Genomic DNA, 57671 nt, shown 5'->3' on the forward strand with positions numbered 1-57671 from the left:
GATTTAAACCTGCAGCTCGTCCGTGTTGAGGATGTATTCTTCTTCTTTTGAACTATCTACTCCTGTGAAACGGGCGGGAATTGAACCCGCAGCCTCTGACTTGGAAGGTCAGCGCTCTTCCTGTTGAGCTACCGTTTCAATGGTTGGGAGATAAGCAGGATTCGAACCTGCAACTCATTTTAGCAAAATGTATTTTTCCATTTATTACTATTATCTCCGTCTGGATATTACCAGGTGTGAACTTTATAATTTTTCAATAAAACTCCACTGAAGTAATTTCCTTTTATTCCTTCTATCACAGGATGCAGAGTTCTGGCGGCTCCATCCACTGAATCCAGTGGCGGAATATATCCCATCTCAAACTGTTTTTTTCTCAAACTTTCTTTAGCTCCTGTAGAAATCCACCCCACATCTACCGCACTCATATAGATCTGATCATTTTCAAATTCTTTTGCAGAAGTGAGTGTCATCATATTCAGAGCTGCCTTTGTCATATTGGTATGCGGGTGAAAAACCGTTTTATTTTCATAGCTGAAAATTCCTTCTGATGAAGTTACATTGATGATAAATTTTTCTTTAAACGCTGAGTTTTTCATCAATGGCTTCAGTTCTTTGATCAGGAAATAAGGCGCTATATGATTGATGAGGTTTACCTCTACCAGTTCATACATAGAAACCTCTTCCAAAGTAGAATTCCAGCTTGTTTTTTCTCTGTTATCCACAGGTTGTCCAAAACGGGTAAGTGCCACCTGAGTTTCTTCATTGTGTGCATATTCCAATTTCGCTGTTTCGTTGGAAATTTCTGTCTGGTTCGGGATCAGGGTCGGTATATTCTTAAATTCTACTCGTTTTTCCTTTTCACGTTTTATTATCGGCAGATAGTATTCATCAGGATATTTTATTGTCTGAGCTGCATTATTGATCAGAATATCCAGCGTATCAAAATTGAATCTATAAAAGTTGATAAAATCCTGAATCGCCTTCAGATTTCTCAGATCCAAACCATAGATCCAGAGTCTGTCTTTCCAGTTTTCATAATCTGCCTCCTGCTGCATCAGTTCCATCGCCAATGCCGGAAAACGGGTTGTCAAAACCAAATTAGCTCCGTTTCTCAACACCTTCAATGCTGTGGCAAAACCTACCTTCACTCTTCCTCCTGTCAGGATTACATTTCTTCCTGTAAGATCTGTCGTTTCAAAACGTTTCTCATAGTTTTCTGCAGCGCAGACAGGGCATAATCTGGAATAGAAAGAGTGCGCATACTGATAACTCTGGTTACAGCAGTAGCAGTTTTTGGGAATCTGAAGTTTTGTAAGTTGTACTTCTTCTTTTTCATTATCATAATAAACAGAAACTCCCGCCAATGCTTTCTGCATCAAGACAGAATTGGAATTTACAGCCAAATCATGAGACTTCATCTCTGAATAATTTTCATGACGGCTTTGTCTTTTGGCGCTTTTATGAATTTTCGTAATCAGTCCTGAAAATGTTTTGTTATCAGGATTCAGGAACGGATCTTCCTTCAAGGCATCAAGAACCTTGAGACATATTTCCCATTCTTCGGTTGAAAACTTTTGGTCTGATGTATTCATAGCTTCTGTTTTATATCTGCAAAACTAGAAGCATAGTACGCAATCATTTTACGTAGTATAAAAAAGGATAAAAAAATGCAAATTTTGTTGATTTGAGCTAATAGAATAACTGATAAAAAGCTAAAAAGTATCTTTTTAAGTTTAAAAAAATCGGCTTGATCTGTCTTATTTGCGAGCGTTTTTATTTTCCCGCAGGTTTCACAGATAACACAGATGTTTGTGTTTTATTTATTCGTTGATAAATTTTTCCAGAAAGCCGATCAGTTTTGTTCCTCCATGGCTCCAGCGGATGCCATGACCATCTTTTTCCCGGACTTCAAAAACCAGTTCGTGTTTGTAATGAAAGAAAACATTCCACCAGGTTTTATGATCAATGATATCATGGATTTTCGCCATTACTTTCTCTTGTTTCTGTTGATTGTTTCCTTTGATTTCACCCCAGAAATCATCATTCATTCTTCCAATATGCTTTTCCCAGGCTCTTTGTGCAATGGTAATTTCGCTATTGAAAGGTTTCTGGCAGGCCTCAATCAGCATGGTTTTCAAAGGAGGAATCGCGTTCTCATCACGGATGCTTGCAGAGGTCAATCTTTGTCCTAAGATGTTCAACCAGTGTTCAAACGGAATGTTTTCCAGTAATTTTGTTTTAACCTTATCTGAATCGTTGTTCTCAAGGATCAGAATAAATTTTTCAAAGCTTTCCTGCCTGTCAACTTGTATTTCTTCGTTAAAATAAGGTAAATCCAGTTCTAAAGAATGGTTTTTAAATCTATCTATATTTTTTTCCAGATTTAGCAGATGTTCTTCAGCTAAAATAGCTTTGTACTGGTCTTTCCATGTTTGAGAAAACAGAGGAATATAGGGTTCAAACACGTTCATATTTTATACCATTTTAATCAGATTAACAGGAAGATCTTCTTCTCTGATCAAATAGCCGATCAGATTAAACCATTCTTTGCAGTGATCCAAAATCCAGGCATCTGAGGAAACGATGAGTTCCGAACTTTCTGCCAGAAATTTATCGGGATTGTATTGCAGATCACCTTCCCAGTTGAGCTGATGTTGTTCGGCAAATTCAAGGATAATCTGCTTGATTCTTCCACTGTTGGACACCGGCTTGTCAAAGATCCATACAAGTTTCTCAATTTGATTTTTCTGATGAAAAGAAGCGACTAATTCTACGGCTCTTAAGGTTTGATTCACTCTTTTATACGTTCCATGAACTCCGGAAAGATCACGGATACAACCGTCCAATCCTTCAAAAACATAAGCTTTGGAAAGCAGACTTTCCAGCAGGATTAAAACATTAAAACCATCGAGATAAACTGTCTTTTCCTTTAAATCTGAGGCTTTCAAATGTTTCAATTGCCTGTTTTGAATCTGAATATCAGATGCGGATGCTCCCCGTAAAGCCTGTATCTGACGGGTTTTTAGTCTGTATCTGTTTCCTACAAGTTCTGAAGCCGCTTTTTCCGGGTATTCTCTGGTCAGCAAATACTGCATATCTTCAACAGCCAGCTTCAGTTTGCTGATCTGCTTCTCTGAACCAAACAGGGTATCATCGCCAGTGTTTTTTCCACGGTTTCTGTTATTCATACTCAAAAATAGAATTTTTGGGGAATTTTTATGGCAAGAAAAAAGTTTTTATCATGGAATGTTGAGAAACCACCCCTCCAAAGGAAGGGAATGGAGCACACTCGACAGTAATATTTGTTAATACTATTGATATTCTTATATGAAATATCATTTCTTTCATTCTAATTTAGGATCTGTTATGTTTTCTACAACAAAAGAGATATTCTATACAACGTTTTGATATTTATTCGGAATAAGTTTGCAAAGACTTAAAAAATACTTTTATGAATACACTGAAAAAATTATGTTATCTGTCTGCAGCCGTGCTGTTATCAGCATCTTTTGTTTCATGTTCAAGTGATGACAATGAAATCATTATCGAACAGCAGACTCCCTCACAGGTACTGTCTTCTACTCCATGGGAAACTACTGGAGCTAAGGATAAAAATGGAAATAATGTTGCTCTTACTGATGCCAGCGTAGCCGGATATGTGGGATTTGCTTATTTTAAGGGAGATGGAAAGTTTGCCATTTACAACCTTACTGATGTATTGAGATCGATGGGAACCTGGTCTGTGGATGCACAGGGAAAAACCAGAACGATTGCGGCATTGAACCCAGATGGTACCACCATTTTCACCCGTGATGTTGAAATTCTTGTTTTAAACAGAAATGAATTCACCTACAGAATACGTCCTAACTCCAGCGACCCGTCTATTTACTATGACATCATCCATACCAGAACGTCTCACGCAGAGCCGACAAATGGCCAGCTTACATTGGCTTCTACTCCATGGGAAACCACGGGTGCTAAGGATAAAAGCGGAAACAATGTACCTTTAGCTGATGCCAGTGTAGCCGGATATGTAGGCTATTCTTACTTTAAAGCTAACGGAACTTTTAAAATTTTCGGTTTAAACGATGTTTTGAGATCTGAAGGGATGTGGTCTATTTCTCCTGACGGGAAAAAGAGAACGCTTACCACGCCTACTTTTACCCGTGTTGTAGATATTCTTACCCTGAACGAGACTACATTCACTTACAGAATTACTCCAGATGCTGCCAATCCGGCCGTATTTTACGATATCATTCATACAAAGGTCAACCATAAGGAACCTTCGTAGTGATTATTTTTTTGATATGAAGGAAAAACCTGCCCAGTGATGGGCAGGTTTTTATTTTTTTTAATTAAACGAATGAAGAACGTGCTAATTGTAATTCATTAAATATATTCCTCCCACCATTTTTTCCAGGTTACCGTCCCCAGCTGGTCCAAATCTACCTTTTCGCCAATCATAGGAAGGGTAATGGGTATATTGTTTTCTTCTGCATTTTTTGAGGCAAGCTCTAAAGGTTCATACCAGATGTGCTGTGCCAGTTTGAATTTTGAGTTGTGAACAGGAATGAAATTTTTGGCTTTCAGTTCTTTTATTTCCGAGATCAACTGATCCGGCAAGGTATGAATGTAAGGCCACATTTCGTTATATTGTCCGGTCTCCATTACTGCTAAATCAAACGGTCCGTATTTTTCTCCAATTTCTGTAAAATGATTTCCGTAGCCGCTGTCTCCACCCAGAAACAGATTTTTTGTAGGTGTTTTCAACACAAAGGAAGTCCAGAGGGAGATATTACGGTTCAGTAATCTTCCGGAAAAGTGCCGTGCAGGAGTAAGTGTTATTCTGAAACCTTCTGCAATGTCTATGCTTTCCCACCAGTTTTTTTCAATGATTTTATCAAAACTCCAGCCCCAGTATTCAAAGTGCTGGCCGGTTCCTAATCCACAAATAACTTTTCCAACTTTATCTTTTAATTCCTGAACGGTTTTATAATCGAGATGATCCCAATGATCATGTGAAATAAGCAGGAAGTCTATGTCCGGCATATGCTCCGGCTTGTAATAATCGGCTCCCTGGAAAGCTTTTATAGAGCCTGGCATAGGGGAAGCATTTCCACTGAAAACAGGGTCTATCAGAAATTTCTTGCCATCCACCTGTATGAAATAGGAACTGTGCCCAAACCATACCAAAACATTTTCTTCAGGCGGAAGGTTCCTAAGGTCTGTCACCACAAATGGGAGAGCCGTGCGGGGTGATGTATTTTCTACTTTACACAGGGTTTGGAGAAGTACTTTGGTCATACTTTCTCCTTCTAATAAAGACGGTGTTGTCAATATATTCTGAAATTTCCCATTGAGATAGTTGGGAAGTGTACTGAAATATTCTTTTCTTTTTTCATCGGGAAACTGCCCGAGCTGTCTTGCTAAATTTTTCATTCCCTTAATTTTTACATTCTGAGTCTTTCTTCTTCCAGGTCCAGCCTTGTTAAATAATGTCTAATATATTCTTCGTCAATATTCGGATTACGTCTGTTTTCTTCCCGAAGCCAAATTCTTTGCTGTTCGATCGTTTCAAAATAGATTTGTTTAGCTTCTTCAGACATCTCATGAGTAGAGTCTTCTTTATCTTCCTGCTCCCAGCGGTCCATCAGTTTGCTAAAATATTCATTTTCGCTTCTTCTTTCTTTATAATTTTCATCCAGATACCTGAAGGATACCCGGCGCATTTCTCTTCTCAGGAAATATTCAGATTCTTCTTCGGACATTCCTGCTCCGGAATCGGATAAATTGAGCTTTTTGATCAATGCAGGCAGTGTCAATCCCTGAATAATCAAAGTGGTAAGAATCACGATGAAGGTAATAAAAAGAATAAGATCACGGTGCGGAAAAGGCTGCCCATTTTCCATTACGATGGGAATAGACAATGCTGCTGCTAATGAAACTACCCCCCGCATTCCTGTCCAGCCCATCAGTAATGGAGCTTTCATTCCCGGATCTCTATCTGCAACATTAATGAAATTTCGCATGATGAGTGTAACGAAAACCGCACCAAAACCAGACAATAACCGGACAATAACCAGTACTACTGTTATCAATAATCCGTAGCCAACGGCATCGGATAAACTTATCCCTTCTTTTCTCAATCCCACCATAATTTCCGGCAGATCCAGCCCGATCAGCAAGAACACAATTCCGTTGATCAGAAATACAAAGCTTTCCCATACATTGGAGCCTCTTAATCTGGATTGTGAGGTTTTAAAAATCTGATGTCTTCTAACGGAAAGAAACAATCCGCCGCTTACCACGGCCAATACCCCCGAAGAGTGCACTTCTTCAGCGGCAATATACATCACATAGGGAGCAACAAGACTGAGTATTGCATCCATATTGACATCGGTAGGGAATATTTTCCCAATTTCAAGGAAGATAAAAGCAAGTATAATCCCTATTCCCAATCCGCCGAATACCATCCATCCAAAACTTACCGCCGCATCCTGCCATATAAACTGTCCCGTAGCCACGGCAACCATTGCAAACCTAAAAATGATCAGTGAGGAAGCATCATTGAATAAACTTTCTCCTTCCAAAACCGTAGATACATTTTTGGGAACTTTCACAAATTTCAAAATCGCTCCGGCGCTTACAGCATCCGGGGGTGATACAATTCCTCCCAACACAAAGCCTAATGCCAGTGAAAATCCGGGAATGTATGAATTGGCTACAAAAGCTACGGATATTGCCGTAAGGAAAACAACAATAAAGGCAAAACTGGTAATAATGCGCCTCAGTTTCCAAATTTCTTTCCAGGAGACGGCAAAGGCAGCTTCGTATAAAAGCGGAGGCAGGAAGATGATAAAAATAAGTTCGGGATCAATTTTCAACACCGGCAGTCCGGGGATAAAACTGATAAGAAGTCCGGCAATAACCAGAATGATTGGGTATGCTACTTTTAAACGATTAGCCAGCATAATAGCACCAATGATTACCAGGACTAATCCTAAGTAATAAATAAAATTTTCCACCATTGTTTTTTTATTAATTTTTTAAACCAAGTCTCTATTCTTTGATAACAAAAGTTTAAAAGAAAAATAAATATAAGATTTTGAGATGTGAAAATACAATTGATTTGGAAAAAAATTTAAATCCGTTCTATTTCAAATTTTATAAAAATAAATGTGATCCTTAGAAATCATGCAACCAGCCAAAGCATAATAATTCCTAATACGAAACAGCATAGTATCATTATAGCAAGAGTCTCTGCTAGAAATTTCCAATATTTTTTGTGATCGAATGTAAAATCAACAGGGTTGATATAGTAGACATCATAAACCAAAGGATCTATCCGCAAGTCTGGTCTGAAATACACAATTCCCTGAATATACCTTCGCCTTAAAGCTTTTAAATTTCCAATAAACGAACTGTAACCTGCGTCCATTCCATTAAAATCTACTTCTGCTACCGAGCCATTGTCATTTACTTTCAATATATAGGTTTTGTGCCTTGGACTGACACTCACATCATATTCATCAGAAAAGGAATATTTTTTCAGATTACTGTAAAGAATTTTATCTATTGTTCCATTGGCTATTTCGTAATGAATTCCCTGATCATCAACGACTATCTTTCTGACCACTCTTTTTCTGATTTTCTTCTGATATAGAATAAAACGGTATATGCCAAAAGCAAGAGCCGGATAATACAGTATCGAAACTATAGTAAATAATACAACTTTATTACTGAGCACAATGGGCAATCCTACTATCAAAAGAAACGCTGCCACCAATAAAAGGATCCCGGAAATCCTGGTCAGCCAGGTCATGAACCTCCATGTTTTAGAAACTAACGGTAAAAAATCTTTTCTTACATCCTCTCGCATCTGTTCAAGATACAAAAAAAGTCAATAATATAAAAGAGCCACAGTGGCACACCATGACTCTTTTTACTTAATTGAAAATAAGATATGATTGAATTGAAACTATGAGATCGTATATGTTTTTTCTGTTGTGGTATTATAGGTATCAGAGATGATATTGTCTACAAACCTCCACTCTGCTACAGAACTGCCGGAAGTAAATTTTACATGCAGGTATCCTCTTTTATAGAGATTCGCATACTCAAGGTCATCAATCAGCAATGAGAATGCCTGAGCCAGTTCTATTGCTTTTGCAGGGTCTGAAGTTATTCCGAGATACCCTTCCAACCCCGGAGAAGAAACGGAACTGCAAGCTAATTCGGTTCCAATGAATTTCCCCTGTGCATCGGTAAGTTTTCCTAGCCATGCGTTGTGGGTATCTCCAGCCAATACCACTACATTTTTTCCTACAAGAACGGAATACAGCTGTTCTCTTTCCATGAAATATCCATCCCAGGCATCCAAATTATAGGGTAAAGTAGTTGTGATTCTGGCGATTTCCTGCGGAGTCAATGTAGGATCCTGCTGCTTGTATCTTGTTTTGATAATAATCAGTTGTGTGATAGTATTTTGAAGAGCCTGCATCGTGGCTGGCTGTGCGCTTCCGTGTTGTTTTATTTCTGCAAGAATCTGGTTCAAAAGCATCAAAAGTTCGGCAGGAACCATCATTTTAGTCATTAAAATCTGTTGTCCCAGTACTTTCCATTTTGCTGTATCGCCATTGATCTGAGAACCCAGCCATGACATCTGCTCGCTTCCTATCAGTTTTCTGCTGGTGCTTAAGAAATCTGTTTTAAACTGTACCTGATTAAAGTTTCCTGCATTATCCACATAATCGGAATATTCCATCTGTTTATCTCTTGCAATCACTCTTGTATCCATCATATAAAGAGATACGATATTTCCGAAGTTGAAACTTCTGTAAATTCTCATATCCTTCCCAGTTTTAAGGGGAATATATTCACTGTATGCCTGGAAAGCAGCCATCTTTCTGGCTTGAAAATCACCTTCATTGGGCTGATGGTTTTCTGCTCCGGATTTATAGGTATCATTGGCAAATTCATGATCGTCCCAAACACAAATGAACGGCTTTTTTTGATGAAGAAGCTGAAGATTTTTATCTCCCGGTATTGTCTGTATCGTTCTCTGTAATCGCTGAGATTAAGGATTTCCTTTGCCGGCTGATGTGCTCTTCCTAATTGATTGGTATAAGGATTTGTTCCGTATTGCCCGGGTGCATATTCATAGATATAGTCTCCAAGGTGTACAACAACATCTGCTTCAGATTTTGCAATCGCTCCATATACATTAAAAAGGCCTGCAGGGAAGTTGGAGCAGGATACTACCGCCATTTTCACCTCGTTTACCGCATCTGATTTTGAAGGTAAAGTAAGGGTTTCCCCTGTTACACTCACTTCTTTGGTTTTGTTATTATAGAATCTGTAGTAATATTTTGTATTGGAAGAGATATTCTGTACATCTACAGCTACCGTAAAATCATTCACTGCTGTGGCATTTGTCTGACCTCTTCTTACGACTTCTGAAAAGTTGCTGTTCTTGCTTATTTCCCAGGTAATTTCCGCATCAGTTCCTTTAGAATATCTGGTCCAGATAATGATTCCTGTTGCGCTGGGATCAAAACTTGCCACTCCGGATTCAAAACCTCCATTTTTAAGATCATCGGGAGCATTTCCATTTTCTGTAAAATCGTCACTGCAACTTTCAATTAAGGGTGCAATGAAAATTCCTCCGGCTGCCAATAGTGAATTTTTAAGAAATCTTCTTCTGTTGAATTGGTTATTGTTTTCCATCATTACTTTTTCTGCAAAGCAACGGGATATGGGGAAGAAGGGTGTTAACTGTGTTTTAAATATCTTTTATGCTTTTTTAAACAAATGTTTAATGTTATGCATAAGAAATTCAACAATATACCCCATAGCATTTAGCAATGATTATACAGAAAAGGAAACCAAAAATGGTTTCCTTTTTTCGATAAGTTTCCTATAAGAAACGTTGTTTTTTCATCAAATATATTATTTAGGACTCCTAACTTTATGTTACTCTCCCAATTCCAGCTGGTTTCTAACCAAATTAAAGTATTCTCCTTTTTTTGATACTAACTCCTGATGATTACCCTGCTCTACTACTGCCCCTTTTTTCAAAACGATAATATTATCTGCACTCTTCACTGTAGATAGACGATGGGCAATAATAACAACGGTTCTCCCTTTAAAAAACTCTTGTAAGTTATCATGTATAATTTTTTCATTTTCTGCATCTAAGGCAGAAGTGGCTTCATCAAAGAAAATGAAATCCGGGTTTTTATATACGGCTCTTGCAATAAGAATACGTTGTTTCTGTCCGCCGCTTAAGTCATCTCCGGCAGCCCCTATTTTAGTATCAAATCCCAGTGGCCGACTTTGAATCATTTCGTATATATTGGCTAGTTTGCAGGCATGAATCAAGAGTTCTTCGTCTGCCTCTCCCTGCATCGCAATATTTTCTCTTATTGTTCCGCTAAAAATGTAAGAATCCTGAAGAACAACTCCACAATTGCCTCTCCACCAATCATGATTTATATTGAATAATTCTTCTCCTCCTATATTGAGTTCTCCATCTGAACAGGGATAAAACCCTAACAGCAGTTTTGATAAAGTTGTTTTTCCACTTCCGCTTTCGCCAACAATGGCAATAACTTTTCCGTTGGGGATTTTAAAATTAATGTCTTTTAAAACATGGGGCTGATGTCCTCCCGGATATTTGAACCATACATTATTTAAACTGATATCCTGACTTAGCAGGGCGTTATCTCCCTCTTTTAAATTCAGGTTTTCATCATTTTGCTGTAAAATTTCCTGAACTCTTTTATAAACCAGGCTTGAATCCTGAAATGAACGAAAAAATGATACCAGGTTTTCTATTGGAGCGGAGGCTATCCCAATGATATATCCTATACTCAGCATTTCTCCAACGGTCATCTTCCCAAGTGAAACCCAATAAATACAAAAAAAAGTACTTGAAAATATGAATAACTGCTTAATAACGCTGGTGACATTGGTTTGATAAATGTCCAGAATGAGGCTTTTTACTTTAGTCTTGTATATTTTTTTCTGTAATTCTTCCCATTTTGATATTTTTGAAATATGGGCATTACTAATTTTAACCGAAACCATCCCGGTAATCATCTCCACCAGATGATTTTTATTTTCTGAATTTAGTTTAAAAGCATAATAATCTATAATCCTCCTTTTATTATGAAATAAGTAAATCCACAGCGTTGAAAAAAGGGCAATACCGATAAACCCCATTGCGATATACTGATTGTATATTAAAAGCCTTATGACTAAGACAACCAGCAAAAACACCGATAAAACATTAGACAGCAGCTGTCGGGTCAGTAATTGTTCAATCTTCGACTGCTCCTCTATTTTTTGCAATAAATCAGTATATAATCTGTTTTCAAAAAAAGAAATAGGCAGTCTAACGGTTTTTTGCAGCAAATCGTTCAGCATTTTAATGCTGACCTGTGAACTAAAATGTACTCCTACAAAATTTTGAAGAATATTTATCAGTATTTGTCCACCATACAAAAGCATTTGAAATCCAAAAATTCCAATAATGATTTTTCCTTCTTTTGACTTGGTTCCTTCATCGAACATTTTTTGAATCAACTGAGGAAAAATGTAGGAAATAACTGAACTGATGGTGATCAAAAAAAGAAGAAGCCCTATTTTAAAGTTCTGTTTTTCTAAAACAGAGCGAATATAGTTTTTAAAGATTTTTAAATCTTTTTCTTCAAAAGGCGGTGTAAATTCAACAAATTCTTCTGTTGGTATTAATTGTAAACCAATCCCTTCATTATCAGCTGATGAAATCCAGAGCTTAACAAATTCTTCTTTTCTCAGCTTTAATCTCCCATATTTGGGGTCTGAGATGTAATAAAAATCATTTTTGATTTTATATAATACAACAAAATGCTCCTGCTCCCAATGTAATACGCAAGGTAAATGAACATCTTCATTTAAGGTAGATAAAAGGACCTTAAAAGGGGTTGTATGGAAATACAGCTTTTTACCCGCATCATTGATATCTGCCAAAGTAACGCCAGAACGGGTTACTTCGGTAAGATTTCTCAGGTATACCAAGTCACAATTTTTGCCGTAATATTTTAAAATAATCTTCAGGCAAACCGGACCGCAATCCATCTGTTCTATTTGGGAGTAAAAAGGAAATTTGTTGAACACAATAATAAGTTAGATTGTTATGCCTAGTGTTTTTAGTTTCTTAGTAAATTCTTCATCATTTACTAATTCCTGGTTATTGGTAATGGATACTTTATCTAAATAATTTTCTATTACAATTTTTACTAATTTTTGCGGAGAGCTTTTGATATCAGAAAAGTTTTCATTCAGGAAATCCAGAAAATCTTCATCTTCAATTTTTGCTATACAGCGCATTGCTATCAATAAATTTTCATGTTCACCAGAGAATTCATTCTGTTGTATCAGCTCATTGAAAATTTGTTGGAATATCAGTCTTGTCTTCTTCTCATCCTGTAATGATTTAAGAATAGCGATATAAGAGTTGTTGATGATATGTTTTAATATTCCCTGTTTATCTATGAGCGGCAGGGTTTCAGCAATGTTTTTATAACGTTCATTCTCATGTTTGTTAAACATAAAAAAAGCTATTATCCTCAAAACCTCAGCCTTATACAGTTCCTCATTCTTTGTACGGGCAAAAACTCTGATCTTATTGAGTGACTGCTCACCAATAATTATGGAAAAATAAGGAAACGCATTGCTTTGAATTAAAGCACTATCAATGGCACGATTAATATTTTCTTCTGCCAATTCAAAATCATTTTCCACATAGTTTTTATAGGCAAGCAAAGCATAGTCTAAACTTATCATACCATGATAAATAGGATCTATGAAGTAATTCCTCATGCTTTGCATTTTTGTAAAATGATAGTTCCCTAGGGTGATATTCCCTACACGAAAAGCAGAAAGTGATTTTTCAGATAAGTTCATATAGTAAAACAATCCTGCCTGAACATCTTCCGGAATATCTTTTCTAAATTCTTCAATCAGATTTTCAAAAATATGTCTAGGCTTTTTTACCTCATATTCTCTAAATTCTACCGTTTTTATTTTCTCTAAAATTATTGTTTCCATACATCATTTATTAAGCAAGCACAGCTTGTTCATTAATATATCTCTGAAGAAGAATTCTGTCATCAATATTAAATTTGAAGGAAGGACACGCCGGGATATTATCATACCAGTTTTTCGGACATGCACCACCGCATAACGGAAGAAACTTGCAGCTTTTGCACCATGAGTTATTATCCGGGATTTCATTAAACCAGTTTCTCATGACAGTGTTTTTAGTGTCTACATCTTTATCTTTCACGATATTTCCGGCATAAAACTCAGAGTTATCATATTTTGGAGTGTACGGAATCTCCCAGCATGTAGAGATATTTCCAAAAGCATCGAACACTTCTGAAGTCTGGCTTACTACCATACATGGCTTGGTAACTCTTTCAGGAATGATCTGGGTTTTAAACTTTGCTTTTGACTGTAAAAGTTTCATATAAACTTCGATTTCCAGCTCTGCAAATTCTTCTTTTGAAACTCCCTTAATGGTCGCTTTATTATCTCCCCAGTCGTGAATAGGTGCTAGATAGAAACTTACATGTTCTAATATCCCTTCAGCATCTAAATAATCAATAAAATCTATTACATTATAACTGTTTTCTTTATCTACATTACATCTTATATTGAAGGCTGCTTCTTTTTGATATAATTCAGAATTAACAATTTCTTTAATATTTTTAATGATGATATCAAAGCTGTTAGAACCATTTTTCAGATATCTTCTTTTATCATGGAATTCCTGAGTTCCATCAACAGTAATCTGATATTCTGTAACTCTATAATTGTTTACTAGTTTTTCAAAAAGAGAGTATTTAAGGCTTAAAGCATTTGTAATAATTCTTGAAGAATATTTTAAGTTTTTTTCAGCACATAGACTGATCAAACGGGTCGATAAATTAGAAATAGCTGACAAACCTGTTAACGGCTCTCCCCCATACCAAGTGATACTCAAATGCTCCAGATCGCTTGATAAACTCTCCATTTTTGTGATGATTCTATCATAGGTAAGATCGATAACTTCTTTTGACATACTTTTGTTTGTATGCAGCTGTCCACAGTAATGACATCCTAGCTGACAGTTTCCAGAGGGCTGAATGACATAAGAAAGTGTTTTTAAATCCTGATGATCAACAGACATAATGTTATCTGATAATATCTCCTTCAATTCGTCTTCAAACTCAGGAACATAAAATTCATTTTTGATCAGGTTGATGAAAATCTCTTCAGGAATTGCAGTGGTCTCAAGATTACATATTTTTTCATATAACCCTTTTTTCACTTCAATGGATGTTCCGGAACGAGTAGAAAAAAGAATGATGTGATCATTTAAAATCTCCTCGTTTTCTATAGTATGGATATATCTTGATAATTTGTATTTCATAATTTTTTTATTTTAACATTAAATAGAGTAGCACGAATGCTACTCTACTTTTTACTTTAGTTGTAACTCCAACATTCATTACCACTACAAGTCTGAGTACCTCCAAATCCCCAGCAGTCATTTTGGCTTGTGCAGCTTGCTACCAGTTCTAAAGGAAGTTTACCTCCTTTGATTGTCTTTACTGAATTTTCGCTCATTCCCTGTAGCTTATTTTCAGTGATCTTTTTAGACAATTCATACAATTTTTTGTTTTTCATCACAATAAATCTTAGGTTAAAATTTTTCTTGTAAAGTTTTAATTCCACACAAGATTTTGCAGAACATCATTTTCTAGAATCAGAGTCTACTAGTTATAACTCCAGCAGCTGTTACCACTGCAAGTAGCTGTACCTCCAAATCCCCAACATCCGTTTTGGCTTGTACAGTCAGCTACAAGTTCTAAAGGCAGCTTTCCTCCTTTGATTGTCTTTACTGAATTTTCGCTCATTCCTTGTAGCTTGTTTTCAGTAACTTTTTTAGACAATTCAAACAATTTTTTGTTTTTCATGACAATAAATTTTCATGGTTAATAATCCCCCGATCAGTTTCAATTCCACACGGGGTTATACAGAACTTGATTTTTTATGAAAAGCTCCAGAAGTGGGAGTCTGTATGCAAATCTGGTCTGCACTCACTATAGGTACACTGACTACAATGGTTAGCGAGTAAGCCTCCGATAATCAGTGCAAAACCATGTTTTTGCATTTTTTCATATTATCATTTGTGTTTGTTTAAAATCTTTTCAGGCTTTTATTTTTCAATAGAAATAAGCTTTTTTATGTTTATTACGAATCTTATCTCTACTAAAAGCTATCAACCCTATAGATTATAATTTTAAAGGAATTAGTCTTCTTTCATATAATACCAACAGTCGTTCTTCGAACAATTATTAGCGGTGCTTCCATATCCCCAGCATTCATTCTCACGACTGCATTCACCAGTTAATACTTCCAGAGATCGCTTTCCACCTGTAATAGTCTTTATTGAATGTTCACCAGCTCCCAGCAACTTGTTTTCAGTGATCTTTTTGGATAACTCGTGTAGTTTTTTATTTCTCATATCAATAAGTTTTCTGATTATTAGTTTTTTTGAACAGCTTCCATCAGCGAAAAGAGCTTACCCTATTTTATGAATACGACCAGCACTCATTTGCTGAACAGATCAGGGGGCCACACAGGAGACCACAATCAGTACTTTCAAAACACAGATCTTTACTACCGCCCTTTCCCGCATATATAGTGAGGAATTCATATTTTTCTAATTTTTTGATCTTGCCCTGTGTTATTTTTTTTGATAATTCCTCTAGTTTTTTGTTTTTCATATCAATAAGTTTTATGATTATTAGTTTTTTTGAATAACTTCAATTCCCAAAAGGACCTACAGAATTTTACGAATACATCCAGCAGTCGTTCCCTGAGCAAACCAACGGACCGCAAAACGTACGACAATCCGGACTGTCAATGTAATCTATAATGCTCTTCTTTCCCGCATATATAGTGAGGACTTCATATTTCTGTAATTTTTTGATCTTGCCCTGAGTTATCTTTTTGGATAATTCCTCAAGCTTTTTGTTTTTCATGATTATTAGTTTTTATCCTTAGGTGTTATCAGTTTTCTGTAAAAATTGTAGAATTACAATCGGGGATTTTCATTTTGGGTTCTTCCCTTGTCTATATCTCCGGTATTAACCTTTTTTACTTTGTTGTTTCCAAATGTTTTGGATATGCTGAGTGATATGGATCTTAAATTGGATTGTGACAGCGTTTCAATATATCCGTCATTATTATATAATGTATTACGGGAGTTTGAAAGATTCAACAAGTCTTTTATAGAAAGCTTGAATTTGAAATCTTTATAATTCTTCGAAACTTCAATCAGGTTATTAATAAAATATCCGTTCTTCTTATTAACAAGCGTATATGGAGAGGTATAGCCAAAGTTGTAGCTTATGTTCCAGCCTTTATTCCATAGATTGTTTCCACTGATTGTAACGGAAGAGTTATTATACCATGAGCTAGGATGAACATCATAAATATCTGCGTTATTGATATAATACATCCCGGTTGAGAGGTTGAACATCCATTTGTTTTCAAATAATGGTTTGTTGTAATTCACTCCCATATAAAGACGCTTTACCGTACCCTCAAAGTTTTTGGGTTTTGTAATAGAAATATTACCTACTGTCTCTGTATAAGGAAGAATAGGATTTTTTACAATTCCAAAATTACTTACAAACACCCATGTTCTTTTGATGCTGTAACTGGCATTGAACAAATACATCTTTGCCACATTCAAATCCGGATTTCCTGTTTCCCACCAGGTTTCATTATTTTTATAGATAAATGGGTTCAAGTCATCCACATAAGGTCTCCATAATGCGGTTCTGTATCCCAGGGAAACTCTGTTATTCTTATTAATAGTATAGGACAGGTTGATACTCGGTACAATATTGTTGTAACTTCTCGAGAAATTCTCACTGACTGTATTTTGTTTTGCGTTGATGTTTGTATTTTCATAACGCAGTCCTAAGTTTACATCCAACGCTGAAAACAGTTTTTTCTTAACATTAGTATACAATGCGTTGATGTTCTCATGATAAGTGAAATTATTAGAAAACATTGTATTCAAAGTACCGTCTGCGTTGTAATAGGCATAAGGGTTATCCGTAGAAAGCCAATTCAGCTTACCTCCCGCCTCAAGACTAAGTTTTAATTTTTCGAAAGTTTTGGAATAATCTACTCTTACAGTATAATTGTCCTTCTGGTAATCATTATATATTACATTAGAATACGGATTCGTCAAATTGAAAAACTCTGTCGTATTATCTCTGTGATGCGTATAATAATCAAAGTTGACATCCAGCCTTTTGGATTTTTTATCATCACTAAAACTGTAATAAACATTTCCTCCAAAAAGATTCAACTTATCATTCTGTGTATTTACCGTTCTGTTCTCAAAAATTCCCCCTGTATTATCATAGTATGTATTTCTGTTCTCCAGGGAAGCCTCAGGTGTTTTGTGGTAATATTCTAAAATACCTCCTATGCTGCTTTTCTCATTAAGCTCATAATCAAAACCTGTATTTCCTCCAAAGTTGGTTTCTTTGATAAGGGTATTCCCGATAATCTGATTTCGGCTGAATTTTGAACTGTAGTTATCTATGGTGTTTCTTTGCAGATCATTATTATTTTCAAAAAACAACATGGTATTATTTGAAAATCTGTTTTTATGATAATTTAAAGCAATATTGGCCTGCTGGCTATTTTTTCTATTCTGTTTGTCTGTAACAGTAAAACTTCCTTTCAGTCCATCGGTTTCCAGCTTCTTCAGCTTTAGATTGATAATCATTGCATCTTCCAGATCGTATTTTGAAGACGGATTAGTAATCAGTTCTATTTTTACCAGATTAGATGCCGGCATAGCATTAAGATACTGCATCAAATCTTTTCCCTTAAGAATTGATTTTCTATCATTGATATAAACAGATGCATTAGTTCCTAAAAGAGTTATTTTATTATCATCTACTTTTAACAATGGAGTTTGAGAAAGTACTTCGGATATGTGATTTCCTACAACTAAGTCACTGTTTTCAACATTAAAAATAAAACGGTCATCTTTTTGTTCAAAAAAAGGTTTCTTTCCATTTACTTTTATTTCTGCAATTTGTTTTTCTATGACTTTATTAATAGAGTCTTTCTTCTCTTGAGAGAAACCCAACAAAGGAAGCAGAACACCTACACATATCAATATTTTCCTCATTTACTTTGAATATTTCTGATGCAAACATCATAATTCTGGAAAATCTTTACAAGATTAGCAATCCAAGATTGATAAATCCCGGCATATCCGTTTACTAAAATTTACAAATTCACGATTCACAAGACCAATCATAAAATTGATTTACAACAAGTTATCTATTCATCGTGAAAATCCATCGATATTTCATAAATTTGCAGGCTATTTAGAAATATGAAGAAGATTCATTTGATTGTATTCACGGTTTTGCCTGTTTTATTCTTTTCCCAGAGTATAAAAGGATTGATTATTCCGGACTCATTAAAGAATAAAAGCTATAAGTATATTGATGATGCTTACAATAAAGTATTTCAAATTGATAATGATAAAGCAGAGCTTTTAGCCAACTATATTTTATTAAAAGGAAAGAAGGAGAATAATAAAGAAGTCATCTTTGAAGGGTACTATAATATCGCTCGTGTAAAAAATCTAAAAAATGAAAACGGACATCCATTTGCGGATTCACTCATCACAGCATCAAAGAATATTAATAATTACGATTACCCCGCCAAATCTCATATTTTAAAAGGTATTCTATTCAATAATGAAGGGAAATATAAAGAAGCTTTAGATGAATATACGATTGCTATCAACCTTAATAAGACGGAAAACAAAGAACAGTTTTATTATATAAACAAGCTTATTGCAATCCTAAAAACAGCCACAGAAGAGTACCAGGAAGCCTTACCTCTTTTCTTAAAATACTATGATTATGAAAAGAATAAAATAAAAACGACCAACCTGGAGGCAAAAAATTATATTTCTTCTATTTTTTCCTTAGCCAATGTATATATCAGGTGTAAGGATTATAAAAAAAGTATTCAGTTTGCAGATTTGGGTTTAGCAGAATGTAAAAAATACAATAATTACTCTAATTATAGTTATCTGCTCATGATAAAAGGGATAAGTCTCTTTTATCTAAAGGATTTTACGGCATCTTATACCATTCTATCAGAAGTTGAAAAAGGGCTGATCAATAATAAAGACTATACCAACCTGGGGGTTTTGTACTATTATCTTGGGAAAATAAAATATGCAGTCCATCGAGAAGATGAAGCTATAGAATTCTTTAAAAAGGCAGATTCAATTTCTTTTACTTTCAACAGCTTTGAGCCCACAAAAAGAGATGGATATGAAATTCTCATCGACTTTTACAAAAAGAAAGGCGACTTAAAGAATCAATTAAAATACATTGATAATCTGATCCATAGCGACAGTGTGATTGCTGTAAACCGCAAAAATCTTTCAAAGGAGATTCTGAAAAAGTATGATACTCCTATACTTATGAAAGAAAAAGTAAGTGTAATTGAAAAGCTGAACAATCAAAACACCTGGCTAATAACGGCCTTGTTATTCATTACTCTACTTTTCATATTCATCATCAGGAAAAACAGAAAGAAAATAAAAGAATACGAAAAACTGGCAAAAGTATTATCAGAGAGGCCGCTGATTGTTCCTACCGTTCAGGAGGAAATTAAGGTTGAAAGTGAGGTCATTCCCCCTGCAGTTATTGAAAAGAAAGAAAAAGCTCCTAAGAGTGATCTCTCCTCAAATCCAAAATTTAAAATACTTATTGATAAAATAGAACAATTTGAAAAGACGAATAGTTTTCTCAATAAAAATATTACTTTAGATTCTCTTTCAAAAGATTTTGACACCAACAGAGATTATCTTTCTAAGCTCGTTAATGAACTAAAAGGTAAAAACTTTTCACAATATCTGAATGAACTTAGAATCAATTATATCGTTGAAGAATTAAAATCTAACGAGAAAATAAGAAAGCATACCATTGCAGCCATCGCTGACGATATAGGATACAATAACGCAGAATCTTTCACGAATGCGTTCAAAAAAATAACGGGTACTCTCCCTTCTTATTATATAAAAGCACTTCATTAGAAGATAAACCAAAGCTTTATATATCAATACATTACAATTTAATTTTATCGAAATTTATCAATTCAGGTATATATTTATTCTTTATTTACAAGAATAAAACTTCATTTGCATCTCAAATTATTTAGAAATCTTAAAATTACTTAACTCGTGAAAAAAATTAAAAAAACCGAAAAAAAATTATCGTTAAACAAACTTCAAATGTCTAAAATAAAAGGAGGATCAAGCTCTACTGCACGCGGGATCATGCTTATGAATGGAGACAATGATACTGTTGTAGACAAAACACTAAATGACACCATCGATATTACAGTACAAAACTAATAACCGTTTTAACATTTTATCAGTAATTTTGAAAAAAATTACTGATTTTTTATTTTTATGAAGTACATACTCACCCTATCATTTCTTTTATCATTCAATAGTATTTTTTCTCAAAGAATAGGTATTAAACAATTTAATGAATACAGCATTGAGAAGATGGAGCCTTTAATGTCTTATTTAAATTCTGAAATACAAAAAAAATATAAAGAAAAAGACAAGTCAATAAAGTATGACAATCTTTTTAGGGTAAGTATGTCCGGACAAAACTACGATGTTGCCTTAAGCCAGCTAGATTCAGTACGAAATGTTTACAGGAAAAGTAATCCTAAGATTGCTTACGCAATGGGGACACAGTATGAGATCTACATAAACACTTCTAAAAATAAAACGTCTAAAGATTTTCAGGAAAAGTATAAGGAAGAATTCTTAAAAAAATATGAAAGCTTGCCTGCAAAATCACAGATAATACTTCCCCGTTATTTTAATGTGGATCTAGAAAAAACTAAAAAAGACATTGTCGCTTCTCTTAAAAACGATTTTGAAAATAAAGACAGTGTAGATTTAAAAAAGGCTTTATTGCTGTGCAGAAACTATAATTCATATATAGCAGGTCAAACATTTGGGCTGGCAAAAAAATATTTAAAAGAGCTCGACTCCAAGAACTTCGAAGTAAAGGACAGCTTATTGATCAATAACGAAATAAGTATACGAGTTGTTTTAAACAAAAAAATCACCCATCCTGAATCTACCATTTTAGTCAATAGCATTTATCCTGATACAGACGATGTAAATGATCAAAAAGAACAGGCAAACTATGGCTATCATTCTGTCTATATATATCCCAGAGGGAAATATGTAAGCAATTCTCCAATAGAACCTTTTGAGCATGAAGCAGAAGACATTAATAAAGTTATTGATTGGGTAATAAAACAACCCTGGAGCAATGGTAAAGTTGGAATGATTGGAGGCAGCTATCTGGGATTCAGTCAATGGGCAGCGGCTAAAAATATTCATCCAGCCTTAAAAACAATTATACCACAAGCCTCAGTGGGAATTGGTACAATAGACTTTCCCATGAATAATAACATCTTTGCTTCATACTGCCTTCGCTGGATAAATTATGTCACCAATAATAAAATGCTGGATTCAGGCTTTACAAATGAAGATCAATGGAATTCTACCTTTAAAAAATGGTATGAAAAGGGGGATGCATTTAACAGCTTAGATGCTATTTCAGGTAAAAAAAATGAAATCTTTCAACGTTGGTTAAAGCATCCATCATTTGACAGTTATTGGCAAAAAATGATTCCTTATAAGGACGAATATGCTAACATCAATATCCCGATTTTAACGATTACAGGTTACTATGATTCCGATCAGCTTGGCGCTTTATATTATCTAAGAAATCATTACAAATACAACAAAAATGCCGATCATTACATGGTGATTGGACCTTATGATCATTCTGGAGCTCAAGGTTATATTAAAAATAATTTAAGAGGATATACGATTGATTCTGCAGCCAATGTCGATATCGGAAACATTACTATGGAATGGTTTGATTATATTCTGAAAGGCAAATCAAAACCGTCTTTCCTTAAGGATAAAATTAATTATCAGGTGATGGGAACCAATGAGTGGAAAAGTACTGCTCACATTGATGATTTCGACAAAAACAAATTAAAATTCTATATCAGAAACCGTAATACACTTTCTTTAGAAAAAGAAGCCGATAAAAATTTCACATCGCTTAAGGTAGATTTAAAAGACCGTTCTGATGCGAATGAGCTTATTAAACTGAAAGACAATGTATTAGACAACACCATTGATCATTCAAATGCGGTTACATTTTCATCAAGCCCATTTGAAAAGCCTGTTGAGTTTACAGGAAACTTCATAGGCAATTTGAAATTTTCTGTTAATAAGAAAGATGTTGATTTATACATGAAATTGTATGAACAAAACACAGAGGGCAAATATTTTTTACTATCCACCTATTATGGAAGAGCGAGTTATGCTAAAAATGCAGAAAAAAGAGAACTTCTGCGTGAAAACAAAGAAACTGCCATTACCGTTACCAACAATGAATTTGTGAGCAAAAAAATAGAAAAAGGAAGTAAATTGATCTTAGTATTAGGAGTTATAAAAAGCCCATACATGCAGATCAATTATGGAACCGGAAAAGATGTTAGCGAAGAAACCATTAAGGATGCTGCCGATCCTTTGGAGATCAAGTTTTACAACAACAGTTTTATAGAAATCCCTATTTCCCTTAATTAATGCCACGTTTTCCTTTTCAGTTCTTCGACCGCTTTGTTGTCAGATCTCCGCTTTTTTCTTACAAAGAATTTCAAAATAATTTGTCTGAGAAAAGCCCTATTAATGAAAATCTAGAAAAATATTTTAAGAATACTATTTTCAGAGAAGCTATCTACTTAGCTTCTCTTTCTTTGTATGAAGAGATAGAGAAATTTTCAGATCATCATTCTCCAAACGAAAAAATAAAAAACTCTTTACTAAAATACTATAACCGTGCGAGCACCCGCTGTACACCATTTGGTTTATTCTCAGGAATAAGTACAGGAAGCTTTGAAAAAGAAACTCAATTTCCTGTATTTTCAGAGAACACAAAAACAAGAGATACAAAGCTGGATATGCACTTTTTAGTCGCTCTATCTGAACATCTGCTTTCGCTCCCCCATATCATAAATAATCTTTTATTTTTCCCTAATAATAGCATCCATCAACTTGGAAATAAAATTCGTTATGTAGAATATGAAAATAAAGATGGGAAAAGAGATTATATCATTTCTTCCGCTCCACTTTCCGAAGAATTAGAACAGATATTAACCTTTTCGGAAGCAGGTAAAACCATTGACCAGCTTTCCTCTATTCTTGTCAATGAAGACATTTCTTTCGGAGATGCAAAGGAATTCATTGATGAACTTATCGAAAATCAGGTTTTAATAAGTGAACTGAATCCAACGGTTTCAGGGGATGATTTTTTAGAATTGATCATTTCCAGTCTCAACAGAATAGGTGCCCATAAGGAAAAAGAAATTTTAATAGTCATTAAAAATAAGATGAATGAACTTGATCTAAATTTTGGAAATACTTCAAAAATATATTCTGAAATTGAAGATCAAATCAAAAGATTACACTTAAAATATGAAAAAAAGTATCTTTTTCAGACAGACCTTTATTTTGATGATGAAATAAATTTATCTTATCAATGGAAAAAAGAACTGAAGAAAGGAATCTCTTTTTTGAACAAAATTACCGTTCCCTATAAAGAAACAGCGTTAGAAAAATTTAAAAAAGCATTTCAAGAGAGATTTGAAAATGAAGAAGTTGCTCTTTCCTATGCTTTAGATCCTGAAATTGGGATTGGCTATTTACAAAACATTCCGGCCAAAGGTGTTCATCCCTATATTGAAGACTTAATCTTACCCTACCCTAATCGGAAAAAGGAAATTCAGTTTAAACTTAATCCGACACAGGTTATCCTTAATCAGAAATTACAAAAGGCTTTTTGGAATAAAGATGCTGTCATTCATTTATATGATGATGATTTTAATGATTTTGAAGAAGATTGGAATCACTTGCCCGATACCTTATCAGTAATGGCTGAAATCGTTTCTGAAAATCAACAAGAAAAAATATCTATTAAATCCGTCAATGGAAATGCGGGAAAATTATTAGGGAGATTCTGCTCAGAAAAAGCATCCGTAAAAGATGTAGTGAAAAATATCGCTGAAAAGGAACAAGAGCTCAATCCAGACAAAATTTTAGCAGAAATTCTACACTTACCTGAATCCAGAATTGGAAATGTCATCAGAAGACCTTCATTAAGAGAATATGAAATCCCTTATTTGTCTAATTCAGTTTTAGAAAAAGAAAATCAGATTTTGATAGAGGATTTATACCTTTCAATAAAGAATGGCAGGTTATTTTTAAGATCAAAACGGCACAATAAGGAAGTCGTTCCTCACTTAACGAATGCTCATAATTATTCTAATGACTCTTTACCGGTGTATCATTTTTTGAGTGATTATAATAATCAGAATGTAAGGCCATATTTGTCTCTTGACTGGGGCGATTTAGCTAAAATCTATGATTTCTTACCCAGACTTGAATATCAAAATATCATTCTTTCTAAAGCACGATGGAAAATTGATTCGGAACAGATTCATTATTTTGACACAATGATTCAATCTGATGCAAAGGATCTTCTATTTCAAAAGGTTGGAGAATGGAGAAAATTAAAACAAATTCCACAATGGATACGATGGGTAAAGGGAGATAGGACTCTGGCTGTTAATCTAGAAAACTATGATTTAATGCGAATGTTTTTTTCATCGGTAAAAAATGAAAAAGAAATTTTTATTGAAGAATTTCTGTCCAATGACCAATCTGATCATGTACATCAGTTCATTTTCCCTCTTTATAAAGATCTATAAATAAGATGGTAACGAGAAAATTTCACCCAGGAAGCGAGTGGCTTTATTTTAAGCTTTACACCGGAGTCAAAACTTCAGATATTATTTTACAAGAAGTTTTAGAACCATTCGTTGAACAATTACAACATCAGAATCTCATTAGAAAATGGTTTTTTATACGATATAATGATCCTAAATCTCATTTACGGGTAAGGCTACACATTAACAATCAAAATGACTACGGCAGCATTTTAGAAAGGATCAATTCATTATTTAAGGAGTATCTGGAATCAGGGGAAGTCTCTGCTGTCATCATAGAAACTTACTCCAGAGAACTTGAACGCTACGGTGACAATACCATAGAATATGCGGAAGAATTTTTTTTTAAAAGCAGCGAATTGATTTTGAATTTTTTGGAATATAATGACGAAGAAAAAATGATGGTTTCTCTGTTTTATATTGATCATCTTTTAACAGCATTACCCCTTTCTGCTGAAGAGAAAACAGAATGTATAAAGAATTTTGAAAAGGCATTCAAAAAAGAATTCAACGCAGATAAAAACTTAAATAATCAGTTAAAGAAAAAGTATAATGAGTTTTATCCTGGATACGTTGAGTTTATGATCTCCGAAGAATATGAAAGCATAAGAGATCTAATACAAAATAATATTTTAGAAATTAAACCAAAGCTTGAAAAAATTCTAGAATTAAAAAACGATAATTCATTAAAAATTCCGATAGAAGATCTCTTCCAGAGCATTTTCCACATGCATATTAATAGACTATTTGTTTCTAATCAGAGATTATTCGAAATGGTAATCTATGATCATTTATACCGTTTTTATAGAGTAAATAAAGTTCATCCTATAAAAATAAACGATTAAGGAAAAACTTGGTCTATCAATTTATTCATGACAAATGATAATTTGAATCCTTGCACTACAATAAAAAAAAGACACTCACATTTCTGTAAGTGTCTGATTTTATGTGGTCCCACCTGGACTACATGCTTGTATTTCTAATAAATAGATTATCAATTATATACAAAAATAAAATTTATAACAGTGGACACTATAGAGTACACTTTTAATAAATCTATCCCTTTTTGTTTCAACAAATTTACTTATTTTGTAAGAGACAACAAAATCATTCTATTGAAAAAGCTTATTACCATTTTTAGCTTCACTAAGTTATTTCATGAAGCATATCGACAAAACTCACCACTTGACAATTTCTTAATACAGTTACAGGAATTAATCAATATTGATATAACAGAGCTTATAGAAGCTAACAAAGCTAGAGCAAGTGAAAAGGCTAATGCATGGCAGGAAGAAGCCTATCGTAATTTTGAAAGAATAGGTAAAATAGGAATTGAGCATTCTAATGAGTTAAATTTGGACATTGAACCCAATACACTATGGGATTGTAATTTTATGAGGGCTCTTAGAACATTTAATGAAAGAAATTTTTATGTTGCTAGTTGCTTATCCAATAAAAAAACTTTGGAAGATAACGACAATCTAATAAAATCCGAAATCAGATTAATGGTTTTTAAAAATGTTTCGTTGATATTACCTTCTGATAGACCAGTTGAAGAGTCAACCAATCATATTGATTTACCCATTGATAGTAATAAATCAAAATTTAGCCCAAAAATTCAGGAAAAATATTTGGATAGATTTATCAACTCTATTGTAATACACACTCTTGATAATAAATCAAAAGATAATTTGATACAACTTTTAAAGGGAGCTCATATTAAAGAACCTATAGAATTTTCATGTGCTGCTAATTCTGTTATCTATTTTTTCAGACAAATGCATGAAGAAGGAAAAATATTAACCCCAAAATCTATATCAGGGAAATTCATACAACAACATTTTATGTTTAAATGGAGGGGCAAGTTTGATTTTCCAAAAGATGACAGTATTAAAAATTACCTTACACGAAAAGAACCTTCTTCGGTTTCACATAAAATTATTTTAGTCGAGTAAATACTAAAGTTTGTTAATTTTTATAACTCATACATAACACCACAATAACACTGTATTGATGGTGTCATAAAAATGTGTGTATACTTGCACTGTAATTACGATACAGCAATAGCTATTTGCAAGTTTAACAATAAAAACATTATACAATTATGAACTTTAAGAATGAAGAACTTCTTACACTAGATGACTTAGAAAAGATTTTAAAAAAAGGAAGAACTATGATATGGCAATATCGAAAAGAGGGCAAACTTATTCCTTACGGAATGTGTGGAAAAAGTCCACTATTTAGAATGGAAGATGTGGAATTTTTTTTAACAGAATCACTAAAAATCAATTAACCATTAACAAATGCATAGAAGTGCTGTAGTTAACTAAAATAGCAACAAAGCAGTAGCTATTTACAAAACATTAACTAATAAAATAAATAAGACAATGAAATTCGACAACAATCAACTACTAACTCTTGATGATTTAGAAGACATCTTAAAAAAAGGAAGAACTATGCTTTATCAATACAAAAAGATAAACAAGCTCACCTCATCTGACATGTGCCCATTATTCACAAAGGGAGATATATTAAATTTTTTTGTACAAATAGTACTAAAAACCAATCCAAATGAAAAAGAACATTGATAACATTAAATTGAGAGTGTCCGAAAAGAATTCAGTATTAGGTAACTCCATTCAGAGGTATTTCAACTGGACTAACAAAGATGGAATGAAAGTCTTTAGGATTGAAAAACAGACTGTATTATTAATGGAGCCATGACTCCCATCAATTAAAGTACAACATCAAAACCCACTTTTGTGGAGTTCCTTTATTGGTTTCCAGTATGAGAAAATCCATTTTTAATGGTAATTCTTCTCTACTTCCTAATAATTGGAAATCAATATTTTACCCAAATTTAGGTTAACAAAAAAGACATAGTGAAGCACTTTGTACAGCCAATGCTATGTCTTTTTTTCTTAACAAACTCTTAAAAGAATTACAAAACCCTTAAAATGATGTTTTCACATCATTAGAAACACTATGCACAAAATGAAATTACTAATACCACAAAATATTAAACAAAAAGTATGTGAACTTTCCAAGCTGGAACACCCTTTTAAATTCAAAGTTGATATGGCTTTGTACCTCCTAAATCTAATCATTTTTAGCTATTTTGGAAAGGATTTTCAAGATGGGGACTACCTTAGTCTTTCCTCAAGGATTCTGGAAAAGAATGCAGGAAAAGGCTATAACAAGCACCTTGACCTATTTGTAAAAAAGGAAATTATAGACAAACTCTTCTACTCCACCCATGAAACAAAGGGGCATTGCAACCTTTTCAAGCTCAATGAAAAGTGGCATGATTTCGAGACACCTGAAATCCACATAGTTACAAGTACAAAGATAAAAAAAACCCTAAAAGCCAGAGTTTTCTCATCTGCAAAACAAAAATATCATCACTTATGGAAATGGTACAATGATAAAAAATTCACTTTTGATGCCACAGGAGCAAGGCAAGAACTGCAAAACACGGAGTTTTCAAAATCAAGACTTTGGATGGAAAACACTATTTTCAACCTTGAACAGGGCTATAAATGGTTTGTTTGCCACAGCAAGGACAAAAGACTGCATACCAACCTAACCAACATGAATAGGGAGTTGAGAAAATATCTAAAATACGATGGACATAGCCTCCAAAACATTGATATTAACAACTCCCAAATTTTCTTTCTATTAGTATTATTACATAAGATTAAGAATAGAAAACTACAAGATACAGAAACAGAGTCTAGTATTATCTTAGAACTATCCTCTGTAAGCCTCTGTAATAAGGAGTTTCAGAGTTTTCATGATTTGGTAGTATCAGGCACGTTTTACAAAGTTTTAGGTGAACGATTGATGAAAGAAAAAGGATTGAGGGACTACTATATCAAAATGGAATATGATTATAAAAGTAAGAAAGTTAACTATGTCAGGTTTGATAACCCAAAGGACTTAATGAAGCCTATTGCTTTTGAGATTTTATTTTCAAAAAACAACCACTATACCCCCGAGAAAAAATGGTTTAGAGAACAGTTTCCAACCATTTACAAAGTGATAGAAACCATCAAATCCAAAAACCATAATACCCTAGCCCTCCTACTTCAAAACCTCGAAGCAGAAGCTATTTTGGACATTACAGTCACCAAGATAAAGGAGTTTAATAAAAACATTCCTATTTATACTATTCATGACTCTATTCTGACAATTCCAGAACATACCAATGAAGTCAAAAGGATTATGATTGAAAGTATTTTTGATTTTACTGGTTTGAAGCCTTCTGTTTCTATTGAATAAACCTTTTAGAACTAAAGGGTCAATTTCTCAGGAATTTTACCGTTGCTGGATTCCAGCATTAAGTAATCCTCATAAAATTGAGGATTAATCATTCTGAAAGAACACAAAGAGTTATTTTACAAGAAATAGAATTAAACATTCAGTTTGATTTAATACCTTTGTCCTACTTCAACGAAAAAAAGAGAAAACTTTTGCAATTGTAATACGAATCGGCAAAATTCAAATTTGACACAAAATGCAAACAGTTTAGCTCCTTGCCATATAATGGTGAGGGCTTTCCTGTTATGTGTCAAAGCTTTGCCGAGCTTGTATTACTAACACGGATAAGTGCCTCACTTTTTTTGTTGTTTATATCTCAGATTATGAACAATAAAATTCAATTTATATGAAACATTTATTTCTTATAGCTTTAGTAGCTATTTCTTTCGTTAACTGTTCTGGCAACGATGACACCACAACACCACAACAAAACAATCCTGTAACAACTCAATATTTTCACCCTCCTGCATGGATTCAAGGCAGTTGGAAAATTTCTAATACATCAACAACTTATTTCAAGTTTACTAATGATGATTTTATTTTAGTTAGTCCTTACACTAGCTATAAAGCTGTTTTAGAGCAAACAGCCAGTACAGGGCAACCAGCTAAGGTAGTAGAACAGACTTCTGACTATTACTATGAGTTTACAATAACAGCAGGAGCTTCTTCAGGTCAATATAAATTCAAGAAAATCAGTGATACAAAGATTCAATGGGTTGGTAGTACTCCTTTCTTTTTAGATAAAGAATAACCGTTAACAAAACGAACATGAAACGAAAATTTTTATTTACAGCTTGCTTATTGGGTGTACTTTATACTGGAAATGCTCAGAGTAACACCAGCCAAAACGGAGATGTTGACCCTTTTGCTTCCTATGAAGACAAAACCCCATCATGGAAAGGTGAAAAAGTTGATGTAGACAAGTATTATGACATTCAGCCCGATGGCTCATATATCAGGAAAGACATTGACAAAAAGAAACAAAATACCAATACTGATAATACAACGGTTCTTATTATTGTTATCTTATTTGTTGGGATTGGTATAATTGGAGCAATTGTAACCAGTCAGAGAAAACCAAACAATTATGACAGGAACTAGATTTTATGACAAAATCCATAACTGGCTACTTCCAATGCCAGAACAGCAATGTGATGTATTTCCTCCTGTAAACTATCATTATTATACACCATTTCAAAAACTCATTTTGGATTATTTGGCTTGGAATGGGATTGATAAAAAGGGAAATATAACGAGTAACAAGGTTTATCCAACCCGTAACGAAATTCAGGAAAATCGAACACTACTGAGGAAATGTGGCTTTACAACTGGTGATATTGAGAAACTTGTAGTTTATGAGTTTCTGGAAATGAAAAGAAATATACCTGATTTAGATTCAGAAATGTTTATCCCTATTTTTGAAGATAACTACCACAATCTAAAACTTGTCAAATTCGCTACTTTAGAGGCTCAAAAATCGAACGAAAACACAAGGGAATACTACGACAACATTAAAGGATTTTTAATAGAAATTCAAGGCTATTTAGGGGTCGAATATTTAAGAACCAGAATTGAGTGTGATTTTACTGACATCAGAAATTGGAAAAATACTGCCAGAGTAGAGGAATTTGTAACTCCTTTTGCAAAGGTAGGTTTAAATTGTAGCAAATCAGCCAAATTCAATATTAATTATTTTATAAACCCTCATCTTAAAGAACTTATAGGAGAATCACTGGGTGATACTCTGGAAAAAAGATTTGATGAGTTTACTAACGGTGAATTGAAAGATTTTATAATGATGATTCCACTGAACAGGAGATATGACAGGTATTTTGAGGAGTTGTTGAGATTTACCAGAACACACCCAAACTATAAAGCTGTTATTACAAATAAAAATTCTTTATAAATCGAAAGACAAGCTTAGACCCTTTACAGTGTTTTTTTAAATAGAAATTTCCTCGTTTTGAGAGGAAATTTTTATTATATACATTAGTGTAATCACAAAAGGCTAATGATACACATGTCAATAAATTGATTTCCAGCACTTTATTAAATCCAAAAGGCAGATTGAATTTTTTATCTATTTTTCATGTAAATTAGTTTTACTAATTTCTAAATAAAAACAGACATGAAAACAATTGATTACTTTAACGTACTTTGCTCAATAATTACAATTTTAATTATGCTTTATCCCTACAGACAAGGCATCAAACTAAAGTCAAGAGAAATTTATAATAGTCGTAGTTACAAAATAATTAACAATTATATTGCACTACTCTGTTCAACTTCATTAATTGTTTATTGCCTCATGATGGCTATGCTTTGCTGGGCTTTAAAATTCAAGTGTTCGGAATTAGGTTTTTATATTTGCATTGCCGGAACTATCCCTGTAATTGTATTTTCACTTTATTTCTATAAAGCTACACATGAAGTGGTACCACCAGAACAATCAACACTCAATAATGAGTGATAGTATATTTATCTTTTACACTTAGATTTGATACACAATTAATCTTTAAAATACTATTATTGGTAAAGAAAAGAGTAGATTAAAACCTACTCTTTAATTATATAATTTTAAGACTTTCCATATATTCTTTCTCGTTCTCCACCCGAAATTGTCCATTCATTATAACTTAATTCTGATGGTTGAAACTCTATTCCTGTACATCCTGCATCCTCAATTTCATTTTTCAAAGTCTCTGAAACAAGATATTGAATACCACCTTCAACATTTTTTAATGCAAGAAAGTTTACAGCTCCTTCAATTATCTTAATCTTTTTTATTTTCATGTTATTAGGCCAGCCTTTTACTTCTATTGATTTTAATTGCATTAAAAAATCTTCGTAATTATTGACCGTTAATTTTTGTTTTTCATCAAAAAGACCATCCATCAAATAAAAATCACAGTTTACAAAATCTAAAAACTCAAATCCTGCTTTATTAACATATAATACATAATAATCACTTATAAAATTATTGTTATGAATTATTGGAGCTTCAAAATATTGTACATCAGGATTTGCATGTAATTCAATAATAGACTTTAATTTACCACTTACTAAAAGTTTTCTTGTAAATCCTATTCCAGATGTAGAAATCAAGTCTGTCAACTTTGATTTTGCTCGTAAAATTGCATTTGATGTTATAGGTATAAAATCAAGTTTATTTAACTCCTGATGCTCAATAAATTTTGGTTCACTCCAAATATCACAATTATGCTTTGCATCGTTTGTTTGTGGAAAAGACCCAACAATTTTTAAATTTAAACTTTCTTGAATTATATAGTATTTCATTCTAAAATATAAGTTGATTAATTGGTGTATTAGGGTTGTTTTTAATTGCTGTTCTTACTCTCTCAATCACTTTAATAACTTCGTCATATACTTGATTTGGTGGTAAATTTGATGGAATAGCATTTAAATATTGCTGAATCCTAATCGTATATTTAGAGTGACTTCCATTATGTACAGCATTAGTTAAGGGAATACCATTAAGAACTTCATTAAGGTGAAAAGCATTAGATGAAAGAGCTGCTTTTTGAATAGCTGGATTATCATATACTTCCCAAGGGATAATATGATGAGCCTGCCTCAAATCACCTTTTAACATTCCCAATACTTTTCTTAATTGAGCCCTGTTTCCGAAAGTTACGACATTATCAGCTCTTCTCAAAAACTTTAGTGTAGTTTTTGCACCATTTGCTAAATGTACAGTTCTTACTGCAAATTTAGAAGCACTTGCTCCCCAACCAGCTAAAGGAATTGCAGATGCATAACTCAATGCAGCATTTACCTTATCTCCGTTCATCGTATATATTACACCGTTTGTAATATCACAAACTTCACCTATTAGTGGAACAGTCCCTCCAATATCTAAAAGTAACTGAATTGTGTCTCTTGTAGCCTCCCAAAGACATTTTGCCATACTCCAGTCTGGGTAAAGTTTTCTTAATGCCGAATAATTAGCAATGGTTAGTTTAGTTTTTTCATTGATGAAGGCTTGAGGAACAATAATAATGGAAGGGCAACATTGAGTAAGAACAGTTTCCATTTGTGCCTCAGTCATATTATCAATATCTGCATTGGCAGTAAATGAAACAAATGCTTCGTTGGTCTCTTTTACATTTTCCTCGTCATAGGGAGAGTTTTCAATCTCTAGGTTGATAGCTAGATAATCTTGAATCTCTGATACTGAAAGTTGAGAAAGTTTATTGTGAAAATCTAATGTATAACCGTCAAGGAAAAACTTTTTAAACTGGGCTGGAGTTATAGTACTTGGCAGATTAGCCTGTAAACACAGTGTAATAAAATTTTGTGATTCTATACTTCCTCCGTTTAAATCAAAAAAAGCTTTGAAAGTATCATAAAACTCAGTATTTGCTGTATCATAAAGAACAGTTTTTAAATCTACTGGAAGTTTTTTAGCATAAAAAAAGAATCTACTAAGAGTTGGAATTGTTGGAGTATTTGTACCACCTCCTAAGCCTGTAGTGGGTCCAATATCACCTCCTCCTGGTGCACCATCAATTCCCAGACTTGTATCTGCTGTACAAACTAATGCTACCACTGTGATGTGTTGAGCTGAGTAACCTCCTTCACTTTTCCAGTTGCACTCTCCCCATCTAGTTTCATTACCTGAATGATGGTCTCCTGTATAACAAGAGAAGTACATATCTACACTTTTATAAGAACAAGATTCAGCAACTCCCATACTTCTATTAGAAATCACTCCTCCATAAGTTCCTTTTGCAAGTTCAATAGCAGTAGCTCTACCAGCTGTTTTCACTCCTTTTCCTGCAAGCAGGTCAAGTTTTTCCTGTTGTGTAAAATTGTATGTTACTAAAAGCTCTTTATAGCTTCCGTCAGGTAAAGAAGATAACACTAGATTTTCTAAAGGTGCATTTTCAGATGTATTTTCTCGAACCAAATTAAATGTGTAAGTGTGGAAAGTAGGTCCAGATTCAATGTAAGTTACATTGTCTGTGTCAATGGAGACACCGTTTGCATAATCAACGGTCTTACCTGATGCATTAGTTTTGAGTTCTTGTAAATTGTTTTGTACTTTTTGTAATTCAGTTTTAAGAACTAATTTGTGTTTACTTTGTTCTAAACGAATTGTTTTAGATGTTGGTCTGAATTGATTGCTGTTGTTGTGAGTTTCTTGCTCTGTTAAGAGTTCATTCCTACAAGAACATAACAAGACCATGATGGTTACTAGGGAAAGTAACCTCGAAATAAATTTTTTTTTCATTTGAGTGTAAATTAAAATTATTGTGTTTGTACGAAATAGAAGTGTTTCATCTTCTATAGTAGAAGTATATACATTCCTATTAATTAAGTGAGCTGGCTCTAATAAGAGCTGAGATTCTTCTTAAGTTTTTTCCATAGTATGTGTTTATTTAAATTGATGAGTGGCAATATTACCAAAAATTAAGGGTTAACCATATAGGTGTTTTCCCCATATTTTAAATTTCTTTTACAAAGATATATAGGGGTAACGACAAAACGTGTCGTATTAAAACTCATTTAAAGTTATTATTAAAACATATGGTTGGAACTCTGGTTGTATCCAGAATGTGAAAAACACATTTTTAAATTATTCATTATTAAATCTTTTATTTATTGCATTCACATGCTTCTCAAATAGGAAGGTAAACCAATCTTTTATTGACTTCACTTATTAGTCTGTTGGCTTCCTCTTTTATATTCCTCAACTACTCTTTATAGACACCTTCCGGAATCAGAACATAATCCAAATTGTCAGTATTAAATGAGGGTAATTGATTGTAAGCATCATAATAAGATTGTGTCCCTACTTTTCCTGAAAATGATGACAGGTTATAATAAAAATCTTCTAGGTTTTATTGTCTGTAATAGTTCTCCTACTTATTTCTTAGTTCGTGTTCCTGAGCAACTTTACTAAAATCCTATTCCATCATTTTTGCATTCTGTTGCTGAATCTGTGAAATCCTTTGACTGCCATAATTTGGATTTGAAAAGTTACCCAGACTACTTGGAGTAGAGGCTTGGGAAGTGGGAATTTGCCCCAATCCATAAATACTTATACACAGCAAAGGCAAAAACTGTAGTTTTTTCATCATAGAAATAATTTTTTGTGTGAATGAGGGTTTACAAGTTTACAAAATTTCATTGAATTGTGTATTACAATATAAATTTTAGACTAAATTTATATAAGCTTGCATCTATTATAAGCTTGCACAAATGTAAAAGAAGAACACGACAAAAGTTGTCGTGTTACAAATTGTTTTAAAGTTTATTTTCATAAAATTATTGTAGAGTTTATTTTTGACCTTTGACAATACTTAACTCCAAATATAATTCTGCAAATCATTACTATCCAAAACTTTAACCGAAAAGCTTTCAGCATAAAGCCTAAAATAATCCATATACCTTCTTTCAATATCATAAATCTCTGGTAATTCTGCTACCACCTTATAAACATAGCCTTCACCATTACTCTCCATCAAATCTATATTTAAAGAATATCCTATTTCCGACATTTTATGAACAAACTCCATAAAATCACTATCATTTCTTGCTAATACATACTTAGTATCAATAAACACAAATACCTTAGACTTTTTCTCTAATGAATTACTTTTAACTTCTTCAAAAACAGATTCTTCTAACTCTATATTAACATACTTTTGAATTATATCAAGAAAATTGAATGGCTGATATGAATAATAAACTTGTCCCGTTTCTTTCAAAAATTCCTTTCTTAGCTCTGGTCTTGGAGCTATTATATTTTTGTTTTTATCTTGCAACCACCAATCTTCTTTATTATCATCGGTAATAAAAATACAAGGCTTATTTTCTGTTTTTGATTTTTCTAATATATCAGTCCAAATAATATAATCACCATATTTTTGTACTTCAATAGGTTTATCATCATCCTTATATCCTGGAGGAATTTTATCTCTATATCTGCTTTTTCCTAAACTGAAAATTTTCTCATAGTTATAAAATTCATCACCAGTATTTTGAAAGATTGAGTTTATTCTATATAGAATTTTATCTTCCTTTTTAAGACCATTATAATCTTCTTCTTTTTTCTTTAGTTCTTGAATGATAGTATCAAACAAAGATAGATTTTCATTACTTAAAAATGGATTTCTATTTTTGTTCTCAAATTCCTGCTTTATATTCGTAATTTTATCTATCATTTCTTTATACGAATTTTTTTGAGCACTAATTTCATTTAATCTATTCGTGTAAAACTCATTACCAATTTGGTAGGGTAAATAAATTCTATCCTTTAATTTCTCTAAAATTTCAAAAAATTGATTTGTAGTATTTTCTGAATATCTATAAAAATTAATTAAAACATTAGTATCCAAAACAAAATAAGCCTCTTGAAAAACACTACTAAATTCTTCATCTTTTAAAGGCAGGTAATGGCTAAATTTTTCTATCATTTTGTATTAGTATTATATTTTTCCCAAAATTCTTTTACCTTATTTTCAAATAAATTCAATGAGCCTAAGCTATTAACATCATTAATTATATTATTAATATCTTTTTTAGTTTCACTAGTATTCAGGGTCAAACACTCAGCATTACAATTTACTATCAACAGCCATAATAAATAGAATTTATTAAAAGTTCGGATATTTTCAGAAGAAATTAAGTTATCTAATTCTTCACTTAATTCTCTTTTATCAACATCCAGAATTTTATTCAATGTTTCTAAGAATGTATTTTCAAAGAAATCTACTTGACTTACCAGTTTTTCTATACTATCATGCTTCTCCAATAAATTAGTAATATTGCTTTTAGGATTAATTCTAACTTGAATCTTGTCCCCAGATAGAAATATTTCTAAGAAGTTAGATATGCCTTTGTAGGTTTTTGTAGACTCTTGATATTTATGATATAAATAACAGAAACTAGCTATAAGCCCCTCATTATCCATTCTCTTGTTATTCTTCCGTAAATAAAACCACTTTTCATTTTTATGGGAAACTTCTTTAATTCTATCAATAATCTTTCTATCAATATATGAATTCCACATCTCAAAAGTGTTCTCTTTAATTGGGAATGGTTTTGAATTTAATCTTAAAAATAAATCTATCGGTTCAAAATATTTATTGTCTTTTTCCTTAATTTCAATTATCCACAAATCAAAATCATATATTTTGTCTTGCTCATGTTTCGGAAGGTCAGCAAATCTTTTTTTGTCATAATCTTTTAAAATTCCATTTTTAAGATTCAGAGAAAATAAATTCTTTTTTGATTCAACTAAATTTCCTTTTTCGTTTGCATACTTTTTACCCATAAATCCTAAGATTGACAAAAGTCGCTGCTGCCCATCAATTACTTCAGAAACTCCATCATTTCTTTTAAACACAAATATCGGTGGAAGTTTAATACCTAATAATATACTTTCTATAATAGATGAGGATTTTACCTGATTAATTACTTCTTCTCTTTGATAAGGAGGTCTAATTAAAAATCTGTTGCTCTTCATTTGCTGAATAACATCTTCAATTGTTATTGATGTTGCATCTGGTTTATTCAGTCTCAAAGATTCAAATTTCTCAAGTGTATTAGTGTTAATTTTTACTCTACTATTATCTATATTTTTATTTTCTTCTTTGAACTTATTATTATTTTTAAGATAATCAGTAAAGTTTATATTATATAAATCAGTGAAAAAAGTAGCTATTGTACTATATCTAGTAATTATTTCTGATGCAAAAGAATGTCTCTCTGTTTTAAAATCCTCTATATTTATTCTTATAAAATTAACAGCTTTATTAAGATTTTCCTTTTTAGATAAATCTAAAACAAAGTTGATGTTTGGATATTCTCTTTGTGCAATACTGATAGCCCAATATAAGCACTCAAATATAAGTCTGTTGGTTATTACATTATTTTTCTTTAATAAGATTTTAACTTGCTCTAGATAGTTTAGTTTATTAGTGAAATCACTAAAAACCTCTTCACAATCCACTTCATTTTCTTCATAATGAAATTCATAGAACTTATTTAAAACTTTGTCTTTTTTGTTTGAATAATAATTTATAGGTATATAACTAATTACCAAAAGCTTTCTGATTTCTTTTAGTATAACCTCAATACTTGAATTATCATAATAAAAAATATCTTTTATCGTGTCATAAAGCTTTCTATTGTTTTCGATATTCTTTTTGAAATAAGAATTCAACTCATTTTCTAAAAACTTGGCTTTATCAATCTCCGTAGATTTCAGTGGTGTAATACCTGTATTATAACGTTTAAATATTTCCCTTTTAACTACTTCTTGTAAGTCAACATTGCTTTCATCAATAAAACTAAATTCAATCAGCCTTAATTTAGTATCCCAGAAAGCATTTCTAATTTCAGGGTCTAAATCTTGGAATTTCTTATTTTTTAAGTCTTCAAATATATAAAGACCTGTTTGGGTCAACTTTTGTTTACTGTCAACTTTAACAAAGTTATAAATTGTCTCATATCTTTGTCTACCATCAATAACTTCAATGTAGTCATGTGTTTTAAAAAAAATTAAAGGAGGAATTTCTGTTCCTAAAATAATACTTTCAATGAAATAGGTGGCTTTTTCATTGTCCCATACATAATTTCTTTGGTACGACGGTTTATAATTTGTCTTTTCAAGTCTTCTTTGGTTACTGAACATGGTTTCAATTCCCATCACTTTAGGCTCTATCTTAATTTTCTTGAAAAGATTCTGAATATCCATATTTTATAGTTTTTTCAAATGTATTAAAAATTTATATGATGTTCGTGATAGTAATATATGCAAAGAGACATAATTATGACAATTCATTTCTACATCTTAAATCAATTGGCAACTATAATATTTTTTTTATATTGTATTAAACTGATTGTAAGTTGCTATAAAAAAATTATAAGAATTTTGATTTAGTCAGAATGTGAAAACCTCATTTATATACCGTTCCAGTAGTTATATAGATAGCATCCCCCCCTCCACCTTCATTTTTGTTGCACCCCCTCCGAAAAATTTAAAGTTTAATACCTGCCTCTAATATACGGATAGAGCTAAAAAGTTTTCAAGATTTATTTTAATCAACAAAAAAGCCCTTCTTAAAACTAAAGAAAGGCTTTTAACTTTAATGTCACTAAAGGTTATTTTATAGAATCAATCCCAAGCTTTATTCAATTTCTCAACCGAATCATTATCAGCAAACTGTACATAATTTTGAAAAACACCAAAGTCCTCATGTCCAGTAATTTGCATGATTTCAAGGGGTTGTAAACCTTTGTTAAGACATCCAATAATAAAGTACCTTCTGCCATAATGAAAGGTAATCCATTCGTATAAAGGTTTCGTAATTGCAATTATTTCTCCTTTATAATCTTTCTCATAAATAAGAAATTCATTGTTTACCTCAGCTTTTATAAGGATTTTTGTTAGATGCTTATTGCTCGTCTGGTTGGTATATCCTTTACCTACTCTGTAAAGGTTATTAAATTCCTTAATATAGGAAACGGCTTTACTTGACATTGCAATTATATCAGGTCTGTTCTTTTTAGTGTTTTTGAAATGATATTTACCTTCCTTTATGCTTTTATAATCTATATTTAAAACGTCTGAATGTCTTAATCCTGTTAGACAACTAATGCAAAATAATCTACGGGTTATGTCTAAATGAGTATTACTACTAAGGTCAAGATTAAATACTTTTTCAAAATCCTTTTCTATAAAATCTACGAACTGCCCCTTTTCATGCTCTCTTTCTAAGGTTTCATAAATTTTATTGGTATGGTACTTTCTACTATACATGAATTTTAAAAAAGCCTTTATGTTTTTAATTTGTTTAGACCTTGTATTTGTTTTCTGCTTACAGGTCATTTGTAAGTAAGTTTTAAAACCATCAAAAAACCTCTCGTCTAAATCATCAAATAATAAATCTTTTTTGCCAATGATAGACGAGTAAGATTTTAAATGATTTCTAACAGTTGTATAAGCCTTTACGGTTTGAAATTTAAGCACACCCTTTTTTATTTCTAAAAACTTTTCAAATGCTTTATCAACTGTCAAATCAGTTTCAGAGTTTTCAAATTTCCCAGCTAGATAAGTCCTAACCTCATCAAAAAATTTGGTTGCCTTCGATTTATCATTCTCCACAAAGCTCTTTGTGTACAAATCCAGTATTTTAGACTCTATCGTATTTAGTATTTTATTAAAGTTTAATGCATTAGGGGCATTTGCTTTAATTCTCTGGTTGTTTCCATTCCAGTATTTAGGAGTGATTTGTAAGGTGGTGGAAAATTTGGGTCTTTTTCCATTCAGGCTGATTGTAACTAGAACTAATGAATCTTTTATTGATTTCGGCTCTTTTAGGTAAAAGTTAATTTTCATAGTATTTACGTTTAGGGGACACTTTAATTTACATTGGGGACACTAAAGGGGACACTATTTCATGAATATAATTGAACAATCCTGAAAGTAAATATACAAAAAAAATCCTCGTATTACTTATGAATACAAGGATTTTACGTTTAACTGTGTTCAGTTGATTTTAACTGTTTTCCAGTCTCTGTGGTCCCACCTGGGCTCGAACCAGGGACCACCTGATTATGAGTCAGGTGCTCTAACCAACTGAGCTATAGGACCTCAAAACTTGGTTAAATTTTGTGTTTGCAAAAATAGCAAAATTTCTTTTACTACAAAATTTTTTATCGCTTTTCTTGGCAAAGTTCTACCAGCACACCGTTTGTAGATTTCGGGTGTAGGAAGACAACTAATTTGTTATCAGCACCTTCTTTCGGTTCTTCGGAGATAAACTGAAATCCTTCTTTTTTCAATCTTTTCACTTCTTCCAGGATATTTTCAACCCCAAATGCCAGATGATGGATGCCTTCGCCCTTTTTATCGATAAATTTTGAGATCGGACTTTCAGGATTACTGGCTTCCAACAGCTCAATTTTACTTTCTCCGGTTTCATAAAAAGACGTTACCACGCCTTCTCTTTCTACAGTTTCTTTTTTATAGGATTCTTTTCCTAATAACTTGGCAAAAAGTTCATCAGAAACGCCTAAAGACTTTACGGCAATACCAATATGTTCTAGCTTCATAAATACTAATAAATATAATTAAATCGTAAATTTGATACTGCAGTCGAATTTCAAAGTATCAATTCAAACAAAAGTACTAAATTTGCAGAAATTATGGAAAGTAACAGACAAAGAAAAGTAGCACAGATCATTCAGGAAGACTTCGCAGAACTTTTCCGCAAACAGGCTTCAGACAGCAAACAGAGCATATTGGTATCTGTTTCAGACGTAAAAGTAACTGCCGACTTAGGAATCGCTAAAATTTATTTAAGCATTTTCCCTCAGGAGTTCCGTAGCGCTGTGATGAAGGAGATTGAAGAAAACAAACCTCAATACAGAAACTTCATTGGCCAGAAAATGGCAAAACAGGTACGTATTATTCCACAGCTTAACTTTTATCTGGATACAGCTCTTGATGATGTTGAAAAACTGGAAAGAGAATTAAGAGGCGAAGGCGACAATCCTGTTTTATAGATCTTGAAGAATATTGCATTTTACATAGCATCCAGATACCTTTTGGCTAAAAAAGGCAGTACTGCCGTTACGTTCATTACGTGGCTGGCTGTAGGTGCCATGACGGTTGCTGTGGCTGCAATGTTCGTCATTATTTCCGTTTTTTCCGGATTGGAAGAACTGAACAAAGATCTTATTTCCAATCTCCATGCAGATCTGACTTTAAAAAGTTCTGCAGGGAAAACTATTAAAAACCTGGAACAGGTTAATTCGGTTTTAAAAAGCAATAAAGAAGTAAGCAGCTTCTCCCGGGTTATTGAAGAAAAAGTGTATATCAGCTTCAATGGGAAAGGAGATATTGCCTATTTAAGAGGGGTAGATTCTGCTTATGTGAAAGTAAACCCAATCAATAAAGATGTTTTCTACGGAACATATCCCAGCTTCAAATATTCTAATGAAGTCTTGATGGAAAACAGCCTGGACAACAGACTTTCTATTCCTGTAGATTCTTCCAATCATTATGCAACGGTCTTTATGCCCAAACCGGGAACAGGGATCATCAATAAGGAAGAAGACATCTATAATAAAAGAGATATTTCGGTAACAGGTGTTTTCCCTGGAAAAGATCAACTGGATAACTACATCATCTCTCCTATTGAACTTACCGAGGAATTGCTAAGCCTGCCCAAAAAATCGGCTTACCAAATCGTTATTAAATTAAAAAATCCAGAGAATGCAGATGCTATAAAACAAAACCTGCTTTCTTCTCTGGGAAAAAATATTGAGATCAAAACCAAGGAAGAAGAAAATGCCGCTTTCTGGAAAATGATCAACACTGAAAAACTTTTTATCTACCTGATTTTTGCACTGGTTATTTTCATTACGACCTTCAATCTTGCAGGAGCGATCATCATCCTTCAGCTTGATAAAAAAGAACAGGCAAAATCATTAATATCACTTGGCTTCCCTTTAAGCCATCTAAGAATGACCTATTTCTACACCGGAATACTTATTGTGATTTCCGGAGTAATTACCGGATTGATCCTGGGAACAGCACTTTGCTATTTCCAGCTGTATACAGAGTTCTTCAGAGCCAATGAAGTTCTTCCATTCCCGGTAAAAATTGTAGGAAAAAATTATCTTATCGTAGCACTTACAGCTTCCATCTTTGGAATCACTATTTCATGGTTCTTTTCAAAAATAAGTAGAGAATATCTTACTAAAAGCTAATATCATAGGATTATGATATTACATTAAATTAATATATCTCGTTTTCATTTTTTTGTACCTTTACGCCCCAATTTAAAAAAATGAAACGAATTTTATCTTTTTTTCTATTAAGTGTTATATTTATCAACACTTCAGCACAAGCCCCTGCAGGATACTACAATGCTGCTAACGGGCTGACTGGCCCAGCTCTTAAAACTGCATTAAAGAACATTATTACAGCTGGACATCAGGATCATGGATATGGAGGCTTATGGACAGGTTACCTTACTACGGATCGTGATTATTTCTACGAAAATGATGGTACCATTCTAGACATCTATTCTGAAAAACCTAATGGTCCGGATCCATATAATTATACCCCTATTACCAATCAGTGTGGGAATTACTCAGGCGAAGGAAGTTGCTACAACAGAGAACACATCATTCCTCAAAGCTTATTTAATGAAGCATCTCCAATGGTTTCAGACATCAATTTTATCCGTGCAACAGATGGAAAAGTCAATGGAATGAGATCAGATTACCCATTTGGAGTCGTAAACAGTGTTTCATTTCAATCTCAAAATGGTTCTAAACTAGGGACTTCAGCTTCTTTGGGATATTCAGGTACTGTATTTGAACCTATCGATGCATTTAAAGGAGATGTTGCCAGAATGATCCTTTATTTTGTAACAAGATATGAAGAAAAACTTCAAGGCTTCTCTTCAGGTGGAATGCTTGGAAACGTAGCATTTCCAGGGTTACAACCGTGGGCACTAAACCAATATCTGGCATGGAACACCATGGATCCTGTATCTCCGGAAGAAATTGCGAGAAATAATGCATCTTTTACATATCAGGGTAACCGAAATCCTTTTATCGACAATCCTAATTATGCTAATTTGATCTGGACGAACATCCCTCCTGATACAGAAGCTCCTACTGCCGCAACCAATTTAGTTGCCAGCAATCCTACTTCAAATACCATGGGTCTTACGTGGACAGCTGCAACCGACAATATTGGGGTAACAGCTTATGACGTATATGCAAATGGAGTATTAAAATCCACCGTTTCCGGTATATCAACATCTACTACAGTAACAGGATTATCTCCACTTACAACATACAATTTCTATTTAATTGCTAAAGATGCGTTTGGAAATACTTCACCACAAAGTAACATCGCAGCAGGAACTACTCTTGACGGACCTGCCGGAGGAGGAAGCTGTGGAACTGAAGACTTCTCAAATATACCAACTTCTACAAATCCTGCTTATGCTACAAGAGTCTGGACCAATAATAGCATAACATGGACCGCAGTTGACTCAAGAGTTGATGAGACGATCAATGGTAAAGCAATTACATTAAGAATTGGAAACTTAACCAGTTCTGCTCTTACAGGAGGAATCCAGAACTTAACAGTAACAACTGCATTAAAGTATGGAAGCGGAGCCGGTGTTCTAAATGTAGAAATAAACGGAAATCTAGTAGGTACCATTCCTTATAGCGGAACAGCTAATGCAACAACGACAACAACCATTCCTAATATCAATGTAAGCGGAAATGTAGTGATCAAAATTACGAATCCAATTACAAGTCAAAATGCACAAAGAGTTGCCATAGATGATCTGAGCTGGACATGTTTTAATACTTTAGCAACTGCTGAAACTAAAAAAGACAAATCCCAGTTCACAATCTACCCTAACCCGGTAAGAAATAATGAATTATTTGTAAAAGGAGAAAACCTTAACAAAGTTTCAAAAGCGGACATCTACGATCTTTCAGGAAAATTAATTGAAACAATCATTAATCCTTTCAAAAACACAAACAAAATCAACCTTAAAGGATTAACGAAAGGAACTTATATCCTAAAAACAGATAACTTCTCTACTAAATTTATTGTAGATTAATTATTAAAAAATATTTCAAACCAAAGGCCGGATTTATCCGGTCTTTTTTTTATTTTTGATCTATGGATTCCAATAAAAAATTAGGATTGATAGGAAGAAATATTTCCTATTCTTTTTCTAAAAAATTCTTCGAAAATAAGTTCCAAAAGCTCATGCTGAAGAACTTCTCCTACGATATTTTTGATCTGAATGAAATCAATGAAGTGGAAAACCTTTTTTCTTCTCCGGAGCTCTTAGGATTCAATGTTACCATTCCTTATAAAGAAAAAATAATTGATTATCTTGACGAATTAAGTGATGAAGCTGAGAAAATAGGGGCTGTCAACTGTGTTCTTATTCAGAATGGCAAAAAGACTGGCTATAATACGGATGCTTTCGGCTTTGAAAAAACGCTTCTCTTACACAAAAAGCCTTCACAGGACAAAGCACTGATCTTAGGAAATGGAGGCGCAGCAAAAGCTGTAAAATATGCGTTAGACAAGCATAACATTCCTTCTGTGACGGTTTCAAGAAGTACAGAAATCAACTTTGAAAATCTTGATAAAGAAACTGTTGCTGAATACAAAATAATCATTCAATGTACACCTGTAGGTACTTTTCCAAATGTTAAAGACTGTCTGTCTTTCCCTTTTGACGGCCTTTCTTCGGAACACCTGGTGATCGATCTGATCTACAATCCCAATTACACCCAATTCATCATCAATGCCTCTGAAAAAGGAGCAAAAACTGTCAACGGATATTATATGCTTGAACAGCAAGCAGAAAAAGCTTGGGAAATTTGGAATTTTCAAAAAAAATAACATAAATTAGTGCTTTAATTGGCCTTAAAGCTATATTTAAAGGATATTAACGCCACTCACATAAAAGATTTGCTATGACTACAGAAAACAATCTTTCTGAAAACGAAGAAAAGAAAAATCCTAACGAAGTATCTCAGGACACATCAGAAAACACAGTTTCTCATGATGCAATCCCACATGAAGATGAAGCAGAGCACCTGGAAGAACATGAAGAGGTGGAAATTTCCCTTACTGATGCTTTAAAGGAAATGGAAAAAATCATCAACACTCCTAATGCCGGTGAGAATTTTAAGAGATTCAACCAGTTAAAGGAAAAAGCAAGTCATTACATCCATGATGAAGTGGAGGATAAAAAGCATGAATACGCAGAAGCCGGAAATGCTCCTGAAAACTTCAGTTATGAGCACCCTTCTCAGACTAAATATTCCGCATTGGTTAATATTTTCAGAGAAAAGCATGACGACTTCCAGAAAGGACAGGAAGAAGAGCAAAAGAAAAACCTTGAGCACCGTCAAAGCATTATCGAGAGACTTAAAAATTTATATACCAGTTCTGAACCAGGAATTAATCTTTTTAAATCCATTCGTGAGATCAAAGAAGACTGGTCAAGAGCCGGACAGGTTGCAAAGTCTGAATTTAAAATTCTCAACAACAATTATTTCCACCACCTGAATCAATTTTATCAGATGCTGGATCTGAATAAAGAATTTTTGGAGCAGGAATACAGCCATAACCTTGAAAAAAGAGAGCATATCATTGCCCGCGCCAAAGAATTGGAGAATGAACCCGTGATTCAGAAGGCTTTAAATGAGCTTCAATATCTTCATAAACTTTGGAAAGAAGAGGCTGAACCAGTTTCAGAAGAATTCCGTGAGAAAACATGGGAAGAATTCAAAGAAATTTCCAATAAAATTCACGAAAGAAAGTCTGAACTTTCTGCTTCTATTGAAAAAGAGCAGACTGTGAATCTTGAAAAGAAAAATGAGATCATTGCTGAAATAAAGAAACTTTCTGAACCATCAGAGACTCCTAATCACAATTATTGGCAAAATTCCATTAAGAGAGTTGAAGATCTTCGTTCAGAATTCTTAAAAACAGGAAGTGTTCCAAGAAAACTTTCCAACCAAAACTGGAATGATTTTAAAACAACACTAAGAGCTTTCAATACAACGAAAAACAACTATTATAAATCGTTGAAAGGATCTCAGCAGGCTAATCTTGAAGAGAAGTTAAAATTGATCCAGACTGCACAGGATAATATGAATAACGAAGAATGGGATATCTCAGTTCCGTTATTCAAAAAACTACAGGAAGACTGGAAGAAAATCGGGCACGTTCCAAAGAGCATGACCAATAAAATCTGGGATGAATTCCGTGATGCATGTAACGCATTTTTCAACAATTACAGAGAGAAAAGTAATACTTCTACCGACAATTGGAAAGAGAATTATAAAAACAAAAAAATTCTTCTTGATGAATTGAAAATGGTTTCCAATGAAGAAGGCAGCATCGAAAAAATTGAGCAGATCAAAACTTCATGGAATAATATCGGTAAAGTTCCGAGAGATAAAATTTCAATCAACTCTGAATTCAATAAGACTTTAAGAGAGAAATTGAAAATAAACAAAATCAATGAACTTGAACTGAAAGAAGAAGGCTTATCTGAAAACCAGCTTACTGACAAAGCAAGAAAGATCAAAAATCAAATTTCAGATCTTGAAGGTGAAATCGTAAAACTGGAAAACAACCTCTCTTTCTTCAACAAACCATCAAGAGAAAACCCTCTTTTAAGAGATACTTACAATACTATTGATGAGAAGAAAGCTCATCTGGAAACATTAAAACAGAATCTCCACAGCATTATCAGCGGAGATTAACAGATAACAAAATAAATAAAGGCGGAGCAAAGCAATTTGTCTTCGCTTTTTCTTTTTATACAATATGAACAACGACGAACTTTATATCAAAAGATGTATCGAACTGGCACAGAAAGCCCTGGGTAACACCTACCCTAACCCTCTTGTAGGAAGTGTGATTGTACACAACGGGGAAATCATAGGTGAAGGATACCATCATAAAGCAGGAGAAAATCATGCTGAAATAAATGCGATCAATTCGGTTAAAAATAAAGAACTGATCCCGGAATCAACGATCTATGTATCTCTGGAGCCCTGTGCTCATTATGGAAAAACACCACCCTGCGCTTTAAGAATCAAAGAACTAGGATTTAAAAAAGTTGTTATTGGTGCCATGGATTCCCATGATAAAGTCAATGGCAAGGGAAAGAAAATCATTCAGGAAGCAGGAATTGAAGCTATTTCAGGAATTCTTGAAAAGGAATGTATTGAACTTAATAAGAGGTTTTTCACGTATCATGAAAAGAAAAGACCTTATATCATTTTAAAATGGGCAGAATCAGGTGATGGCTTTTTGGATAAAGATTTTAAACCGACTGCTATTTCCAATACACTGGTCAATCAGTTCGTTCATCAATTGAGAGCTGACGAACATGCTATTTTAGTAGGAACCCAGACTGCATTGCATGACAATCCAAGTCTTACAGTAAGAAATGCTGAAGGGACAAATCCTGTCAGAATTCTGATTGACTTTGATTTAAAAGTTCCGGAAACCTTCAACATTTACAATAACGAAGCAAGAACACTGGTTTTAAATTCTGTGAAAGAGAGTACTGAAGGGCATCTTCAATTCATAAAAATCAACAAAGATCATTTTCTTCCGGATCTTATGGAAGCGTTGTATAAAGAACAAATACAGTCTGTCATTATTGAAGGCGGCAGTTTTACATTACAGCAATTTATCAATGCTAACCTTTGGGACGAAGCTATTGTCATTAAAAATAAAAGTCTGATACTGGAAAACGGAACAAAAGCCCCGGAATTTGATCATACAGCGTCCAAAACTGAAGATTTCAGGGATAATACGATTTCTTTCTTTAGACAAAAATAAAACCTTTTTATCACCCTTAAATGAAATAATTTATTTACATTAGTTTTACAAAAAAATTACTATGAAAAATCTAAAGAAAGTTTCAAGACAAGAGTTGAAAAAAGTATCTGGAGGAAATGCTCCTCAATGCTGTTCTTATTACCCTCCTTCATTACAATATTGCTGTGCAACTCCTTCCAGTATGAGTTGCCCACCAGCTTGGGTAGACGGAACATTCCCATGTTAGTATTATAAAATGGAACAAATTAACCAAACAAAAATATGATCATGAAAAATGTAAAAAAAGTATCCAGAGCTAATATGAAAACCATTCAAGGAGGTGTTTTTGTAACATGTACATTGCCTAATGGGCAGCCTACGAGATGCAGAGATTACTGCCCTGCAGATTTTTGCGGTCCTACAAGCTATATGTGTCTGATTCCAATGGATCTGTGTGGAGATCAAATGTAAGAGTGCAATTTCACTTTCAAAATACATAAGCCGTCAAGATTTGACGGCTTAATTTATGATTATAGTGCAGAATACTAAAGCATTTAATATTTTTGCATAAACAAAGCAGGAACTCCAATGACGTTTGAATACAAAACCATAGAAAAACCCATAGAAGATATTCTTTTAAAAGAAAAAGGAAGCAAGTTCATCGGATTTGCTTACCCCGTGAATAATGAAAAAGAGCTAAAAGCAGCTTTAGAGAAGGTCAGGGAAGAACATCCTAAAGCCACCCACCACTGCTATGCTTTCAGAATGGGATTAAATGGTGAAAACTATCGTGCTAATGATGACGGAGAACCTTCCGGAAGTGCAGGTCTGCCTATTTACAATCAGTTATTGGCGAATGAAATTACAAACGTTCTTGTGATTGTAGTCCGCTATTATGGAGGAACTAAACTTGGTGTTTCAGGATTGGTAAAAGCTTATAAAGAATCTGCAAAGATTACATTGGAAGAAGCCAATATTATGACCCGGGAACTGGAAACAGAAGTGGAGATTCAGTTTAATTTCAATCAACAGAATACAATCTTCACCCTGCTTTCAAAATTTGATGCCAAAGTTTTGAATTTTGATGCCAACGAGAACTGTATCCTCACGGCTTCACTGAAACTGGCCCAAAAAGAAAACATCTCGGAAAAATTATCCGAGATGCAATATGTTTCATTTGAATTTAATGATTAATCCCTTCTTCCACCAAGAAGTAAAGACCCCCAGTAAAGAAGCTGTGCCAGAGAGCCAAGAGCTGCTACAACATAAGTTCTTGCGGCCCATTTCAAACTATCCTGTACCCCAACAAATTCTTCTGCAGTTACAGTTCCTGTATCTTTAAGCCATTTCATCGCTCTGTTACTAGCATCGTATTCCACAGGTAACGTTACAAAAGCAAAAAGTGTTGTCATCGCAAACATTGCTACTCCAATTGCCAGAACCGTAGTATTTCCGTTTGGGTTTTCAATACTTCTTGACGCTGCCATTACCGCGATACCCGCTATAAGGACAAACTGCATCAGATTGGAACTTATATTAACGATAGGAACCAGTTTTGAACGTAAGTTCAACATAGAATATCCTACGGAGTGCTGCACGGCGTGTCCGCATTCATGGGCTGCTACTGCAGCTGCTGCGGCATTTCTCTGCATATAAACCCCTTCAGAGAGGTTTACTGTTTTATCTGCCGGATTATAGTGGTCCGTCAACTGCCCGGGAACAGATATTACCTGAACATCATTAATCCCGCTATCTCTCAACATTTTTTCCGCTACTTCTTTCCCCGAAAGGCCATTTCGAAGGTGTACATTGGAATAATATTCAAATTTCGATTTCAATCGGGATGAAACCCACCAGCTCACCAACATTGAAATACCAATAATGATATAATAACCCACCATTTTATTTAGATTTTGTGTTTAATTTTTATCCATAATCAAATAAAAACTGTGCCAAAGTATAAGATTTTATTATTTATATTTGTGACTAAATTACCATCAAAAGTTATGTCTAAGGTTTCAATTATTGAAGTAAAAACAGCTGATCAACTCAAGCAATTCGTAAAATTTCCGATGGATTTGTACAAAAACAACCCGTACTATGTCCCATCTTTTATAAAAGACGAAATGAAAATCTGGGATGCAAAAGAAAACCCTGCCTTACAATATTCAGAATCTAAGCAGTTTCTGGCGACAAAAGACGGTAAAGTAGTGGGTAGAATCGCTGTAATCATAAATCATAAAGAAGAGAAAGAATTAGGAAACAAAAAAGTACGTTTTGGCTGGATAGACTTCATTGATGATGCTGAAGTTTCCAAAGCTTTAATTCAAACCGCTATAGATTATGCCAATGAACACCATATCGACATGATTGAAGGGCCTATGGGCTTCACCAACCTTGATAAAGCAGGTATGCTGACAATGGGATTTGATAAACTGGCAACAATGATTGGAATCTACAATCATGCTTATTATCCCAAACACCTTGAAAACCTTGGATTAACCAAAGAAAAAGAATGGGTAGAATATGAAATGAATTTCCCGAAAATACTTCCAGAAAAGGTGGAGAAATTCAGTGGCCTGATTGCTCAGAAATACAAACTTAAAGTTCTTAAATTCAAGTCAAAAGAAGAAATCCTTCCTTATGTAGAACCTATGTTTAAGCTTTTAGATGAAACTTATAAACATCTTTCTACGTATACTCCCATTTCAGAAGAACAGATCAAAACATACAGAGAAAAATACTTTCCTTTTATCAATAAAAACTATGTAATCTGTGTAGTGGATGAAAATCAACAGTTGGTTTCTTTTGCTATCACAATGCCTTCTTATTCCAAGGCTCTTCAGAAATCAAAAGGGAAATTATTCCCATTGGGATGGTGGCACTTTTTACAAGCCGGGAAAAAGAATGATCGTGCCAATTTCTATCTTATCGGAATTCATCCGGAATACCAGAGACGTGGCGTAACGGCTATTATTTTCAAGGAGATTTTTGTGCGGTTTACCAGCATGGGAATTGATTTCGCTGAGACCAATCCCGAATTGGAAGAAAACAAAAGCGTGCAGGTACTTTGGCAGGATTACAACCCTGTAAATCATAAACGAAGAAGAACATATTCTTTAATGATAGGCAATACAAAATAAGCCTTCCATACCTACTTCATACGAGCTGGTGTCTTAAGAAATCTAACCCTCAATACATCACTCGTTATTCATAGTCACCATTTTCCTCTGATTTTCGTAAATTCACAGTATGAAACCACAACTCATTATTTTCGCTGTTTTGATCGCCGGATTTATTTGTTATAACATCTTTTTCCAGTTAAAAGATGACAGAATGAATACCATCATCAATATTGCTTTTGCCAGTATTCTTTTCGGATACATCTCATTTATGGCCTATACCCTTTTGAAAAAAATGAAAAAATAAACCGAAAGCCTACAATAATCAACCCTTCAAGACCCTTGAATACTTACGAGAAAGGGAAAGTAGTACTATTTTAAAAGTACATGATGGGGGGTATCTTTTGGGAGTGACTACAAAAAAAGGGGGAAAAACACATCATAAAAACAATCATAAAAAGCTAATTTTTATTGATTCTAAATTACCGATTTAACTCATTTTCACCCGACTTTTAAGCTGATAAATTTCATGCTTTCTTGTTTATTCGCTAAATTTGCAAATTGAGATAATAATGCAAAAATGAATTTACCTGAAAGTTATATTCCAATCCTTATCCAGGCTGGTGTAGCAGTAGGATTTGTAGCGGTTTCTTTGCTTGGGGCACATTTCTTGGGGCCACAACAGAAAAAAGGAGACTCTGTAAAAAACCAAAGCTGGGAATGCGGGATTCCTGTAGAAGGAAATGCTAGAACACCGTTTTCTATCAAATACTTCCTGACAGCGGTATTGTTCGTACTATTCGATATTGAAATCGTATTCTTTTATCCTTATGCGGTAAACTTCAGAGAATTCGGCATGGAAGGCTTCCTTGCCGTACTTACATTCGTTGCGATCTTCTTCGTAGCGTTTTTCTATGTTTGGAAACGCGGTGCGCTGGATTGGGATAAGTAGGATAATTAAAAATCAAAAATTATAAATTTTAGATCGGATTTTAAACATAGAAAATGATGTTTTAATCTACAATCTGAAATTTAAAATCTAAAATCTAAGAGATGTCAGATAAAAAACCAGTAATAAGAACAGATGCACCTGCTCCCGAAGGCTATGAAGGAGAAGGGTTTTTCGCAACAAAACTGAGCAGTGTAATCGGGATGGCTAGAAAGTTTTCACTTTGGCCATTGCCATTTGCAACCTCTTGTTGTGGTATCGAGTTTATGGCTACCCTGAACCCCACTTATGATGCTTCAAGATTTGGTATGGAAAGAAACTCTTTCTCTCCAAGACAAGCAGATATGCTGATGGTTTGTGGAACTATATCAAAGAAATTGGGACCAGTCCTGAAAGAAGTTTACACTCAGATGGCTGAGCCAAAATGGGTAGTCGCAGTTGGAGCTTGTGCTTCCAGCGGTGGTATTTTTGATACATATTCTGTACTTCAGGGAATTGATAAAATTATTCCGGTAGATGTGTATGTTCCTGGATGTCCTCCAAGACCTGAGCAGATTATTGAAGGAGTAATGCAGGTACAGGCTCTTGCAGAGAGTGAAAGTATCAGAAGAAGAGACATGCCTGAATATCAGAAATTATTAGATTCTTACAACATAAGCAACTAAACGGAGATGACAAACGAATTTGTATTAGAAGCAATCACAAGAGAATTTCCGGAATCTGTCATTTCAAGCTCAGAACCTTATGATATGCTAACGGTTGAAGTGAAGAAAGAAGATATTAAGAAAATCATTCACTATCTTAAAGATTCATCTTTGGAATTTAATTTCCTTACGGATATTTGTGGTATTCATTATCCTGAATTCCCGGACAAGGAAATTGGTGTTGTATACCATTTGCATAATATGATGGCCAATTTCAGATTACGTCTGAAAATCTTCATGTCCAGAGAAAATATAGAGGTGGATTCTCTTACAGAATTATATGCGGGAGCTAACTGGATGGAAAGAGAAACGTATGATTTCTATGGGATTAAGTTTAAAGGACACCCGGATCTTAGACCTATCTTGAATATGGAAGATCTTGGATACCACCCAATGTTGAAAGAATATCGCCTTGAAGATGGTACCAGAACCGACAAGGATGATAATATGTTCGGAAGATAAAAAATAATGCAATAAGCCATAAGTAGTAAGCATTAAGCTTAAAGCCTATAGCCTATAGCCTAAAGCATTTAAATTATGAAAGATAACTCATTATCTAATATACTAAACCAGTACGAAAGTAAGGAACAAATTGACGGACAATTGTATACCCTCAATTTAGGACCTACCCACCCTGCTACTCACGGGATTTTCCAAAACATCTTAACGATGGATGGAGAGAGAATCCTTCATGCTGAACAGACGGTAGGATATATCCACAGAGCATTTGAGAAAATTTCTGAAAGAAGAAACTATTCTCAGATCACTACCCTTACTGACCGTATGAATTACTGTTCTGCACCGATCAATAACCTGGGTTGGCACATGACAGTGGAGAAGCTGATCGGAGTTAAAGTTCCAAAACGTGTAGACTATATGCGTGTTATCCTTATGGAACTTGCCAGAATTGGTGATCACCTGATTTGTAACGGGGTAACCGGAATGGACTCAGGAGCCATTACAGGTCTTACTTACATGTTCATCGAAAGAGAACGTATTTATGATATGTATGAGCAGATTTGTGGGGCAAGGATGACAACCAATATGGGAAGAATCGGAGGATTTGAAAGAGATTTCACGCCTAAGTTCCATGAGTTACTGAAAGATTTCTTAAAAACCTTCCCTGCAAGATTTAAGGAATTCGGTACCTTATTAGAAAGAAACAGAATTTTCATGGACAGAACCATCGGTACAGGAGCAATCTCTGCCGAAAGAGCTTTAAGCTATGGTTTCACAGGTCCAAACCTACGTGCAGCAGGAGTAGATTACGATGTAAGAGTTGCACAGCCTTATTCATCATACGAAGATTTCGACTTTATTATTCCTGTAGGAACTTCAGGAGATACTTACGACCGTTTCATGGTTCGTCAACAGGAAATCTGGGAATCCCTTAAAATCATCAACCAAGCATACGATAACCTTCCGGAAGGACCATTCCATGCGGATGTTCCTGATTTCTATTTACCTGAAAAGGCAGATGTTTACAGTAAAATGGAAGCATTGATCTACCACTTCAAAATTGTAATGGGAGAAACAGATGTACCGAAAGGAGAAGTTTACCATGCTGTAGAAGGTGGAAACGGAGAATTAGGATTCTATCTTGTGAGTGACGGAGGAAGAAGCCCTTACAGACTTCACTTCAGAAGACCATGCTTCATCTACTATCAGGCATACCCTGAAATGATTACAGGTTCTGTAATTTCAGATGCCATTGTAACGATGTGTAGTATGAATATTATTGCGGGAGAATTAGACGCATAACTGGAATTATAAATTTTGAATTATAAATTATAAATTGATTTTAGACCGTTATTCTTTTAGAATTTAAAATCTAAAATCTAAAATTTCAAAAATGAGCGAAACAATAGCTTTTAAACCGGAAAGTTTAGCACAGGTACATAAAATTATCGCAAGATATCCTGAAGGAAGACAAAAATCTGCTCTTCTTCCTGTACTTCACTTAGCACAGAAAGAATTCGGAGGTTGGTTAGATGTTCCTGTGATGGATTATGTTGCCGGACTATTAAGTATCCAGCCGATCGAAGTATATGAAGTGGCTACTTTCTATACGATGTTTAATATGAAGCCGGTGGGTAAATATGTTTTGGAAGTTTGCAGAACAGGACCTTGTATGGTTTGTGGAAGCGAAAAAATTCTGGACCATATCAGAACCAAACTGAATATTAAAGATGGAGAAACTACTGAAGACGGTATGTTCACATTAAAGCCTGCTGAATGTCTTGGAGCATGCGGATATGCACCAATGCTGCAGCTAGGAAAATTCTTTCATGAAAATTTAACGATAGAAAAAGTAGATGAAATCCTTGATCTTTGCAGACAGGGACAAGTTGCTTTAGACTAAAATAATTTTAAATCCCAAATGTTGAATTTCGGATTTAAGCTTAGTTAATTTTTTAAATAATTACAAAAAAGCTAGAAGCCAAAAGCCCATAGCTAAAAGCATAATAAACAATGAGTAAAAAACTTTTACTTAAAGACGCACATATAGAAGGTATTCGCTACTTTGAAACATACCGTAAACAGGGAGGTTACACTGCAGCTGAAAAAGCCTTGAAGATGACTCCTGACGAAATTCTTGAAGAAGTAAAAGCTTCAGGACTAAGAGGTCGTGGTGGAGCAGGATTCCCAACAGGGATGAAATGGAGCTTTTTGGCAAAACCAGAAGGTGTACCAAGACACTTGGTCGTAAATGCAGACGAATCTGAACCGGGAACTTTCAAAGACAGATATTTGATGGAATTTCTTCCTCATTTATTGATTGAAGGAATGCTTATCTCATCTTTTACTTTAGGTTCTAATGTTTCTTATATCTATATCCGTGGAGAATATTCATGGATTCCGGATATCTTAGAAGAAGCAATTGAAGAAGCTAAAGCAGCAGGATTTTTAGGTAAAAATATCTTAGGAACAGGTTACGATTTGGAAATCTATGTTCAGAGAGGTGGTGGAGCATATATCTGTGGTGAAGAAACTGCATTGCTTGAATCCCTTGAAGGAAAAAGAGGAAATCCAAGATTAAAACCGCCATTCCCGGCTGTAAAAGGACTTTGGGAAAGACCAACAGTGGTAAACAACGTTGAGTCTATTGCGGCAATCGTTCCAATCATTGATATTACAGGTGCTGAATATGCAAAAATCGGGGTGGGAAGATCTACAGGTACGAAATTGATTTCTGCTTGTGGAAACATCAACAAACCGGGTGTATATGAAATCGATATGACCATCACTGTAGAAGAATTTATCTACTCTGATGAATATTGTGGCGGTATTAAAGACGGAAAAAAATTAAAGGCTTGTATTCCTGGAGGAAGTTCAGTTCCGATTGTTCCAGCTAATTTATTGTTGAGAACCGTGAACGGAGAGCCAAGATATATGAACTATGAATCATTGGCAGATGGTGGTTTTGCTACCGGAACGATGATGGGTTCAGGAGGTTTCATCGTTTTGGATGAAGATCAGTGTATCGTAGAACATACCATGACATTGGCGAGATTTTATCACCATGAAAGTTGTGGACAGTGTACCCCTTGCCGTGAAGGAACGGGATGGATGCACAAGATTTTGAAGAAAATCGAGAAAGGAGAAGGAAAAATGGAAGATATCGATCTACTTTGGGATATCCAGAGAAAAATCGAAGGAAATACCATTTGTCCATTGGGTGATGCAGCGGCTTGGCCAGTTGCAGCAGCAATTCGTCACTTCAGAGATGAATTTGAGTGGCATGTAAAAAACCCAGAGTTGTCTCAGACTCAAAATTATGGATTGGCACATTATGCAGATCCTATCCCCGCTGTTGAAAAAAATGCTTAGTTAAAATGAAGAAGTTATTAGTTGTTGGTTTAATGATGTCGAATTTTGTGTTTGCACAGAATAAGAAAACAGATACTGCAAACTATAATAGATCCGTTGAAGAGGATTTATCATATGTAGCGAGTGAGAAACAGCAGATTAAAGCTGAAAAAAAGGAAAAGCCTAATCCATTAAGCAAGAAAGGTCAGGTTTTCGTATTTTATGGATGGAACAGAGCGGCTTATAGTAATTCTGACATCCACTTTACTGGAAACGGATACGATTTTCAATTGAATAATGTAACAGCACAGGACAGGCCTACAAAATTTGGAATCGTTTATTTTGATCCAAGTTGGTTTACTGTAACGCAGTATAATTTCAGAATAGGATATTTT

53 protein-coding genes, 3 tRNA genes and 1 pseudogene (1 of these 57 only partly in view) are annotated in these 57671 nt (G+C 34.0%); 31 read left to right on the plus strand and 26 right to left on the minus strand.

Going from position 1 to position 57671, the window contains the following annotated elements; genetic code table 11:
- Nucleotides 1–65 precede the first annotated feature (65 nt).
- The 5 genes from C1634_RS15865 to C1634_RS15880 all read right to left on the minus strand — a co-directional run bounded on the left by C1634_RS15865 (nucleotide 66) and on the right by C1634_RS15880 (nucleotide 3188).
- A tRNA-Gly gene (locus C1634_RS15865) sits at nucleotides 66–138 on the minus strand.
- Nucleotides 139–145: 7 nt separating this feature from the next.
- Nucleotides 146–218: transfer RNA gene (locus tag C1634_RS26060), tRNA-Ser, on the minus strand.
- Nucleotides 219–227: 9 nt separating this feature from the next.
- Nucleotides 228–1592 (minus strand): SDR family oxidoreductase, encoded by a 1365-nt coding sequence (locus C1634_RS15870; RefSeq protein ID WP_103231391.1) that lies wholly within the window; start codon nucleotides 1590–1592, stop codon nucleotides 228–230.
- A gap of 228 nt (nucleotides 1593–1820) precedes the next feature.
- A complete protein-coding gene (locus C1634_RS15875) occupies nucleotides 1821–2471 on the minus strand; it encodes a hypothetical protein (RefSeq protein WP_103231390.1) in 651 nt (216 codons plus the stop codon).
- 3 nt (nucleotides 2472–2474) lie between these two features.
- Nucleotides 2475–3188, minus strand: a complete 714-nt coding sequence (locus C1634_RS15880; RefSeq protein WP_165835338.1) for a DUF434 domain-containing protein — start codon at nucleotides 3186–3188, stop codon at nucleotides 2475–2477.
- A gap of 263 nt (nucleotides 3189–3451) precedes the next feature.
- On the opposite strand from C1634_RS15880, the gene C1634_RS26065 reads away from it, so the two are divergent.
- Complete coding sequence (locus C1634_RS26065) at nucleotides 3452–4291, plus strand: DUF4822 domain-containing protein (protein ID WP_103231388.1); 840 nt, start codon at nucleotides 3452–3454, stop codon at nucleotides 4289–4291.
- A gap of 98 nt (nucleotides 4292–4389) precedes the next feature.
- On the opposite strand, the gene C1634_RS15890 is transcribed toward C1634_RS26065, so the two are convergent.
- From C1634_RS15890 to C1634_RS15945, 12 genes and pseudogenes are all read right to left on the minus strand, one after another.
- Nucleotides 4390–5439, minus strand: coding sequence for an MBL fold metallo-hydrolase (locus tag C1634_RS15890; RefSeq protein WP_103231387.1), 1050 nt, complete (start codon nucleotides 5437–5439; stop codon nucleotides 4390–4392).
- 11 nt (nucleotides 5440–5450) lie between these two features.
- The gene (locus C1634_RS15895; RefSeq protein WP_109738734.1) at nucleotides 5451–7028 is read right to left on the minus strand and encodes a Na+/H+ antiporter; all 1578 of its coding nucleotides are present in this window, start codon (nucleotides 7026–7028) and stop codon (nucleotides 5451–5453) included.
- Nucleotides 7029–7192: 164 nt separating this feature from the next.
- On the minus strand, nucleotides 7193–7822 hold the full coding sequence (locus C1634_RS15900) for a hypothetical protein (RefSeq protein ID WP_123921476.1): 630 nt from the start codon (nucleotides 7820–7822) through the stop codon (nucleotides 7193–7195).
- 156 nt (nucleotides 7823–7978) lie between these two features.
- Nucleotides 7979–9729, minus strand: a pseudogene (locus C1634_RS26530) (alkaline phosphatase D family protein).
- A 243-nt stretch (nucleotides 9730–9972) separates the two neighbouring features.
- Nucleotides 9973–12159: a peptidase domain-containing ABC transporter gene (locus tag C1634_RS15910; RefSeq protein ID WP_152290598.1), complete on the minus strand. Its 2187-nt coding sequence runs from the start codon at nucleotides 12157–12159 to the stop codon at nucleotides 9973–9975.
- Nucleotides 12160–12168: 9 nt separating this feature from the next.
- Nucleotides 12169–13092 carry a hypothetical protein gene (locus C1634_RS15915; protein WP_103231384.1) on the minus strand — a complete coding sequence of 308 codons (924 nt, stop codon included), beginning with the start codon at nucleotides 13090–13092 and terminating at the stop codon, nucleotides 12169–12171.
- Between the two features lie 10 nt (nucleotides 13093–13102).
- Complete coding sequence (locus C1634_RS15920) at nucleotides 13103–14458, minus strand: radical SAM/SPASM domain-containing protein (RefSeq protein WP_103231383.1); 1356 nt, start codon at nucleotides 14456–14458, stop codon at nucleotides 13103–13105.
- Between the two features lie 56 nt (nucleotides 14459–14514).
- The gene (locus C1634_RS15925; protein ID WP_109738735.1) at nucleotides 14515–14715 is read right to left on the minus strand and encodes an ecotin; all 201 of its coding nucleotides are present in this window, start codon (nucleotides 14713–14715) and stop codon (nucleotides 14515–14517) included.
- An 89-nt stretch (nucleotides 14716–14804) separates the two neighbouring features.
- Nucleotides 14805–15005: an ecotin gene (locus tag C1634_RS15930; protein WP_109738736.1), complete on the minus strand. Its 201-nt coding sequence runs from the start codon at nucleotides 15003–15005 to the stop codon at nucleotides 14805–14807.
- Nucleotides 15006–15340: 335 nt separating this feature from the next.
- Nucleotides 15341–15556 carry an ecotin gene (locus tag C1634_RS26310; RefSeq protein ID WP_103231381.1) on the minus strand — a complete coding sequence of 72 codons (216 nt, stop codon included), beginning with the start codon at nucleotides 15554–15556 and terminating at the stop codon, nucleotides 15341–15343.
- 67 nt (nucleotides 15557–15623) lie between these two features.
- The gene (locus C1634_RS15940; RefSeq protein WP_109738737.1) at nucleotides 15624–15818 is read right to left on the minus strand and encodes an ecotin; all 195 of its coding nucleotides are present in this window, start codon (nucleotides 15816–15818) and stop codon (nucleotides 15624–15626) included.
- A 311-nt stretch (nucleotides 15819–16129) separates the two neighbouring features.
- Entirely contained in the window at nucleotides 16130–18256 is a 2127-nt protein-coding gene (locus tag C1634_RS15945) for an outer membrane beta-barrel family protein (RefSeq protein WP_103231380.1), read from the minus strand.
- Nucleotides 18257–18466: 210 nt separating this feature from the next.
- Between C1634_RS15945 and C1634_RS15950 the strand changes: the two genes are divergently transcribed.
- The 12 genes from C1634_RS15950 (at nucleotide 18467) to C1634_RS16000 (ending at nucleotide 31216) form a co-directional block, all read left to right on the plus strand.
- The gene (locus C1634_RS15950) at nucleotides 18467–20191 is read left to right on the plus strand and encodes a helix-turn-helix domain-containing protein (protein WP_103231379.1); all 1725 of its coding nucleotides are present in this window, start codon (nucleotides 18467–18469) and stop codon (nucleotides 20189–20191) included.
- Nucleotides 20192–20389: 198 nt separating this feature from the next.
- Nucleotides 20390–20512, plus strand: a complete 123-nt coding sequence (locus C1634_RS26435; protein ID WP_262509919.1) for a hypothetical protein — start codon at nucleotides 20390–20392, stop codon at nucleotides 20510–20512.
- Between the two features lie 57 nt (nucleotides 20513–20569).
- The gene (locus C1634_RS15955) at nucleotides 20570–22792 is read left to right on the plus strand and encodes a CocE/NonD family hydrolase (RefSeq protein WP_103231378.1); all 2223 of its coding nucleotides are present in this window, start codon (nucleotides 20570–20572) and stop codon (nucleotides 22790–22792) included.
- On the plus strand, nucleotides 22792–24972 hold the full coding sequence (locus C1634_RS15960; RefSeq protein ID WP_109738738.1) for a lantibiotic dehydratase family protein: 2181 nt from the start codon (nucleotides 22792–22794) through the stop codon (nucleotides 24970–24972). Before C1634_RS15955 ends, C1634_RS15960 begins: the two co-directional genes overlap by 1 nt.
- Before the next feature lie 5 nt (nucleotides 24973–24977).
- Entirely contained in the window at nucleotides 24978–25835 is an 858-nt protein-coding gene (locus tag C1634_RS15965) for a thiopeptide-type bacteriocin biosynthesis protein (RefSeq protein ID WP_103231375.1), read from the plus strand.
- A gap of 270 nt (nucleotides 25836–26105) precedes the next feature.
- The gene (locus C1634_RS15970; protein WP_103231374.1) at nucleotides 26106–26945 is read left to right on the plus strand and encodes a hypothetical protein; all 840 of its coding nucleotides are present in this window, start codon (nucleotides 26106–26108) and stop codon (nucleotides 26943–26945) included.
- A 149-nt stretch (nucleotides 26946–27094) separates the two neighbouring features.
- On the plus strand, nucleotides 27095–27283 hold the full coding sequence (locus C1634_RS15975; protein WP_103231373.1) for a helix-turn-helix transcriptional regulator: 189 nt from the start codon (nucleotides 27095–27097) through the stop codon (nucleotides 27281–27283).
- A 278-nt stretch (nucleotides 27284–27561) separates the two neighbouring features.
- Nucleotides 27562–27714 carry a hypothetical protein gene (locus tag C1634_RS26070; RefSeq protein ID WP_165835339.1) on the plus strand — a complete coding sequence of 51 codons (153 nt, stop codon included), beginning with the start codon at nucleotides 27562–27564 and terminating at the stop codon, nucleotides 27712–27714.
- Nucleotides 27715–27984: 270 nt separating this feature from the next.
- A complete protein-coding gene (locus C1634_RS15985; protein WP_123921478.1) occupies nucleotides 27985–29271 on the plus strand; it encodes a hypothetical protein in 1287 nt (428 codons plus the stop codon).
- Nucleotides 29272–29656: 385 nt separating this feature from the next.
- A complete protein-coding gene (locus tag C1634_RS15990; protein ID WP_103231371.1) occupies nucleotides 29657–30061 on the plus strand; it encodes a hypothetical protein in 405 nt (134 codons plus the stop codon).
- Between the two features lie 17 nt (nucleotides 30062–30078).
- Nucleotides 30079–30411, plus strand: a complete 333-nt coding sequence (locus C1634_RS15995) for a hypothetical protein (RefSeq protein ID WP_103231370.1) — start codon at nucleotides 30079–30081, stop codon at nucleotides 30409–30411.
- A complete protein-coding gene (locus C1634_RS16000) occupies nucleotides 30398–31216 on the plus strand; it encodes a hypothetical protein (RefSeq protein ID WP_103231369.1) in 819 nt (272 codons plus the stop codon). The genes C1634_RS15995 and C1634_RS16000 overlap by 14 nt, the downstream gene beginning before the upstream one ends.
- Before the next feature lie 671 nt (nucleotides 31217–31887).
- On the opposite strand, the gene C1634_RS16010 is transcribed toward C1634_RS16000, so the two are convergent.
- The 8 genes from C1634_RS16010 to mce form a co-directional block, all read right to left on the minus strand.
- Nucleotides 31888–32607 (minus strand): hypothetical protein, encoded by a 720-nt coding sequence (locus C1634_RS16010; RefSeq protein ID WP_103231368.1) that lies wholly within the window; start codon nucleotides 32605–32607, stop codon nucleotides 31888–31890.
- A 1-nt stretch (nucleotide 32608) separates the two neighbouring features.
- Nucleotides 32609–34564, minus strand: coding sequence for an AHH domain-containing protein (locus C1634_RS16015; protein ID WP_103231367.1), 1956 nt, complete (start codon nucleotides 34562–34564; stop codon nucleotides 32609–32611).
- A gap of 676 nt (nucleotides 34565–35240) precedes the next feature.
- A complete protein-coding gene (locus C1634_RS26075) occupies nucleotides 35241–35414 on the minus strand; it encodes a hypothetical protein (RefSeq protein ID WP_165835340.1) in 174 nt (57 codons plus the stop codon).
- 222 nt (nucleotides 35415–35636) lie between these two features.
- Entirely contained in the window at nucleotides 35637–36752 is a 1116-nt protein-coding gene (locus C1634_RS16020) for a PIN domain-containing protein (protein WP_103231366.1), read from the minus strand.
- Complete coding sequence (locus C1634_RS16025; protein ID WP_103231365.1) at nucleotides 36749–39037, minus strand: DUF262 domain-containing protein; 2289 nt, start codon at nucleotides 39035–39037, stop codon at nucleotides 36749–36751. Before C1634_RS16025 ends, C1634_RS16020 begins: the two co-directional genes overlap by 4 nt.
- 420 nt (nucleotides 39038–39457) lie before the next feature.
- Complete coding sequence (locus C1634_RS16030) at nucleotides 39458–40681, minus strand: site-specific integrase (protein ID WP_109738741.1); 1224 nt, start codon at nucleotides 40679–40681, stop codon at nucleotides 39458–39460.
- A 181-nt stretch (nucleotides 40682–40862) separates the two neighbouring features.
- Nucleotides 40863–40936 (minus strand) — tRNA-Ile (locus C1634_RS16035).
- A gap of 62 nt (nucleotides 40937–40998) precedes the next feature.
- Nucleotides 40999–41397 (minus strand): methylmalonyl-CoA epimerase, encoded by a 399-nt coding sequence (gene mce / locus C1634_RS16040; protein ID WP_103234717.1) that lies wholly within the window; start codon nucleotides 41395–41397, stop codon nucleotides 40999–41001.
- A 93-nt stretch (nucleotides 41398–41490) separates the two neighbouring features.
- On the opposite strand from mce, the gene rbfA reads away from it, so the two are divergent.
- From rbfA to C1634_RS16080, 9 genes are all read left to right on the plus strand, one after another.
- Nucleotides 41491–41850: a 30S ribosome-binding factor RbfA gene (gene rbfA / locus C1634_RS16045; protein ID WP_103234718.1), complete on the plus strand. Its 360-nt coding sequence runs from the start codon at nucleotides 41491–41493 to the stop codon at nucleotides 41848–41850.
- 3 nt (nucleotides 41851–41853) lie between these two features.
- Nucleotides 41854–43059 carry an ABC transporter permease gene (locus tag C1634_RS16050; RefSeq protein ID WP_109738742.1) on the plus strand — a complete coding sequence of 402 codons (1206 nt, stop codon included), beginning with the start codon at nucleotides 41854–41856 and terminating at the stop codon, nucleotides 43057–43059.
- Between the two features lie 80 nt (nucleotides 43060–43139).
- Entirely contained in the window at nucleotides 43140–44945 is a 1806-nt protein-coding gene (locus C1634_RS16055; RefSeq protein ID WP_103234720.1) for an endonuclease, read from the plus strand.
- A gap of 62 nt (nucleotides 44946–45007) precedes the next feature.
- A complete protein-coding gene (locus tag C1634_RS16060; protein ID WP_103234721.1) occupies nucleotides 45008–45745 on the plus strand; it encodes a shikimate dehydrogenase family protein in 738 nt (245 codons plus the stop codon).
- Between the two features lie 74 nt (nucleotides 45746–45819).
- Nucleotides 45820–47622 (plus strand): DUF349 domain-containing protein, encoded by a 1803-nt coding sequence (locus C1634_RS16065; protein WP_109738743.1) that lies wholly within the window; start codon nucleotides 45820–45822, stop codon nucleotides 47620–47622.
- A 64-nt stretch (nucleotides 47623–47686) separates the two neighbouring features.
- Nucleotides 47687–48712, plus strand: a complete 1026-nt coding sequence (ribD, locus tag C1634_RS16070) for a bifunctional diaminohydroxyphosphoribosylaminopyrimidine deaminase/5-amino-6-(5-phosphoribosylamino)uracil reductase RibD (protein WP_103234084.1) — start codon at nucleotides 47687–47689, stop codon at nucleotides 48710–48712.
- 61 nt (nucleotides 48713–48773) lie between these two features.
- Nucleotides 48774–48938, plus strand: a complete 165-nt coding sequence (locus C1634_RS26080) for a bacteriocin-like protein (RefSeq protein ID WP_165835334.1) — start codon at nucleotides 48774–48776, stop codon at nucleotides 48936–48938.
- A gap of 41 nt (nucleotides 48939–48979) precedes the next feature.
- On the plus strand, nucleotides 48980–49162 hold the full coding sequence (locus tag C1634_RS16075; RefSeq protein WP_123921480.1) for a bacteriocin-like protein: 183 nt from the start codon (nucleotides 48980–48982) through the stop codon (nucleotides 49160–49162).
- A gap of 117 nt (nucleotides 49163–49279) precedes the next feature.
- On the plus strand, nucleotides 49280–49885 hold the full coding sequence (locus tag C1634_RS16080) for an IMPACT family protein (protein ID WP_103234086.1): 606 nt from the start codon (nucleotides 49280–49282) through the stop codon (nucleotides 49883–49885).
- On the opposite strand, the gene C1634_RS16085 is transcribed toward C1634_RS16080, so the two are convergent.
- Nucleotides 49882–50592 carry a zinc metallopeptidase gene (locus C1634_RS16085; RefSeq protein ID WP_185145140.1) on the minus strand — a complete coding sequence of 237 codons (711 nt, stop codon included), beginning with the start codon at nucleotides 50590–50592 and terminating at the stop codon, nucleotides 49882–49884. The two genes, C1634_RS16080 and C1634_RS16085, sit on opposite strands and share 4 nt — an antisense overlap.
- A gap of 105 nt (nucleotides 50593–50697) precedes the next feature.
- Here C1634_RS16085 and C1634_RS16090 point away from each other — a divergent pair, with 105 nt between their 5' ends.
- The 9 genes from C1634_RS16090 to C1634_RS16125 form a co-directional block, all read left to right on the plus strand.
- Complete coding sequence (locus tag C1634_RS16090) at nucleotides 50698–51834, plus strand: GNAT family N-acetyltransferase (RefSeq protein WP_103234087.1); 1137 nt, start codon at nucleotides 50698–50700, stop codon at nucleotides 51832–51834.
- Nucleotides 51835–51943: 109 nt separating this feature from the next.
- Nucleotides 51944–52120 (plus strand): hypothetical protein, encoded by a 177-nt coding sequence (locus C1634_RS26085; protein ID WP_165835341.1) that lies wholly within the window; start codon nucleotides 51944–51946, stop codon nucleotides 52118–52120.
- Between the two features lie 273 nt (nucleotides 52121–52393).
- A complete protein-coding gene (locus C1634_RS16095; RefSeq protein ID WP_103234088.1) occupies nucleotides 52394–52765 on the plus strand; it encodes an NADH-quinone oxidoreductase subunit A in 372 nt (123 codons plus the stop codon).
- 101 nt (nucleotides 52766–52866) lie between these two features.
- Complete coding sequence (locus C1634_RS16100) at nucleotides 52867–53427, plus strand: NADH-quinone oxidoreductase subunit B (RefSeq protein WP_002983540.1); 561 nt, start codon at nucleotides 52867–52869, stop codon at nucleotides 53425–53427.
- Between the two features lie 6 nt (nucleotides 53428–53433).
- A complete protein-coding gene (locus C1634_RS16105; protein WP_103234089.1) occupies nucleotides 53434–53928 on the plus strand; it encodes an NADH-quinone oxidoreductase subunit C in 495 nt (164 codons plus the stop codon).
- Nucleotides 53929–54003: 75 nt separating this feature from the next.
- Nucleotides 54004–55227 (plus strand): NADH dehydrogenase (quinone) subunit D, encoded by a 1224-nt coding sequence (nuoD, locus tag C1634_RS16110; protein WP_103234090.1) that lies wholly within the window; start codon nucleotides 54004–54006, stop codon nucleotides 55225–55227.
- Between the two features lie 91 nt (nucleotides 55228–55318).
- Nucleotides 55319–55828, plus strand: a complete 510-nt coding sequence (locus tag C1634_RS16115; RefSeq protein WP_034693429.1) for an NADH-quinone oxidoreductase subunit NuoE family protein — start codon at nucleotides 55319–55321, stop codon at nucleotides 55826–55828.
- Nucleotides 55829–55938: 110 nt separating this feature from the next.
- Nucleotides 55939–57297, plus strand: a complete 1359-nt coding sequence (gene nuoF / locus C1634_RS16120; protein ID WP_103234091.1) for an NADH-quinone oxidoreductase subunit NuoF — start codon at nucleotides 55939–55941, stop codon at nucleotides 57295–57297.
- A gap of 5 nt (nucleotides 57298–57302) precedes the next feature.
- A protein-coding gene (locus C1634_RS16125) for a hypothetical protein (RefSeq protein WP_103234092.1) crosses the window boundary here: on the plus strand, nucleotides 57303–57671 show its 5' portion. It continues 543 nt past the right edge of the window; only the first 369 of its 912 coding nucleotides appear in the window; the start codon lies at nucleotides 57303–57305; the stop codon falls past the right edge of the window.

The organism is Chryseobacterium viscerum (assembly GCF_002899945.2).
GTDB lineage: Bacteria > Bacteroidota > Bacteroidia > Flavobacteriales > Weeksellaceae > Chryseobacterium > Chryseobacterium viscerum.

Coding starts and splice junctions, on each gene's coding strand:
- C1634_RS15870 (WP_103231391.1), bottom strand. CDS start 1,592: ATGAATACATCAGACCAAAAGTTTTCAACCGAAGAATGGGAAATATGT.
- C1634_RS15875 (WP_103231390.1), bottom strand. CDS start 2,471: ATGAACGTGTTTGAACCCTATATTCCTCTGTTTTCTCAAACATGGAAA.
- C1634_RS15880 (WP_165835338.1), bottom strand. CDS start 3,188: ATGAATAACAGAAACCGTGGAAAAAACACTGGCGATGATACCCTGTTT.
- C1634_RS26065 (WP_103231388.1), top strand. CDS start 3,452: ATGAATACACTGAAAAAATTATGTTATCTGTCTGCAGCCGTGCTGTTA.
- C1634_RS15890 (WP_103231387.1), bottom strand. CDS start 5,439: ATGAAAAATTTAGCAAGACAGCTCGGGCAGTTTCCCGATGAAAAAAGA.
- C1634_RS15895 (WP_109738734.1), bottom strand. CDS start 7,028: ATGGTGGAAAATTTTATTTATTACTTAGGATTAGTCCTGGTAATCATT.
- C1634_RS15900 (WP_123921476.1), bottom strand. CDS start 7,822: ATGACCTGGCTGACCAGGATTTCCGGGATCCTTTTATTGGTGGCAGCG.
- C1634_RS15915 (WP_103231384.1), bottom strand. CDS start 13,092: ATGGAAACAATAATTTTAGAGAAAATAAAAACGGTAGAATTTAGAGAA.
- C1634_RS15920 (WP_103231383.1), bottom strand. CDS start 14,458: ATGAAATACAAATTATCAAGATATATCCATACTATAGAAAACGAGGAG.
- C1634_RS15925 (WP_109738735.1), bottom strand. CDS start 14,715: ATGAAAAACAAAAAATTGTATGAATTGTCTAAAAAGATCACTGAAAAT.
- C1634_RS15930 (WP_109738736.1), bottom strand. CDS start 15,005: ATGAAAAACAAAAAATTGTTTGAATTGTCTAAAAAAGTTACTGAAAAC.
- C1634_RS26310 (WP_103231381.1), bottom strand. CDS start 15,556: ATGAGAAATAAAAAACTACACGAGTTATCCAAAAAGATCACTGAAAAC.
- C1634_RS15940 (WP_109738737.1), bottom strand. CDS start 15,818: ATGAAAAACAAAAAACTAGAGGAATTATCAAAAAAAATAACACAGGGC.
- C1634_RS15945 (WP_103231380.1), bottom strand. CDS start 18,256: ATGAGGAAAATATTGATATGTGTAGGTGTTCTGCTTCCTTTGTTGGGT.
- C1634_RS15950 (WP_103231379.1), top strand. CDS start 18,467: ATGAAGAAGATTCATTTGATTGTATTCACGGTTTTGCCTGTTTTATTC.
- C1634_RS26435 (WP_262509919.1), top strand. CDS start 20,390: ATGTCTAAAATAAAAGGAGGATCAAGCTCTACTGCACGCGGGATCATG.
- C1634_RS15955 (WP_103231378.1), top strand. CDS start 20,570: ATGAAGTACATACTCACCCTATCATTTCTTTTATCATTCAATAGTATT.
- C1634_RS15960 (WP_109738738.1), top strand. CDS start 22,792: ATGCCACGTTTTCCTTTTCAGTTCTTCGACCGCTTTGTTGTCAGATCT.
- C1634_RS15965 (WP_103231375.1), top strand. CDS start 24,978: ATGGTAACGAGAAAATTTCACCCAGGAAGCGAGTGGCTTTATTTTAAG.
- C1634_RS15975 (WP_103231373.1), top strand. CDS start 27,095: ATGAACTTTAAGAATGAAGAACTTCTTACACTAGATGACTTAGAAAAG.
- C1634_RS26070 (WP_165835339.1), top strand. CDS start 27,562: ATGAAAAAGAACATTGATAACATTAAATTGAGAGTGTCCGAAAAGAAT.
- C1634_RS15985 (WP_123921478.1), top strand. CDS start 27,985: ATGAAATTACTAATACCACAAAATATTAAACAAAAAGTATGTGAACTT.
- C1634_RS15990 (WP_103231371.1), top strand. CDS start 29,657: ATGAAACATTTATTTCTTATAGCTTTAGTAGCTATTTCTTTCGTTAAC.
- C1634_RS15995 (WP_103231370.1), top strand. CDS start 30,079: ATGAAACGAAAATTTTTATTTACAGCTTGCTTATTGGGTGTACTTTAT.
- C1634_RS16000 (WP_103231369.1), top strand. CDS start 30,398: ATGACAGGAACTAGATTTTATGACAAAATCCATAACTGGCTACTTCCA.
- C1634_RS16010 (WP_103231368.1), bottom strand. CDS start 32,607: ATGAAATACTATATAATTCAAGAAAGTTTAAATTTAAAAATTGTTGGG.
- C1634_RS16015 (WP_103231367.1), bottom strand. CDS start 34,564: ATGAAAAAAAAATTTATTTCGAGGTTACTTTCCCTAGTAACCATCATG.
- C1634_RS26075 (WP_165835340.1), bottom strand. CDS start 35,414: ATGATGAAAAAACTACAGTTTTTGCCTTTGCTGTGTATAAGTATTTAT.
- C1634_RS16020 (WP_103231366.1), bottom strand. CDS start 36,752: ATGATAGAAAAATTTAGCCATTACCTGCCTTTAAAAGATGAAGAATTT.
- C1634_RS16025 (WP_103231365.1), bottom strand. CDS start 39,037: ATGGATATTCAGAATCTTTTCAAGAAAATTAAGATAGAGCCTAAAGTG.
- C1634_RS16030 (WP_109738741.1), bottom strand. CDS start 40,681: ATGAAAATTAACTTTTACCTAAAAGAGCCGAAATCAATAAAAGATTCA.
- mce (WP_103234717.1), bottom strand. CDS start 41,397: ATGAAGCTAGAACATATTGGTATTGCCGTAAAGTCTTTAGGCGTTTCT.
- rbfA (WP_103234718.1), top strand. CDS start 41,491: ATGGAAAGTAACAGACAAAGAAAAGTAGCACAGATCATTCAGGAAGAC.
- C1634_RS16055 (WP_103234720.1), top strand. CDS start 43,140: ATGAAACGAATTTTATCTTTTTTTCTATTAAGTGTTATATTTATCAAC.
- C1634_RS16060 (WP_103234721.1), top strand. CDS start 45,008: ATGGATTCCAATAAAAAATTAGGATTGATAGGAAGAAATATTTCCTAT.
- C1634_RS16065 (WP_109738743.1), top strand. CDS start 45,820: ATGACTACAGAAAACAATCTTTCTGAAAACGAAGAAAAGAAAAATCCT.
- ribD (WP_103234084.1), top strand. CDS start 47,687: ATGAACAACGACGAACTTTATATCAAAAGATGTATCGAACTGGCACAG.
- C1634_RS26080 (WP_165835334.1), top strand. CDS start 48,774: ATGAAAAATCTAAAGAAAGTTTCAAGACAAGAGTTGAAAAAAGTATCT.
- C1634_RS16075 (WP_123921480.1), top strand. CDS start 48,980: ATGAAAAATGTAAAAAAAGTATCCAGAGCTAATATGAAAACCATTCAA.
- C1634_RS16080 (WP_103234086.1), top strand. CDS start 49,280: ATGACGTTTGAATACAAAACCATAGAAAAACCCATAGAAGATATTCTT.
- C1634_RS16085 (WP_185145140.1), bottom strand. CDS start 50,592: ATGGTGGGTTATTATATCATTATTGGTATTTCAATGTTGGTGAGCTGG.
- C1634_RS16090 (WP_103234087.1), top strand. CDS start 50,698: ATGTCTAAGGTTTCAATTATTGAAGTAAAAACAGCTGATCAACTCAAG.
- C1634_RS26085 (WP_165835341.1), top strand. CDS start 51,944: ATGAAACCACAACTCATTATTTTCGCTGTTTTGATCGCCGGATTTATT.
- C1634_RS16095 (WP_103234088.1), top strand. CDS start 52,394: ATGAATTTACCTGAAAGTTATATTCCAATCCTTATCCAGGCTGGTGTA.
- C1634_RS16100 (WP_002983540.1), top strand. CDS start 52,867: ATGTCAGATAAAAAACCAGTAATAAGAACAGATGCACCTGCTCCCGAA.
- C1634_RS16105 (WP_103234089.1), top strand. CDS start 53,434: ATGACAAACGAATTTGTATTAGAAGCAATCACAAGAGAATTTCCGGAA.
- nuoD (WP_103234090.1), top strand. CDS start 54,004: ATGAAAGATAACTCATTATCTAATATACTAAACCAGTACGAAAGTAAG.
- C1634_RS16115 (WP_034693429.1), top strand. CDS start 55,319: ATGAGCGAAACAATAGCTTTTAAACCGGAAAGTTTAGCACAGGTACAT.
- nuoF (WP_103234091.1), top strand. CDS start 55,939: ATGAGTAAAAAACTTTTACTTAAAGACGCACATATAGAAGGTATTCGC.